We start from the raw sequence: 55469 nt of genomic DNA on the forward strand, positions 1-55469 counted from the left end.
TTAAAGTTTGCGGTTCGCAAAATCCGACGCCTTGTCGGCGGCGTCCTTGGCGGCCTGCTTGGCATCGCCGACTGCCTTCTGCGCGTGGCCCTTGCCTTCCTGGATCAGGCCTTCGCCCTGCAGGCGGTCAGAGCCGGTCGCTTCACCGATGCCCTGCTTGGCCTTGCCGATGGCTTCGTTTGCGGTTCCCTTGATCTTGTCTGCGGTGGCACCCATGGGATACTCCTGTCATGTTGCAGACGCAGTTCCGAGACCATTCTCGATACGCGCTGCTTGAGCTTCGCAGAGACAATTGCCGGCTCAATTGAATGTTCCTCACTCCCGGGGACGTGATGCCGCACGATGTGACATCATTTCCGCGGAACTAAAGAAGGCATCGAAAATGTCCGGCCATGGTCACGACCACACGCATCCGCACGATCATTCACATGACCACGATCATTCCCACGACCATGATCCAGATCGCTGGAAGCACGACGGCATTCGCGTCATTCCGGCCGACAACCTCGATACCAACGTGCCATCGACCAAAGGCATGGACCGCGCGGCGGCTATCAATTTCGCGCGCGTCGGCGCGCAGAAACTGTGGGCCGGCACCGTGTCGATCCAGCCGGATGCCAAGACCGGTGCGCATCATCACGGCCATCTCGAAAGCGTCATCTATGTGGTGAAGGGCAAGGCTCGGATGCGCTGGGGCGATCGCCTGCAGTTTACCGCGGAGGCCGGCCCCGGCGATTTCATCTTCGTGCCGCCTTACGTGCCGCATCAGGAAATCAATGCCAGTGCCGACGAAGTGCTGGAATGCGTGCTGGTGCGCAGCGACGGCGAGGCGGTCGCTATCAATATCGACATCGAGCCGGTGGAGAAGCCGGAGACGGTGTTGTGGGTCGATCCCACGCATCCCGATGGGGCGGTGAAGAAGTAAGCATCAGGCTGAGGCCCTCGCCCGAGATTGGACGAGGGCCCTTTGCTATTTGATCTCGGGCAATCCCGGCGAGAACGCCAGCGCACTCTCGATCCACTTCGCTACGCGCAGCGTGCGCAGATCGTTCAGATAGGGGCCGACCACCTGCAGGCCGAGCGGCAGATGGTTCTTGCCGAACCCAGCCGGTAGCGACAGCGCGGGCACGCCGATCAGGGTCCATGGCGCGCAATATTCGGCATCGCCGGTATAGCTCAGCCCTTCCGGTGCTTCGCCATAGGCCGGCAGCGTCAGCACCGCATCGTAATTCGTCATCTGCGCGGTGAAATCCGCACGCAGCTTCATCTGCAACGCCTTGGCCTTGAGATAGGCTGCCGCGCTGATGGCGCTGCCGGTCTCCACCAGCTTCTTTAGGTGATCGCTGGTCTTGTCGGGATAGCGCGCGACGAGATCGCCAAAGATCACCGCGCCTTCGGCGGCCAGAATGATGTTGATCGCGTCCCAGTTGCTGCGATCGAGTTCGGGCAGTTCCAGTTCTTCGATGACAGCACCCGCGCTGCGCAGTCGGGCAACGGAGGCTTCGAACACCTGTTGCTGTTCGCTCTCGGCCTTGGCGAATTTGGCAAAGCGCACCACCGCAAGACGCGGGGACGGCAGCGGCGGTACACCGCGCTCGACGGAGATTTCGAAACCCGGCACCGGCGCGCCATGCGGATCGCTGTCGCTGGTGCCTGCGATCAGTGACAGCGCATAGGCGACGTCATCGACCTTGCGCGCGAAGAAGCCGATGTGGTCGAGCGACTGGCTGAGGTGGTGCGCGCCGCTGCGGGGGATAGCGCCGAAGCTCGGCTTGAAGCCGACGACGCCATTGAAGGCGGCGGGGCGGACGATGGAGCCCAGCGTCTGCGTGCCCAGCGCCAGGGGCACGATGCCGGCAGCGACGGAGGCTGCCGAGCCGGAGGACGAGCCACCCGGTGTGTGCTTGCTGTTCCATGGATTGGTGGTCGGGCCGGGATGGCGCCAGGCGAATTCGGTCGAGACGGTCTTTCCGAAGATGGTGGCGCCGAGATTGCGCAGACGTTCGACGACCCATGCATCGGCCGACGGCACGTGATCGGCATAGACGGCCGAGCCATTGGTGGTCGGCATGTCGGTGGTGGCGATGATATCCTTGACGGCGACGGGAATGCCGGAGAGCAGCCCTGGCTTGCGCACAGTGTCGGTGGGGAGGACCTCAAAGGCCTTCAGTATGGGCTCGGCAGCCTTGGCCTGTGCGAGCCGCTCCGATGCGTAGTGATCTGCCGCAGATGTGTTGCCCTTGAACAGCCGCAGCAGGTCCAGAACCCCCGCGCCAGATGTTGCAGTGCGCGCGGTTGCATTCGTCATGTCGTGTCGTCCTGAACGTTTCTTCTGGGATCGAGAGAGGCGCGCAACCGCGAGGCTGCGCGCCTTCGATATTACTTCATCGCCAGTGCGGGCTCGATATATTTCTTCACGACAAACTTGTCATAGTCGGGCTGGGCCGCGAGATTGCCGAGCGCGATCTGGGTGTCCATGGAGATCTTCAGCGAGGGTGCAGAAATATCGACGCTGTCCGGATAGACGCCGTCGGCCAGCATACGCTTGACGGCGGATTCAATCACGGCCGGATCCAGCGTTGGAAATTCCTTCTGCGCAATGGCCACGGTCTTGGCAGGATCTTTCTTCATGAAGCGCATCGCCATTTCCATACCGTTGGTGACGCGCTGCGCCAGATCCGGATTGACGTCGTTGCGTGCGGTCACCGACGAAAATGCATAGGCGCCGTAGCTCTTCGGGAAGCCGTAGACCACCTTCATTCCCTTGGCGACAACCTGATCGAGGCCGGGTTCATACATCACGGCGACGTCAGCCTGCTTGGCGAGGAACGGACCCGGTTCGCTGCCGATCGCGACGGGGATCATCTCCACATCGGTCTTGCCGTCCATGCCGTTCTCTTTCAGTAGCTTCAGGAACAGCGAGGTGCTGGTGGTCGGCATGGTGCCAACGACCACCTTCTGGCCCTTCAGGCTCTTGACGTCAGTGAACTTGAAATCCGGCGCGGTGGCGATCCACACCGCGGCGCCGTTAACGACGTTGGCGATGATGCCGACCGGCGCGCCCTTGGAGGCCGCAATGGCTGTCCATTCCGGCCCGTGGATCGAGAACTGCGCGCTGCCGGAGATCACTGCCGAGAGTGCGACCGTGGGCGAGCCTGCGGTTTCCTTGGTGAGGTCGAGGCCCTGCGCGGTGAAGAAGCCTTCATTGATGGCTACATAGAGCGGCAAATACAGCATCGACTGGAAGGCCTGCGACAACACCACCTTCTTGTTCTGCGCCATCGCTGGCGTGGCGAGCAAGACTCCAGCCAGCGCGACCGCGCCGGTGATACGCTTCAACAATGACATAGAACGTCTCCGTTATGGTGGAAAGGGGGGATTAAACCTGGACCTGATGCGAGGTGGTCGCCTGCTTCCACGGCAGCGAAGTGCGCTCGATGATGTCGATGACGTAATAGAGCACGAAGCCAAGGATCATCAGCGTGAACAGCCCGACCCAGACCGAGTTGAGGTCATACAGGCTGGAGGCGAGGAAGATCATGTGGCCGAGGCCGCGCTGCGACGAGATGAACTCGCCGACCACGGCGCCGACCAGGCCGAAGCCGATATTGATGCGGAAGGTGGCGATAATCGACGGCAGTGTGGATGGCACTACAGCCTTCCAGAACACCTGATGCTTGTCGGCACCCATGGAGATCATCAGCGACTGCAGATCGACGTCGGCATCCTTGGCCGCCTGATAAGCGGCGATCAGCGCTACCAGTGCAGTGAGTGAAACGGCGAGTGCGACCTTCGATATCAGGCCGGTGCCGAACCACAGCACCACGATGGGCGCGAGTGCGATCTTCGGCACGGAATTGATGGCGACGATGAAGGGCTCGACCAGCTTCGCGACGAACACCGAATACCACAGCGCAAGACCGAACAGCGATCCGAAGATGGTGCCGATGATGAAGCCCAAAATGGCCTCGAACAGCGTGTACCAGGAATCCGACAGCAGTTCGCCGCTCAGGACCAGCTTGTAGAACGTGGCGAAGATGCCAGATGGCGACCCCATCAAAAATGCCGAGATATAGCCGGCATGGACGCCGAGCTCCCATAGCGCGAAGAACACTGCGACGGCGAGCAGCTGCAACACCGCGCGGCCGAGCGTCGTGTCGAAGGTCGATCGCTTCTTGCGGGACTTGCGCGGAACAGACTTTTTGCGTGCAGGCGTACCGGACATCACGAGGGTCATGATGTTTTCTCCGTCTGGATATCGAGTTCGGCGCAGAGCGTCTTGAAATAGGTCGAGAATTTCACGTCGTTGCGCGCGGTGATGGGCGAGGTTGCCTCGATGTCAATCTCATGCACGACCTTCACCCGCGCCGGGCGGCCGGAGAGCACGACGACGCGCTTCGACAGCGCGACGGCCTCGTCGATGTCATGGGTCACGAGGATGACCGTCTTGTTGTAGGTCTGTACGGCATCCTTCAGCACGCCTTCGAGATACAGCCGCGTCTGATAATCCAGCGCCGAGAACGGCTCGTCGAGCAGCAGGATGTCGGGATCCATGATCAGCGTACGGATCAGCGCCACGCGCTGGCGCATGCCACCGGACAGGGTCTTGGGATAGGCGTTCTCGAAGCCGGCGAGGCCGAACTGCTTGAGATACTCGCGCGCTTTCTCCTCGGCCTCCTTCTGGTCGACGCCGCGCGTCTCCAGCCCGAGCAGCACATTGCCCATCACCGTGCGCCACGGAAACAGCAGGTCTTTCTGCATCATGTAGCCGACGCGGCCGCGCAGGCTCTCGATTTCCTTGCCGCGATAGGTGATAGCGCCGCCATCGGGCTCCAGCAGGCCGGCGATGATGTTGAAGATGGTCGTCTTGCCGCAGCCGCTGGGGCCAATAATGCTGACGAAATCGCGTTCGTTGATGGTGAAAGAGAGATCGTCGAGCACATTGACGTCGCCGCCCTTGCCGGCAAACGACTTGCTGATGTTCTGGACGGTGAGTTGAACTTGTTTCGGCGGCATGATGCGGTTTCCTGGGTACCGCACATACGCAAGCTGCGTGCCATCTTGGGCACGAAAAAGCTTCAAACAATCGCGCAGGTTTTCTGCGGATAGCTTGAGGCTTGAAGTGTTTTGCCCCGGCTTTGGGCAGGCTGGATTTATTCTCGGCGATAAATTGAGCAGGTGTGGCGAAGTGTATTTTTGGCGAACACTTTAGGCGACCTCGCGCTCCGTTCTCTCGTTCGTCATGGCCGGGCTTGTCCCGGCCATCCACGTCTTGCTCGCCTCGGCCAAGACGTGGATACGCGGGACAAGCCCGCGCATGACAGCTGATAGGTCCGAGATCAGCCCGTCACCGCCATCACTGCTTCCTTGATCTTCGCCAGCGCGTAATTGCCCACCATGGCGGCGTCCACATGCGGCAGGTTCGGGATCTCGTCGGCCGCCACTACGCAATCGACGATGGCGGGTCCGTCACAGGCCAGCGCGTCGGCGATGGCCTTCTTCAGATCGCCCGGCTGCTTGGCCGTAAAGCCCTGCGCGCCGCAGGCACGCGCCAGTGCGGCGAAATCGGGATTGGGGAATTCGATGGCCTCGCGGAACGGCGCCAGGCCAATGCTTTCGGCTTCCAGTGTGATCAGGCCCAATGCCGAATTGTTGTAGACGATGACCTTGATGGGCAGTTTGTGCTGAACGGCGGTCATGAACTCGCCCATCAGCATGTTGAAGCCGCCGTCGCCGGTGAGCACGATCACCTGCTTGCTGCGATCGAGGATCTGCACGCCGTTGCCCTGGCCGACGGACGTGCCGACCGCAGCATTGTTGAACGAGCCGATGATGCGCTGGGTGCCGTTCTGGCGGATCCAGTTGGCCGACCACAGCGTGTTCAGACCGGTGTCGAATACGAAGATTGCATCGGGCCGTGCCAGATCGCTGGCGATGCGCGCGACGGCCTGCGGGTGGATCCTGTTCTTGCTGCGCGCAGGATCGGCCTGCTTGTCGAGCATCTCATCCCACTTCTTGCGGGCGTGACTGGTCGTCTCGAAGAACTCGCCGTCGGTCTTGGTCTGCACCCTGTCCAGCAGCATCTTCAGCGCTGGCCGTGCCGAGCCGATGACGCCGAGGCTCGTCGGCGTGCGCCTGCCGAGCGCTTCGGCGCGCACATCGATCTGGATGACATTGCCCTTGCGCGGCAGGAAGTTGGAATAGGGATAGTCGGTGCCCACCATGACGAGCAGGTCGCAATCATGCACGGCATTGTAGACGGCCTTGGTGCCGATCATGCCGAGCCCGCCCATCCATCTGATGTCATCGAACGCCATGATCTCCTTGCCGCGCACCGAATGCACCAGTGGCGCCTTCAGCTTATCGCTGAGCGCACGCAGGAGTTCGGCGCTGCCGATGGCGCCATGGCCGCACATTATGACAACGCTGCTGGCTTCGTCGATGCGGCGGGCGGCTTCCTGTATGGCGGCATCATTCGGGAGGATCTCGCCGCGTGGCACCAGCGTGGCAAGGCTCGCTGTCGCCCCTTCGGCTTTCGACGACAGCACGTCGACAGGCAGCGTCAGATGCGCGACGCCAGGCCCTGCATAGGCGGTGGAGATGGCCTGATGGATCACGCCGGGCGCCTGCGCGGCGGTGGTGATGGTCTGGGTGTAGAGTGCGACGTCGCGAAACAGCAGGTCCGGCTCGGTGGTCTGGAAAAAGTCGACGCCTTTTGCTGCTCGCGCCATTTCGCCCGAGAGTGCCAGCACCGGGGCGTGATCGCGCGCCGCTTCATAGAGACCGGCGACGAGATGCGTGCTGCCGGGCCCGGTGGAGCCGGCGCAAACGCCGAGCTTGCCGGTGAGCTTGGCCTGGCCTGCGGCGGCCAGCGCCGCGCCTTCCTCGTGCCGTACCCCGACCCATTCGATCTTGCTGCGCCGGACCGAGTCCGCCAAAGGATTAAGCGAGTCGGCGATCAGGCCGAAAATCTGCTGTACGCCAATCGTCTCAAGAACATGGACAATCTCATCCGCGACAGTTTTCGACATTGGGGGCTCCGATTTCTAGAATTGGCTCTCCGCCGGGAGGCGGGCTGAGCAGCAATGCGGTCGGTCCAATTGTGATTGGAGCCGAGTGGTCGCACTGCAGCAATAGCTGAACCGCGAAACGGTTTCATGATGGTCAATTATGTTTGCGCAATGCTTGGAGAAATGCGCGATGTGTTGAACGTTTGTTACGTGTATCGGAAGATCGGATCGTCATAGGCGATGGCCGGAAATATGTTCTTGTCGCTCCAGTAGTCCTGGTTGTGCTGCCACTCCTGCTTGTCGCCGCGCTTCGGCAACAGGTGCATGCCGCGCATGATGTAGCCGGGATTGAAGTCGTCCGGATCGATCCAGGGCAGTAGCGGCATGTCGCTGTCCTCCGGCCGCAGCATCGGCGTCACCATGGTCGTGCCGGTCTCTTCCATGTGCTTCAGCAGCCCGCAGACGAAGTCGGCGACGAGATCGACACGCAATGTCCAGCTGGCACGGAGATAGCCGAAGATCCACACCATGTTCGGCACGCCGGTGAACATCATGCCGCGATAGGTCACGGTGTCGGAGAAATTCAGCGGTGCGTCATCGATGGAGAAGGCGATATCGCCGAGCATGTTGAGATTGAAGCCGGTGGCGGTGACGGCCACGTCGGCGTCGATCGTCTTGCCTGATTTCAGCGTGATGCCGTGTTCGGTGAAGGTCTCGATCTCGTCGGTGACGACGGTCGCCTTGCCGGCCTTGATGCTCTGGAACAGATCACCATCGGGGATGAAGGCGATGCGCTGGCGCCAGGGCCGATAACGCGGCGTGAAATGAGTGGCGATATCGTAGTTCTTGCCGAGATAGGCCTGTACGCCCTTCAGCAGTTCCTCTTTCACCACCTCCGGTTCACTGTTAGTCCGCTTGGTAAAGGCCTGCTGATCGAACAGGATCTTGCGGCGGACGATCTCATGGACCCATTCTTCGTCGACATCCAGCTCGCGCAGCGTCTCTGCCAGAGCGTTGGCATTGCGGCCGGTGATGAAGAAAGTCGGCGAGCGCTGCAGCATGGTGACTTCAGCGCATTTATCGGCGATGGCCGGCACCAGAGTCGCCGCTGTGGCGCCAGAGCCGATCACCACGACTTTCTTGCCGGCGATGTCGAGGTCCTCCGGCCAGGTCTGTGGATGCACCATGCGGCCCTTGAACCGGTTCATGCCGGGCCATTGCGGCGTGTAGCCCTGACTGTGGTTGTAATAGCCCTGGCACATCCAGAGAAAACGCGTGGCGAAGTTCAGCGTCTCGCCGGTGTCGTGGCGGACGACCGTCAGCCTCCAGAGCTTGTCGTCATTCGACCAGTTGGCGGAGAGGATCTGGTGCTTGTAGCGGATATGCGCGCCGAGGCCGTTCTCGGCGATCACGTCCCCCATATAGCGCAGGATTTCCGCAGCGGTGGCGATGGGCGCCGATGTCCAGGGCTTGAAGCGATAGCCGAACGTATGCAGGTCACTGTCGGAGCGGATGCCGGGATAGCGATGGGTGTGCCAGGTGCCGCCGAAACTGTCCTGGGTTTCCAGAACCAGAAAACGCGTGTCCGGATTTTGCTTGGTGAGGTGATAAGCGGCGCCGATGCCCGAGATCCCGGCGCCGACAACAATGACATCGACATGTTCGGCGGAGTTTTCGACGGATGGATCTGTGGCGATCTTTCCCTGGACGTTCATGGGCTCCCGATCTTTTTTGGCTCTCGCGCTTGGTGCGCGGATGCTTTTATGCGGCGATCCCCGGTTTAAGGCCGGAGATCGCCGCGATCGGTATCATTGACGATCGCAGGGAATGCGCAAGCGGGAATTGCGCTGGAGAGGCGTCAGCTTTCTGCTGCAGGGGCCGCCGCGGGTGACTGTGCGCGTCTCGAGAACAGGATGCGCTGATACAGCCAGCCGATGGCCACCAGCACGAGGCCGAGGCACATGAAGGACAGCGCGCGATAGACGCCTGTCAGCGACGACATGTCGACTAGGAACGCTTTGAGGATCGTCAATGCGATGACCACGGCGGAGGCGAGCCGCGCGCGCTGCGAGTTGAACAGGATGCCGATGCCGAGCAGCACGACGCCAAAGCCGAGCCACGCGATCGACAACGTATATTGCTCGGCGTCGGTGATTGAAGCGTTGTAGAAGATCGGACCGTGATAGATGCGGCGGATTTGCAGCGTCACATACATCAGGGCTAGCACCAGCGCACCACCGGCGATGGTGTTGCCATAGGCCGGCTTGCGACGGCCGGCGACGGCATAGGACAGCAGCAGAGCGAGCACCGCGGGCAGAGCATAGCCGAGCAGCAGCAGGTTGAAGATTACGCCGCCGACATCGATACGCCAGATGCCGGGATTGGTGATGAACAGCAACCCGCCGAGACTTGCTACGCCGGCGAACAATGTCAGCAGCCCGGCACTGACGCTGTGAACGATGCTGCGGCTCCGCTCCCACAGGCGTTCCAGTCCGATTGCCATGGCCAGTGCGACGCAGACCTGCAGCGCGACCTCGGTGAGGCTTGAGGAGGACCGATAGACATCGCCGCCATTCACGAAGTGGCGGATCTCCATGAAGGCCAGCAACACTGTGAACAGAATCGCAGCGGATTCCACCATGCGGAGCGGCGCGTCATCGCCGCGGCGGCGCATCAGGATGCTGGCGGCCCAGAACGATGCAGCGGGCACGCCGTAGCCCCACAGCAGCCAATTGAAGATCGGCGTGGTGCCGACGAGATCGCCGACCACGCGGGGCTCCCAGCCCATCCGGGCGACGACAATGCCGGCAAGGATGGCCGCGAGCCAGCGCAGGAACGGGATCGGCCGCTGCATGGAGATCCAGGCTGTGCCCAGCGCCATCAGCGACAGTGCGATGGTGAGCCAGCCTTTCTCCAGTGCAAAGGTCAGCCCCAGCGCCAGCGCACCGAGCGTGCCGGTGGCGAACAGCGCCGTGGAGATCGCGAGACCCGGACGTGGCTCGCGCTTGCTGAGCAGTTCGGTGGCGGCCGCGAAGGCTGCGCCGATGATCACGGCGAGAATGGCGAAGGGGATCGAGCGATCGAGATGCGCGATGCGGGCATAGAGCGCGATCAACAGCGCCAGCGGCGTGAATACCGCGGCGCCCGACCAGATCACCGGAATAACGGCACTAACGGATCGGCCCTGGGCGAGGAAGCCGAGCACGCCGAAGCCAATGGCGAAGATGGCGGCGGATGCGAGATGCAGCGACACCGAGCTTTCCACCGGGCTGGCGCCGATGCCGGCTAGCGGCCCGCCGGGCAGTACCAGCATGTCGAGATTGCCCTGGATGGCCCACTCCAGGAAGACCACGGCGACGAAGCCAGCGGCCACGGCAACCGCCGCGGTGGCCGCTTGTGCGTACCATGCGACGAACAGCGTGCCAGCGACGATCAGCGCGAAGGTCACCATGGCCATGTCGGCATGGAAGCTCGAGAGCACCACCAGCGTCGCGCTGAGCAGGCTCGCACTGAGGGCGCCCGACGAGATGCCTTCGATGCGGCCTTCTTCGGCCGGCGGACCATACAGGAAGCCGCAGACGACCAGCAGTGAGGCCAAGATGAAGCCGGCCAGGACATGGAACGCATGAGGCGCGAGTGCCGGTGTGCCGGCGTCGAGGCCCGGCAGGGTCCACAGCGTCGCGAAGACGATGGTGGTCAGCGCCAGCCAGCGCCACAGCCGGATACGCGCGAGGCTGAAGGCGGCCGCCATAACGATGGCGAGATAGATATACAGCGCCCAGTAATCCGGTTTGCCGGACGATACCAGCACCGGCGTGACGAAAGCGGCGGCAATGCCGAGGCCCGCGAGCGCCGGGCCGTGCAGCAATGCCGCGGCCATGGTGCACATGGCGACGATGCCGAGCAGGGCGAAGGCCGTGCCGGGGACGAGGAAGTCGTACAGCGCATAGGCCGCATAGACCGTGGCGAAGGCGACGGCAGTGCCGGCGGCCGTGAGGATCGCCGGAATATTGGCGATGGGCAGCGGTGCGATTGCCGAGAGGCTTTCCTTGCGGCGCGCAAATTCGCCGACGGTGAGCAATGCCAGGGCGAACAGGCCGCCGAGCAGCACGCGCACTTCGGGGCCGAGCAGGCCAGCCTCGATGGAATAGCGCACCATGAAGAAGCCGCCGAGCGCCAGCGTGAGGCCGCCGACCCAGACCACCCAGCGCGTGCCGATGCGTTCCTCGAAGCCGGGGCCAGCCGCAGGGGCTTCCACAGGCGCGGCGGGTTCGGGCGTAGTACGAGCAGGGACATCCGGCTGGATCGAGGGGGCAGCTTCGCGGGTCACCTCGGTTGGAGTCTCGGATACGGCAGGGGCGGATGCAACGTTCGGCGTGGTCGGTGTGAGGTCCGGCCTTGCGACGGCGGCCGGCGTTGCCGCCACGCGCGGTAGCGCCTCATAGGCGTCGACCCGGGCGCGCAGCACCTTCACCTCATTGCGCGCCTTACGCGCGAAGATGAAGGCAACGATAGCAATCACCAGCGTGACGAAACCGAAATCATCGAACATCGACTATCAAACCTTCAGAGAGCAGGACGCGCGCCAATCATGCCCCGGAACGACGTCCGGGGACATGGCAACTCTATGTGTTGTCGTGGAGAACTTTAGTTCACGCGATCCGTGTATTTGGCGTGCAATTGCTGGAATTAATCCAGATCGAGGCGAAACGGTTTGCCGATCACGGTCAGATTGCCGGGGCCCATCTCGTCGAGCGCGCGGACCATACGGCCGCCGCGGCCCAGCGCCTTGTCGGCGAGAGTCACGAGCAGGCGGTTGGGGGAGGCGATCGGCGAGGCGGCGCGGATTCGCAGCGCGATGTCGCGCTCGTCGCGGTCCGGATTGAGCATGCAGGCGGCGGCAAAGGTGCTGGCGGTGGAACGCGAGATGCCGGCATAGCAATGGATCACCAGCGGCGAGGCGCGATCCCAGCCGCGGACGAAGTCCAGCACCTGCGTGATGTGACCTTCGTTGGGCGCGACAAAGCCGTCCATCGCCTCGGTGATGTCGTCGACCTGCACCCTGAGATGATTGGCCTCGCTGATCGACGGCGGCCGCTGCACCTGCGCGACATTGGCCATGATGGTGAGCACGTGGCTCGCGGCCGTGTCCTTCACGGTGGGATGCAGATCGGCGAGCGAGCAGACGTGGATCATCGGGGAACCTTTTGTTGAGCGTCGTTATAACGCTCCGTTCTCTCCACGTCATGCCCGGGCATGACGGAGTTTAAATTACGCCAGGAGCGCCTCAAACCTTGCCAGAAACCGCTTCTCAGCCTTCCCCGCCGACCACGGCGTCAGGTAATCTTCCACCATAGCTTCCGAGAGGCCGGGATCCTTGCCGAACAGACGCTTTGCCTCGGCCTCCTTGAATCCCGCAAGGCGTGTGGCTTCCAGATAGGCGGCGCCCATATCGGCGGCCTTGATCTGTTTGGTGATCCCGGGCTCCAGCGCTGGCGGCAGGCCGAAGCGGATGTGGATGGCGCCGAGCAGGCGATTCTCGATCACCTTGTAATCGCCGCCGATCACCGCCTTGAACGGCGAGATCATGTCGCCGATGACATATTCCGGCGCGTCATGCAGCAGGGCCGCGAGCCGCACGCGCTCATCAGCGCGCGGCATCTGCTCGCGCAACACGGCTTCCACGAGAAGCGTGTGCTGTGCCACCGAGAAAATATGAGCGCCGTGGGTCTGCCCGTTCCAGCGCGCGACGCGCGCGAGCCCGTGGGCAATATCGGCAATTTCGATATCCAGCGGCGAGGGATCGAGCAGATCAAGCCGCCGGCCCGACAGCATGCGTTGCCAGGCGCGTGTGGCGACGTCGCGGGAAAATCTTTGGTCGAATTTCGATTTGGTCATCGGTTTTTTGTCTTGAGTTTCTTGCTGCTACTTCGCCTTGAGGCGCGGCTTGCGCTTCAGGCCCATGCAGGCCTCGTGGCAAAAGCAGGTCACGAGATGATCGTTGACCATGCCGGTGGCCTCCATAAAGGCATAGACGATGGTCGGGCCGACGAATTTGAAGCCGCGCCCCTGCAGGTCCTTGGAGATCTTGGCCGATAGCGGGGTCGAGGCCGGCACGCTGCCATGGGTCTTGAAATTGTTGACCAGCGGTTTGCCATCGACGAAGTCCCACAGATATTTCGAGAAGCCGGCGCCTTCTTCCATGATTTTCAGATAGCCTTTGGCGCTGAGGATCGCGCCTTCTATCTTGGCGCGGTTGCGCACGATGCCGGCATCATTCATCAGCGCGTGAACTTTCTTCTCGCTGTAGCGCGCGATCTTCTCCGGCTGGAAATCATCGAATGCTTTGCGGAAATTGTCGCGCTTGCGCAGGATGGTGATCCAGGAGAGGCCGGCCTGGAAGCCATCGAGGATCAGCTTTTCATAGAGCGCGCGGTCGTCATATTCCGGGACGCCCCATTCGGTGTCGTGATAGGCGACATAGAATGGATCTTCACCCGGCCACGGGCAGCGCGTCTTGCCGTCGGCATGCGCGATCGCGGGTTTGCTCATGCCGAAATCTTTTTCATGCGGGGGTCTTTTTCGTGGCCAGTGCGCGCACCGCAGCGGCGTCGGCCAGATGAATGGCGATGTCGCCAGCCAGGAAAGCGGCATCGGCATCGAGCGCATCACTGGCGCGGTCGGTGCGGATCATGGCGAGGCCACGGCCATCGGCAGACGAGCCCATGGTGCCGATAGGCTTGTCCGCAGCGCGGATTTCGGTGCCGGCGGCCGGCGCCGCGCCATCCAGCGTGACGCCGACAATGCGCGTGCGCGCAGTGCCGCGATGCTGCATGCGGGAGACGACCTCCTGGCCGATGTAACAGCCCTTGTCGAAATCGACGCCGGAGAGCTTGTCCATATTGGCTTCGTGCGGGAACGCATCGCCATAGGCAAAGTCGGCGCCCCCGCGTGGCACGCCGAGCCTGATGCGGTGCGCTTCATAGGCTGATGCATCGACCAGTTCGGCACCAACCAGCGCAGCCGTCTTCGGGACCAGATCGGGCGGCACGAGGATGCGATAGCCAAGCTCCGCATTGCGCGGATCGGCGAAGGTCAGGTCTGGCTTCATGCCGGGCTCGCCATCCCACACCGCAAGCACGCCGAGCGCGTCGGAGAGATTCTCTACCGTCACCTTGGCGCGCAGCTTGTAGAAGCCGAGCTTGGTGGCCAGCGGTTGTGCCAGTTCGCGCGGGCAGTCGATCAGCAGCCCGCCGCCATGGCCGGCCGGCGCTTCGGTGATGAGGAAGTCGGCGATGATCTTGCCCTGCGGCGTCAGCAGCGCGCCGAACCGCGCGGTGCCCGGCGTCACCACCTCGATCTCGGAGGTCACGAGGTTGTTGAGGAAACCGCGGGCGTCGTCGCCGGCGATTTTCACCACACCCCGATCGGGGAGAAACGCTGCTTTCATTGGGAAAATCTCGAAAAATCCAATAAACGAGCCAGGAAACGAGGGTGAATCACGGCTGGCGGATATGACAGCTAAAGTTAAGCCGCTAAGATGCCGACAACAAGGCCCGCGCTCATCCTGCGCGGCATTCACAGGCTGTGACGAGACCAGATGACCCAGACATTCGACACCATTTTGAAGAACGGCACCGTCGTCAATCAGGACGGCGAGGGTGCGCGCGATATCGGCATTCGCAATGGCCGAATCGCGGCCATCGGATCGCTCGGTGCGGCCTCGGCCGCTGAAGTGATCGACTGCAAGGGGCTGCACATCCTTCCGGGCGTGATCGACACCCAGGTGCATTTCCGCGAACCGGGCCTCGAGCAGAAGGAAGACCTGGAGACCGGATCACGCAGCGCCGTGATGGGCGGCGTCACCGGCGTGTTCGAAATGCCGAATACCAATCCGCTGACCATCGACGAAGCCACTTTCACCGACAAGGTGAAGCGCGGCCATCATCGCATGCATTGCGATTACGCCTTCTTCATCGGCGGGACCCGTGAGAACGTGCAGGACCTGCCGGAGCTGGAACGTGCGCCCGGCTGCGCCGGCGTGAAAGTATTCATCGGCTCGTCGACGGGCGCGCTGCTGGTCGAGGATGACGACAGCCTCCGCCGCATCTTCCAGGTCATCAAGCGCCGCGCCGCCTTCCATGCCGAGGACGAATATCGCCTCAACGAGCGCAAGAACCTGCGCATCGAAGGCGATACTCGTTCACACCCGGTGTGGCGCGACGAGACTGCGGCGCTGATGGCGACGCAGCGACTGGTCAACCTTGCGCGCGAGACCGGCAAGCGCATTCATGTTCTGCATATCTCGACGAAAGAAGAGATCGAATATTTGCGCGACCACAAGGACGTCGCGTCCTGCGAGGCGACGCCGCATCATCTGACCATGGCGGCGCCAGAATGCTACGAACGCCTCGGCACGCTGGCGCAGATGAACCCGCCGGTGCGCGATGCCAGCCATCGCGACGGCATCTGGAATGGCATCAGTCAGGGCATCATCGATGTGCTCGGCTCCGACCACGCGCCGCACACGCTCGAGGAAAAGAAGAAAATCTATCCGGCGTCGCCCTCGGGAATGACCGGCGTGCAGACACTGGTGCCGATCATGCTGGATCACGTCAATGCCGGCCGCCTGTCGCTGGCACGCTTCGTCGATCTGTCGAGTGCAGGTCCCGCGCGGCTCTACAACATCGCGATGAAGGGCCGCATCGCGGCGGGCTATGACGCCGACTTCACCATCGTGGATCTGAAACGCACCGAGACCATCACCAATGACTGGGTAGCCTCTAAGGCTGGCTGGACGCCCTATGACGGTGTGAAAGTCACTGGCTGGCCCGTCGGCACCTTCGTGCGCGGCCGCCGCGTGATGTGGCAGGGCGAGCTGGTCGCGCCGTCGCAGGGTGAGACGGTGAAATTCCTGGAGACGTTGAAGGCTTGAACTCTTCACCCTCCCCTGGAGGGGGGGCGATGCATGCGAAGCTCGCAGCGGGGTGGGGTGAAATCACGAGCGACGTAGTGTGTGGCCTCACCCCACCCCGTCTCGCATCCGCTTCGCGGATTGCTCACCGACCCTCCCTTCAGGGGAGGGTAAGAAATCTTACTGCCGTGCCAGTGTCAGCGAGAACTCGCCATTGCGCACGCGGCCCGGAAGACCCTCGACAAACTTCGCTACGGCGTCTTCGCCATAGGTGCCGACGAGCTCGGCAAAGGCCGCGAACAGGCTGGCCTGCGCGAGGCAATCGCCATCGACGCCGTCATGCCGTGCTTCCGCCCAGGCTTCGTTGAGATAGCTCAGCGCGGCCTGCTTCTGTTCCTGATCCGGTAGCGGATCGCGGGCGGGGCGGTACGACAATGATTCGCTCATGAAATTCCCAAAACGGTCTTCGGCGCTCATCAAAGCGAAGCGCGCCTCGCAAGTTCGAATCGAGATTTACCACGCGGAGCAGGTTCCGCGAGCGACATCTTTAAGAAAGGTTAACGACAGTGACTCACATTGTCCGACATTATGTTGACAGCGGGAACCGGCCATCTTGACCGGTTGAGGAAGCCTATGGACGCAAACAGTTTTTCGTCTTTCGCGAGTCCCGGCGACGCTGCGCGCGCAGCAGAGTTGCGCCGCGTCAAGGCGATCGCGGCGCTGGTGCTGGCGAGCTGTCTGGTGGTGTTCATAACGGCAAAAATCCTGCTGCCGATTCATCCCGCGTTCGGATTCGTTGCGGCCTTCGCGGAAGCGGCGACCATTGGCGGATTGGCGGACTGGTACGCCGTTGTCGCGCTGTTCCGTCGGCCGCTGGGTCTGCCGATTCCGCACACCGCGATCATCCAGGCGAATCAAAATCGCATCGCCGACAAGCTGGGTGAATTCATCGAGGTGCATTTCCTCGAAGCCGGGCCGGTCGAGGCCAAATTACGTGAGGTGGATTTTGCGAGTTTCGTTGCAGACTGGCTGAGCGACAAAAAGCGTAGCGCGGATCTCGCGCGTTTCTTGCTGCGGCTGTTGCCGGAGGCGATGTCGGCGACGGAAACGTCTGGTCTCAAAACCTTCATCACGCGCCGCGTGATGACCCAGCTGCAGTCGGTTGATCTCGCGCCCATCGCTGCCGGCACCATGCGCGGCTTCATCAGGGATGGTCGCCATCAGGGCCTGCTCGATAACCTGCTCGGCGCCATGCATGGCGCGCTGACCGAGCCGGACACGCTGGCTGTCATCAAGAACAAGATTCGCGACGAGCTGCCGACGTTGCTCAAACTCTATCGCGCCGATGCGTTCCTGCTGAAGCGCATCGTCGCGTCGGCCACGACCTTCTTTGACGATGTGCGCAAGGATCCAGCGCATCCGTTCCGTGGTGAGTTCGACCGCATGCTGCTCTCCTTCGTCGATCGGCTGGAGACCGAGCCCGGCTTCACCGGCCGCATCGATGGGTTGAAGCGCGATCTGCTGGCGCGCCCCGAGCTTGCCGAACTTGGGCGTAATCTCTGGAACAATGCGCGCAGCTTCATCGAGCGCAGTGCGTCGGGTGAAAGCAATGTACTGGCACATCATCTCGCCAATGTGTTCGTCGAGGCCGGCGCAGCGCTGCGCGCCGATGCCGAGATGCGCGGCGAGATCAACCATGGCATCGTCGTGGTGCTGCGCACGTTCATCGCCGATCAGAAAAGCGGCGTGTCGAGTTTTATCGCCGATCAGGTGAAGGGCTGGGACATGCAGCAGCTGATCGGCGTCATCGAAGTCAATATAGGCCGCGATCTGCAATATATCCGCTTCAACGGTTCGCTGATCGGCGGGCTCGCCGGGCTGGCGCTCTACACGATCGAATATCTGTTGCGACTGCTGTGAGAGCAGTTCCGCATTGCGGAAGTGAGGCGCCGGAGGGGTATCGGGATGCGCTTGAACTGCCACAAGGCCGACCTTAACTTGAGTGAACTGATAGTTGCTTCGGTGCGTTGTGTGATTCCCTCCCTGTGAGGCTGCATTCAAATCAATCGATATGACCGGCCAACGCGCCGGCGAGAGGAAATCAGATGTCGGCTACGGCCCAGGCGCAACGTCCCCCATCGAAAACCCTGATGTTTCTTGAAGGCCGTGCGGTTCACGAATTCGGCGCCTTTCTCGGCGCGCTGCCTCTGCTGAATCTCGCGCCGCGTGGCGATGGTCATCCGGTACTGGTACTGCCCGGCCTTGTGGCCTCGGATGTTTCGACAGGTCCGCTTCGCACCTTCCTCAAGGGCCGCGGCTATGCCGTCAGCGGCTGGAAGCAGGGCCGCAATCTCGGGCTGCGTGACGGCGTGCAGGGCAGCATGGTCGAATTGCTGAAAGAGATGAACGAGACCCACGGCCGCAAGGTGAGTTTGGTCGGCTGGAGTCTCGGCGGCCTTTATGCGCGCCAGCTCGCCAAGATGATGCCGGACCGCGTCCGTTCGGTGATCACGCTGGGTAGCCCGTTTGCCGGCCATCCGAAATCCACCAATGCCTGGCGTGTCTATGAATTCGCCAGCGGCAAACGCGCCGATGACACCGACGACGATTTCGGTGGTTCGCTTGCCGATACGCCGCCGGTCCCGACCACCGCGATCTACAGTCGTACCGACGGCGTCTGTGCCTGGCAGGGCTGCATGGAGAAGCCGTCGGCGATGTCCGAGAGCATCGAGGTCGAGAGCAGTCATTGCGGGATGGGGCATCACCCCGCCGTCGTCTATGCAGTGGCAGAGCGTCTCGCGCAGAAGGAAGGCGCGTGGGCGCCGTTCGATCGCTCAGGCTGGCGCAGTTTGGTTTATCCGGATCCGAACAGGTAGAGGCACACACTCCACTTTCCGCCGTCATTGCGAGCGTAGCGAAGCAATCCAGAAGGCCGCAAGCGAAGACTGGATTGCTTCGTCGCAAGGGCTCCTCGCAATGACGTGGAGAGGTTCGCGGGTTACTCAGCCGCCTTGGTCACGATCCTGATCTCAGATGTCAGTGTCCGGTGTACCGGGCACTTGTCAGCGATCTCCATGAGCTTTGCGCGCTGCCCCGCATCGAGCTTGCCGTCGATCGTGATGACGCGCTCAATCTGGTCCAGCATGCCGTCCTTGGTCTCGCATTCCTCGCAATCCCTGGCGTAGATCTTCTTGTGGTTCAGCGTCACCGTGACGTGGTCCATCGGCAATGCCTTGCGTTCGGCATAGAGCCGCATGGTCATCGCGGTGCAGGCGCCGAGCGCGCTGAGCAGCAGATCATACGGACCGGGTCCGGTGTCCTCGCCGCCGGCGGCGATCGGCTCGTCGGCGAGTATCTGATGCGGGCCGACATTGATGACCTGCTGGAATTTGCTGGCGCGCGTCTCGCTCACCACCACCTTGCGCGGCTCTTCAGGCAGGCTCGCTACGGGCATGACGGCGACCGCATTGAGATAGCGCCCGGCCCAGGCGGCGATGACATCGGCGACATAGATAGCGTCATGCTTTTGCGTGAGCAGATGATCGGCGCCGGCCAGCGAGACGAAGCTCTTGGGATGTTTGGCAGCGACGAAAATCTTCGTGGCGTTGTCGATGCCCACTGTGTCGTCGGTGGGCGCATGCATGATCAGCAGCGCCTTGTGCAGCCTGGTCACCTTTGTGATCAGATTGTGCTCGGCGATATCGTCGAGGAATTCACGCTTGATGCTGAACGGCCGGCCGGCGAGCTTGACCTCGACCTCGCCTTTTTCGCGGATCGCGTCGACATGTTCGGCGAACATGTCGGTGACATGCGCGGGATCGGAGGGCGCCGCGATGGTGACAACGGCCTTGGCTTCCGGCACCTGTTCAGCGGCGGCGAGGATCGCTGCGCCGCCGAGGCTGTGGCCGATCAGGATTGCCGGTGCCTGGCGTATTTCCCGCAAATGGTCGGCGGCCTTTACGAGATCGGCGATATTCGACGAGAACGTGCTATTGGCGAAATCGCCCTCGCTGGAGCCGAGGCCAGTGAAGTCGAAGCGCAGCACGGCGATGCCCTTGAGCGTCAGCGCCGCGGAGATACGCCGAGCCGCGAGCACATCCTTGCCGCAAGTGAAGCAATGCGCGAACAGCGCATATGCATGGACAGCGCCATCGGGCAGGTCCAGCGCCGCCGCCAGCATATGGCCGGCCGCGCCGGGGAATTGAAAGCGTTCAGTTGGCACGGTGGGCTCCTGTCGTGACAGATGTCTCTTTGTACACCGATTCCACCCAATCAATCAGTGGGTACCCAACACCCGTGCGAGAATGAGGCCGAGCTGCTCTCTTCGCGCCGCACCTCGGGTTGAACTTTAGTTCTGCGCGGCCGCTCGAGCACGCGCTTGCCGGCCTCCGATGTCGGTGCTAGATGTCGGGTCATCGTACAACTTTTGGGGTGCGCTGCCGCTACAAGCTGATGGACGGCGGGCCGGCACGCTCCTAGAATTGTGACAAGATCGACCCCGCAAAGGGGCGAACCAGAATAATGGCCAACGCGCCGCATCGGGAAATTCACAGGGAGGATTTCGTCCATGAAGAGAAGAGATGTCGTCAAAGGCGGGCTGGCCGCGCTCGCGGTTGGCGCTACCGGTCTCGGGCGGTTCACGCCTGCGCAGGCGCAGACCAAGATGGTCCTCAAGGCCTCTGACGTCCACCCGCTCGGCTACCCCACGGTCGAATCCGTGGTGCGCATGGGCAAGAAGCTGGATGCCGCCACAAGCGGCCGGCTCACCATCCAGATGTTTCCGTCCATGCAGCTCGGCGGCGAGAAGGAAGCCATCGAGCAGGCCCAGGTCGGCGCTCTGCAGATCGCGCGCATTTCCGTCGGTGCCGTCGGCCCGGTGGTCGATGACGTCAACGTCTTCAACATGCCGTTCGTGTTTCGCGATTCCAAGCACATGGAAGCGGTCCTCGATGGCGAGATTGGCACCGAGCTGCTGAACAAGATCACGGCCAATGAAAAAACCGGCCTGGTCGCGCTTGGCTGGATGAATGCCGGCTCTCGCAACATCTATAACAGCAAGCGCCCGATCAAGACGCTCGCCGATCTCAAGGGTCTCAAGATACGGATGATCGGTAATCCCCTGTTCATCGACACCATGAATGCGCTCGGCGGCAATGGTGTCGCCATGGGCTTCGATCAGGTGTTTAGCGCCATGCAGACCGGCGTCGTCGATGGGGCCGAGAACAACCTGCCATCCTTCGTGGCGCAGAACCACTTCCAGGTCGCCAAATATTTCTCGATGACCGAGCATCTGATCATTCCGGAATTGCTGGTGTTCTCGAAGGCGTCATGGGCGAAGCTCACGCCGGACGATCAGGCGCTGCTGAAGAAATTCGGCCGCGAAGCGCAGCTCGAGCAGCGCGCGCTCTGGTACGAGGCGGAGAAGACCGCGCTCGACAAGATGAAGGAAGTCGGCACCGACATCGTCACGTCCATCGACAAGCAGCCGTTCCGCGATGCCGTGAAGCCGGTGTGGGACAAATACGGCGCGAAATACGCCGAGATGACCAAGCGCATTGCTGCGGTGAGCTAGCGGCATGTTCTCAATGTGTCGTCCCCGCCGTCGCGGGGACGACAGGATAGACCTGCGCTTCCGTCGCGTTACCTGAGGTCTTCATGTCTGACGTTATTTCCAAACTGCCGGCTGCATCCAATCATCACGCCGATACGGCCAGCGATGGTGCGGCTTACGCGTTCCGCCGCGCCATGAACGCACTGTATTGGTCCGGTGCCGTGTTTTCTTGCTTTGCGCTTGTGCTGATCTCCGCGATTATCCCTTGGGCTGTTTACACCCGCTACATTTTGAACAGCGCGGCGTCGTGGCCGGAGCCGCTGGCGGTGTTGCTGACCATCGCGGTGACGTTTATTGGCGCTGCCAACTGCTATCGCCAGCGCATCCACATGAACATGACGGTAGGTACCAACCTGCTACCGCCTCACGCGCGTGTCGTAGCTGCTTTCATCAGCGAGTTGCTGATGGCTGCGGTGGCACTGTTCATGGTGATCTGGGGCATGAAGCTGGTGATGACCACCTGGGGCAATTCAGTGGATGAATTTCCCTGGTTGTCTGTCGGTATCACCTACATGCCGATCCCGGTTTCCGGCGCGATGATGTTTCTCTTTGTCGTCGAACGCCTGACCATCGGCCCGCCGCCGCAGGATGGCAGCGACGCACACATACCTCTCGACTAGCTTCGCCGATTAGCTCCAGCCAGAACAAAGAAAATCCGACATGGACATCGCCGTTCTTCTGCTCAGTATGTGTCTGTTCTTCGCCGTCGGCATGCCGATCGCCTTCGCGCTGGCGCTTTCGGCGCTGGTCGGTGCGCTGTGGATCGATCTGCCGGTCGCGGCCGTGATGCAGCAACTCTCCAGCGGCGTCGGCAAGGTGTCGATGCTGACCGTGCCGTTCTTCGTGCTGGCCGGCGCCATCATGGCAGAAGGCGGCATGGCGCGGCGGCTGGTGGATTTTGCTGCCGTCGTGGTCGGCTTCACGCGCATTCGCGGTGGCCTGTCGCAAGTCAACATTCTGGCCACCACCATCATGTCCGGAATCTCCGGCTCATCAGTCGCGGATACATCGGCGATTGGCTCGGTGATGATCCCGCAGATGGCGGCGAAGGGTTATCCACGGGTGTTCGCCACCAATGTGACCATCTCCGCCTCGGTCCAGGCGATCCTGGTGCCGCCGAGCCACAATGCGGTGATCTATTCGCTGGCGACCGGCGGCGTGGTCTCGATCACCAGCCTGTTTTTGGCAGGTATCGTGCCCGGGCTACTGCTTGGCTTCGCGATCATGCTGTTGTGTCTCTACTTTGCCTATCGCGATGGTCATCCGAAAGGCGAGCCGGTGCCAGTGAAGCAGGCGCTGAAGATGCTGGGGGATGCCACCTGGGGCATCGTCACGCTGGTGATCGTGCTCGGCGGCATTCTCACCGGCGTGTTCACGCCGATCGAGGCAGGCGCGGTGGCGTGCGTCTGGGCCTTCTTCGTCACGATGTTCATCTATCGCGACTACAAATGGTCCGAGCTGCCGATGCTGACCTACCGAACGCTGCAGACGGTGGCGATGGTGCTGACGCTGGTCGCGACCGCGTCATGCTTCGGCTATGTCGCCGCCATGATGCAGATGCCGGCGCATATGACGGAGTTCTTCGTCGCCATCTCGTCGAATAAATACGTGCTGCTGATGTGGCTCAATATCATGCTGCTGATCCTCGGCACGGCGCTCGATCTCGCGCCGCTGCTGCTGATCTGCACGCCGATCCTGCTGCCGGTGGTGAAGAGTTTCGGGATCGACCCCGTGCATTTCGGCATCGTGATGCTTCTCAATCTCGGCATCGGCCTACTGACGCCGCCGGTCGGTACCACGCTGTTCGTGGGCTGCGCCATCGGCAAGGTCTCGGTGGACGAGGTGATGCGTGGCATCTGGCCGTTTTACTGGGTGATGTTCGCCGTGTTGATGCTGGTGACTTACGTACCGTGGTTCTCGATGGCGCTGCCGCACGCATTCGGCTTCAGGTGAGCTACTGGACCGGATCGACTGACAACTGCTTGTAGCGTTCCTTGCCGTTCAGCAAATGCCGGCGCATCGCATCGCGAGCCTTGCGCGGCGAACGGGCGCTGATCGCATTGACGATGACTTGATGCTCCTTCTCGATGCTCTCGAGATAGCGCTTCTGCAATTCGGCCTTGCCATCGAAGGTGCGGATGCTCTGTCGCGGGATGATGAGACCGCCGAGGAATTCCAGAAAGCCGACGAAGCGCGCATTCTGCGTCGCGACGGCAATGGCGAAGTGGAAGTCGAAATCCTCCTTCACCGCACGGTCGCCATTGGCGATGGCGCGGCTGAAGGTAGCTGCGGCCTTGGCAATGGCTCGGATCTGGGCAGCGGTGGCGCGCTCGCTGGCTATAGCCGCGGCCTCCATCTCGACGGCCGTGCGCAGTTCAAGAATTTCGATCACGCTGCCAAGCGAGCCCAGGCCGTCGGGGTCGATGGCATAAGGTTGCTGATCGGGCTCACTGTTGACGAAGGCACCGGCGCCCTGCCGGGTGGTTACAAGGCCCCGGGCGCGGAGTGCGGCAATCGCCTCGCGAACGACCGTGCGGCTGACGCCCATGGCCGCCATCATGGCCTGCTCGGTCGGCAGGCGCGCGCCTGCGGGCAAGCGGCCTTCGATGATCTGGGCAGCGATGCGCTCGACGACTTCCTCAGTACGGCGGCGCACGGGATTGAGCGGTCGCAGCAAAGGCGTGCCTGCGGCCCCATTGGTTGTCTTGCGCTTGGTGCGTGGCTTAGCTTGTCCGGTCATCGTACAACCGGGCTATCATCGCCGATGTCGCTGCGCAAGCTTGCGGCACGCGTCATTGCGCTGCACGCTCTTACATTGTTTCGAGTTCGGGCAGCTTGAGATCGCATTCGACCCAGGCGCCGTTAATGGTGAAGCGCTGGAACGGCGAGTCGGGCACCGGTGCCTGCAATGGGGCGAGGAACTGCGCGTCGGCGGGGCTGCGGAGGTGAAACTGGATATGGCTGGCGGAAAGGGCGTTGCGCGACAGCCAGATCATGCCGGAAAACAGCTCGATCAGCAGTTGTCCGTATTTATCGAGACCGGCACTCCCGAAGTCGTAGGTCGGCGACACGGTCATGAAACGGCAACGCAGCACGGGACCTTCGAATTTGGGCATCAGAAGTTTGCTGACCTGACAGAAGGCCTGCGGAACGGTGCCGTCGTAGAGACCGTACAACCCACCCTTGCCGCCCTGCATGACAGGGTCCAGCGCCGCGAAAATACCCTGGGTGTAAGTGGAGAAGTCTTCCTCGGCTGCCTCGGCAGCCTTCCGCCACTGCGACTTCAGTGAAGCCCAGCTTCTGTCGGCGTCGGTGATCGGCACGAGCCGCATCTCGAGGTCCCCCCGCCGATTTACACACGGCCGGATGCAACCCTAGCTATATACCCTCAAGATTTTGATAACGCGGGAACTTGGCGCCAGCGGCGTTTGCGCGCCAGCGGACGTCTACAGAGCGCGTTCAGGCGCCAGCGGACTGTAGTCCGGCTGCAGCTGCGGCCACGATCGACGCCACGACCTGCTTCCAGGTCTTCGACGACTGCGGGCGATGAGACGAGGCTTTGAAGCGCATGGTCTTGTCCGGTTTGGCCGCACATATTGCTGCGCAGCCGAGCGTCCTCAGGGACGACACCCGGAAAATCGTGCCTTGCGCGGGGGAAGTCGATCCCCCGGCAAAAATAGCAATACCCGCGCTGCTCTCGTGCCGGACGGCGGTTGGCTTGTTCTCTGCCGGCAATGAACGGCAGTGAATTATTCTCGCTGCCTCAACCCATCGCGGGAGCTTGCTCCTGCACTGCCGCCGGCTCCTGGCAAACATCGACCCAGCTGGCCCCGGTCAGTTCGGCCATCCGTGCCGGGGACATCCGCACCGAACTGTTGACCGAGCCCGCCGCCGGCCACACCTCGGCGAATTCCTTCAGCGACACGTCGCAGTAGACTTGTAATGGCGTTGCCAGGCCGAACGGGCAGACGCCGCCGACCGGATGGCCGGTGAGGGCAACGACCTCGTCGGCCCCCAGCATGCGGGGCTTGCCGCCAAGTGCATCGCGTGCCTTCTTATTGTCGAGCCGCGCTGTACCCTTGGTCACCACCAGCACCACCCGGTCGCCGACCCGCACCGACAGCGTCTTGGCGATTTGGCCGGGTTCGACGCCCAATGCCTCGGCGGCGAGAAGGACCGTGGCCGAGCTTTTGTCGGTGACCGTGACGGATAATTCGGGGGCGTTGGCGGTGAGAAAGGCGCGGACGGACTCAAGGCTCATGATGCGGTCTCGGTGACATACCGCCACGCCCTCTCACATGTCGCCGACAAAGTGAAGTCAGATCCGTGCATTGGGGAACTGGGACGGCGCTGCCGCGCCATTCCCTCACGCCGGTTTTGACCTTATACGGGCTCTTGTCTGGCTGACCGTGCCGGGCGATGTTCTGGAGCCTACCTCTCGATGCTGCCGGCCTATGTGATCCATGCCAAGTCGTTGCCCGAGCGCACGGAGCATATCCAGCGCGAGCTCGACCGTGCGGGCATCAAGTTCGAGTGGGTGCTGGATTTCGATGCCGACGAGATCACCTCCGATGTCGATCGGGCTTATTTCGCCGAAGGCGCCGACCTCACGCTGCGGCAAAAATCCTGCGCGCTGAAACATGTGGTCGCCATGCAGCGCATCCGCGAGCGCGGCCAGGATCTGGCGCTGATCTTCGAGGATGACGCATTGCTGGTGCCGGATTTCTGCGACCAGTTGAAGCGCGTGCTCGATGAAGCCGAAAAGTGGCCGCGGCCGCGCATTCTGCATCTTGGCGCCGCGACCAATTTTTACACCCCGGCGTCGGAGTTGCGCCCGGGGCAGATCGTCTATCCCGGCAATCGCGTGCGCAATATGGAAGCCTATGTGCTGGGCGCGCCCGAGGCTTCGGCACGACTTGACTGGATCGCGCGGCATCCGATGCATGAGCCTATCGACATCGCCTTTAACACCGGCGATCCCGCCATGGGCATCCCGTTCCTGTGGCCGGAACCGCCGCTGGCCGAACAAGGCTCGCTCAACGGCGTGTTCAAGAGCTCACTCGATCGCAAGGGGCATGCGCAATTGCAGTTGCGCATACAGTTTGCCGTGCAGAAGTTCAGGCGGCGTTATTTGAAGCGGTGGCTGAAGCTGAAGTAGTTGGCGGCTTCCGGTCGGTCATTCCGGATGGAGCATTGCGCACCAACGCGCCGAGCAATCCCACTGCCAGACAGTACAGCATCCCCTGCGTCACCGCCGAGATGTGGCTGTTGAATAAAGAGCCAATCACGTTCTGCAACACGACCGCCTGGCCGAGGATGCTTGCATAATCGCGCGCGAGAAAAAGCCGTGCATGCGCGATCCACATGGCCCACAGCAGCAGCCCGCCGATCAGGCCGACCTGCAGCATGGTATGAAGCGTTTGATTGTGCGGATCGGGCGTGGCCTGGCCATAGGGCGACGGCTTCGTCGCCTCCATGCTCTGATACAGCGGCTTGATGCTCCCCGTGCCGTGACCGGCGATGGGCGAGGCCTTCACGAAGCCGACTGCCTTGCTCCAGAAATCCAGCCGCGATGCAGTCGAGATTGTTTCGCCGCCTGCGGTCTGGCCGCTATTGGCGTTGATGTCCGAGTTGATCTCTGCGATCCGGCGCTGGGCTTGTGGCGAGGTCAGCAGTGCGATGCCGATTACGATCATGGCTGCGACCGCGACCATGGCAGAGCGCCGCCAGCCGCCGGCATGGACGACGAATAGACCGAGCAATGCGGCGGCCATGATTGCGCCGGTCTTCGACACATAGATCAGGAAAATGTCGGCAAAGAACAGAAGCGCGAGCACGATCATCGCAATGGCGCGGCGGGTGTCCTGGACCCAGATGCGCATCGCGCCGATCGCCAGAGCGAAGGCACAAAGTGCGAAGCAGCCGGATTGAACCGCGTTGTCCTTGAAGGGCACGCCGGGCGCCTTGAACCAGCCCCACGGTCCCGTGGGCCACAGGAACGCAGCCCATGACAGGGCGAGAAGACAAATACAGGCGGCAAGAAAGCCATAAGCGATTTGTAACGCTTGTTTCGGCGTAAATGCCGTTGCCATCACCAATGGAATCAACAGCAGCTTGGCGTAGGCACCAACCCATCTGATCGCGCCGCTGAGCGGCTGCATCGACCAGAGCACGCCGACCAGGATCAGCGCGAACAGCGCGACCGGCAGATAGGCCGCCGGCCTCCGCAACGTGGCGATGAAACGATCGCGGTCGAGTGTCAGCAGCGCGAGCACTGCAAAGATCGACACCGCGATAGCCTGACCGCTGGTTGAGAACGGCAGCGAGAAGCCGGTGGCAATGGCAGCGATCTGCCGGGCATCCGCAAGTTTGCGCGGCAGATCGTTGTTCGTCATATGCCCAGGAGTTTCCGTGCGTTGTTCTTCAGGACCTTCGGACGCACCTCGTCGCGAATGTCGAGCTTGGCGAAGTCGGCCATCCAGCGATCCGGCATGATCACCGGCCAGTCGGAGCCGAACAGCATCTTATCCTGCAGGATCGAATTGATGTAGCGCACCAGGATCGGCGGGAAGTATTTCGGCGACCAGCCGGACAGGTCGATATACACGTTGGGCTTGTGGGTAGCGACCGACAGCGCCTCTTCCTGCCAGGGGAAGGAGGGATGTGCCAGAATGATCTTCAGGTCCGGAAAATCCACCGCAACGTCGTCCATATACATCGGGTTGGAATATTTCAGCCGCATTCCCATGCCGCCGGGCATGCCGGAGCCGACGCCTGTCTGGCCGGTGTGGAACAGCGCGATAGCGCCGCCTTCCTGGATCGCCTCATAGAGCGGATAGGCCATGCGGTCATTGGCGTAGAAGCCCTGCATGGTCGGGTGGAACTTGAAACCCTTCACACCGTATTCGGAGATCAGCTTGCGCGCCTCGCGCACGCCGAGCTTACCCTTGTGCGGATCGATCGACGCGAACGGGATCAGCACGTCGGCGTTCTCTTTGGCGATCTCCAGCATCTCGTAGTTGTTGTAGCGGCGGAAGCCGGTCTCGCGCTCGGCGTCGACCGGGAAGATCACCGCGGCAATCTTCTTGTCGCGGTAATAGGCGGCTGTTTCCTGCACTGTCGGCGGATGCTTATGCGGCGACTTGAAATACTCGGCCATGCGGGCCTGGAAATCATCATAGCCGTCGTCGGCGTGGCAGCCGCATGGCTCTTCCGCATGTGTGTGGATGTCGATGGCGACAAGGTCGTCCGGATTGAGCAATTTCATGTCCCGCGTCTCCCGCACTTTCATCATTATCGTTGGCGGTTGCTCTAGCAAACCGGCCTGCTGAATGAAAGGCGCGGAACGCTGCCGACCTAGCCGGTGGAGAAGGACTGTGTCCGGATATCCTGCGCGGTGCGGCGGAGCGGGATCAGGTATTTCTTCTTTGCCATCGCCTCGTCCATTGTGCCCGAGATGGCATTTATGCTGATCGCCGCGACGACCCGGCCGCCGTGGTCGCGGACGGGGACGGCGATACCGCAGATCGCTGGATCGAGTTCGCCATCGACCCAGCCATAGCCTTCGGCCTCGACGCGTTCGAGCTCGCGTTCCAGCAGCACGGGATCGGTGATGGTGCGTGGGGTGATATGCTTGAATTCGGTGGTGGCGAGATAGTGCGCGCGCTGGTCCGGCGGCAGGGCCGCCAGCAGGACGCGCCCGAGCGACACCACGTGGGCGGGCAGGCGGCTGCCGACGGCGAGATTGGCCGAGAGAATGCGCTGCGCCGGCAATCGAAGCGCATAGACGATCTCGGTCTCGTCCAGCACGGCCAGCGAGCAGGATTCGCCGATTTCGTTGCGCAGGTCTTCCAAAGCGCGTTGCGCATAGCCCCAGTAAGGCAGTGCATTGAGGTAGGAAAGGCCAAGCCCCAGCGCCCGTGGGCGTAGGCTGAAATAGCGGCCATCGGCTTCGCAATATTTCATCACGATCAGCGTCGCCAGCATCCGGCGCGCCGTCGCGCGGCTGAGGCCCGCGATCGCGGCGACTTCCGAGAGCGTGTGCCGGCCCGGTGGGCGACCCAGCGCTTCGACGGCCGCAAAACCACGGGCGATCGCCCGAACGAAACCGTCACTGTCTTTGGCCATGCACCATCCTACCGGTTCGGACTTGTCAGTCCCGGGAAACCGCGCCTATAGTTGTTCGTAGGGCGGCCATAAAGTTCGCCTGGTGAACGTTAGTGGAGAAGGCGCTATGGCGCAAGCGGAAGTTTTTGAAACCGATTTCTGGAAGGACGCGAACCTGCGCAAGGTCTGGGACGAGATCGTCCCGGGCGAGCCACGCAAGACGCTGCCTTATGTCCTGACGAGGGAGGCGATCCAGCTTTATTGCCGCTCGGTCGGCGAGAACCACCCATTGTATTTCGACGAGGCTTACGCGAAGGCGTCGCCCTATGGCGGTCTGATCGCGCCGCCATCGATCCACATCCTGTTGATGTTCTCCTGCACGCCGGCCGACGACTGGATGCGCACACCTGGCACCGTCAATGCCGGCCAGTCCTGGAGCTACAACATCCCGGCACGGCCCGGAGACACCATCACCCTGCAGGCCCGCGCGCTCGACAAGTTCATCAAGCGCGAGCGACTGTTCGTGGTCCACGACAACGTGTTCTTCAACCAGCGCGGCGACGTCATCTGTTCTGGCCGCGGCCAGACCATCCGCCCGATGTGAGCGTGGCAAGGAGATCAACCATGACAACCAGCTTTGACAAACTCTCCACCGGCGACACCATCGACGGTCCGAGCTTCGCAGTGTCGCTCGAGTCGATTCGGCTCTTCTGCGATGGATCGCTCGACTACAATCCGCTGCATCTCGACGACAACTACATGAAGAACTCGTTCGGCAAGACCAATTTCGGCGGCATCATCATGCATGGCATGAATAATTTCGGGCTGATCACCCGGATGCTGACCGACTGGGCCTATCCTGCGGGTGCAATCCATCGCCGTCTCGAAACGCGCTGGGTCAAGCCGGTGAAGCCCGGCGACACCATCCAGTCGGTTGGCATCATCAAGGCCAAGCAGACCACCGAGAAGTCGCGCTGGGTGCTGATCGACGTGCTGGTGAAGAACCAGAACGACGAGAAGGTCGCTGTTGGCGAGGCGATGGTTGAATTTCCGCTGACAGCCTAGTGGCTCAATGCAACTGCGTGCGGCATAGTCCGCACGCCGGACAAGAACAGGCAAGGGATCGAAATGAAGAAGCTCACGAGGCTCGCCCTGTCGTGTCTGGCGATGACTTTTGTCATGTTGTCGGGCGCGCTGGCGCAGAATTTTCCAGTCAGTCAGATCAAGATCATCGTGCCGTTTCCAGCGGGGGGCACGACGGACATCCTCGCGCGGTTCGTCGCGCAATATCTCGGCGAGAAGCTCGGCGTCGCCACCATCGTCGAGAACCGGCCCGGCGCATCGGGCACGATCGGTTCGGAAGTTGTCGTGAAGTCGCCCGCCGATGGCAGCGTGTTGTTGGTCACGGCCACGCATCACGTGATCAATCCGAGTCTGCGCAAGAGTTTGCCTTACGAGACACAGAAGGACTTCTCGCCGATCGCCCTGATCGCGACGGCGCCAAATGCGCTTGTTGTGACCAGGGACTTTCCGGCGAAGTCGGTCGCCGAGTTGATCGATCTGGCGAAGAAGCAGCCCGGCAAGCTGTCCTTCGGATCGGCCGGCGTCGGCGGCGCCAATCATCTGTCGGGCGAATTGTTTAAGCAGATGGCTGGAATCAATATCGAGCACATCCCTTACAAGGGGGCCGCGCCGGCGATGAACGACCTGATCGGCGGCCATATTCCGATCATGTTCGATACGTTGCCGACCGTTTTGCCTGCTGCCGAGGCGGGCAACATCCGCGTGCTCGCGGTCACCAGCCTGACCCGAGCGGCCTCGCTCCCCAACGCCCCGACCCTCGATGAGGCCGGCGTAAAGGGGTTCGAGGCCACCGCCTGGTTCGGCATGTACATGCCACAGGCCAATGGCAGCCCGGCCTATACGAAGCTGGTGGCGGCCATGAAGGAGATCCTGTCGGCACCCGCGACCCGCGAGAAATTCGCCACCCAGGGCGTCGAGCCGGGCAAGCTGACGGGAGCCGAATTCACGGCTTTCGTCGATTCGGAGATCAAGAAGTGGGGCGCAGTGGTGAAAGCCGCGAATGTTCCGCAAGAGTGATCCGCACGGGTTTGAGGGTCCGGTGGCTGTTCCCGGACCCTCACGCCACCAAAATACCTGCAAATATCGATCCGATGGTCGTCAGATGCCCGGATCGGATTGACAGTCCGGCGCCCGATGGCTTAGAAACCGCGGGTCCCGGGCGACTTGGTCGCCAGCGGGTTCAAGCTCATTTTCGCTGATTTCGGCCTGCTGCGCACGGCCTTTGACGTCAGTATCGCAAGCTATCAGGATTGACCGATGAAAGTCCGTAACTCGTTGAAATCGCTGCGTGGTCGTCACCGCGACAACCGCCTGGTCCGCCGCAAGGGCCGCGTCTATGTGATCAACAAGACCCAGCGCCGTTTCAAGGCTCGCCAGGGTTGAGTTGCTGATCGGTTGGCATTTTGCCGGCCGGCCTCACGACATCACAGGTGTTTGACGCGCTGCTGCTTTGCAGCGCGTTTTTTCGTGTCTAGACTTACCGCATGGCATTGAGAATCCCGGCCGCAGGTTTTGGAATTCTGCTGAGCGCATTTCTGGGCGCAGCACCCGTCTACGCGCAGGTCAAAGATCCGCAGATCGTGACCCCGGATGCGCCGAAGAAAATTCCCGAGCCACCCGCCAAACTGCCGAAGGTCAACGCCGACAAGACGCGCGGCCTCGATTTCCTGTTTGGTGCGCTGAAAGCGGCGCCGGACGAAGCCAGTGCCAAACACGTCGAAGGCCGGATCTGGGCCCTGTGGTCGCAGACCACGAGCGACACGACCGCGCTGTTGATGACCCGCGCCAAGACGGCACTGGACGCCAAGCAGGTCGATCTGTCGCTGCAGTTGTTGAGCGCGGTGGTGAAGTTGCGCCCCGATTACGTCGAGGGCTGGAATCGGCGTGCGACGCTGTATTACCTGCAGAACGATTACACCCGGTCGCTGCAGGATATTGAGCAGGTTCTGATACGCGAACCCCGGCATTTCGGTGCTCTGGCAGGGCTCGGCATGATCATGCAGGAGCTGGGCGACGACAAGCGTGCGCTTGATGCGTTCCGCAAGGCGCTTGCGGTCAATCCGCATCTCGAAAAGGTGCCGGAGCTGGTCAAGACCCTGACCGAAAAGGTCGAAGGCCGCGATATCTGAAATTCCTTGAAAGTTGGGGCGTTTACGGACATCGCGGGAACATCACCCTGCTTTGATGCATCCCTGCTGCCCGCGATGGAAAAACAAGACATCGTCGCCGGGGAATCAAACTTCTGACACAGGAAACAGGCGAAAAGGGCGTTTTCCGAGCCACAGGAAGGGACACCTTTTGGCGCCGAAGTCATTTCCGCTATTTGCTTTGCTATGTGTGTTGATGGCCGCACCGATGGCTGCTGTGACCAGCCCTGCGCTGGCGCAGAAAGCTGATGCGCCGCCGGCGCCTGCAGCTTCGACGCTGTCCCCCGATCAGGCCAAGGCTGCGCTCGACACATTGCAGGACGACGTCAAGCGCAAGGAGATGATCGATACGCTGCGCGCGATCGCCGCGGCGACACCGGCATCGCCGGAGAAGAAGCCTGCCATTCCGCTCGACGCCGACAGTCTTGGCGCGCAATTGCTGGTGACGATTTCCGATCAGCTCGGCGATATTACGCGCGAGGTCTCGACAGCCGTGCAATCGGTCACGCGCTTTCCGGCGCTATGGTACTGGCTACAGCGCAGCGCGAACGATCCCGCCACCTATCATCTCCTGTTCGACATCGCCTGGAAGCTTGTTGTCGTATTCGGCGGTGCGCTGGCGGCGGAATGGCTCATGGTCTGGCTGCTGCGGAGGCCGCAGGCCGCGCTCGAGGCGCGCATTCCTTTCGTCGCCCGTGCGCCGTCCTCGCTCATCGAACGTGCCGATCCACCGTCGTCCACGGCCGACTTCACCGAGGCGCCTGATCTCAACAAACGGCGACGCAGCCTGACCCGGGCGTGGCAATCGCTGCTGCGGCTTCCCTATGTGGTCGGGCGTCTTCTCCTCGAATTGTTTCCGATTTTCGTCTTTACCGGCACAGTATCGCTGCTGCTCGGCACCCAGATCGGCGATGCCGGGATCACGCGCCTCGCGATCCTTGCGATCGTAAACAGCTATGTGGTGGCGCGCGCCATCATCTGTGCGATGCGCGCACTGTTCGGGCCGCTCGCGCTGTTCAGGGTGAAGGAGGAGACCGCAGCCTATCTCGAAATCTGGACGCGTCGCATCGTCGGCGTCGGCGCCACCGGCATCGCAATCGCCAATGTTGCCCTGATGATGGGCCTCTATCGCTCGGCGCATTTCGCGCTGATCAAGCTCGTGATGCTGGTCGTGCATCTGTTTGTCGTCGTCATCGTCCTGCAGTGCCGGAAGCCCGTTGCCGATGCACTCCGCGCGCCGATCGGTGCTACGGGCTTCTTGAGCGCGATGCGCAATCGCCTCGCCAGTCTCTGGCATGTGCTGGCGATCGTCGTCGTGATGGCGGCTTGGACCATCTGGGCGCTCAATATCCAGAACGGTTATTCATTGCTGCTGCGATACATCGTCGGCACGGTCATTGTCGCGCTGGTGGCCCGGCTCGTCTCGATGATTGCGCTGAGCCTCATTGATCGCGGTTTCCGCATCAAACCGGAAATCTTGCAGCGCTTTCCGGGTCTTGAGACGCGTGCCAATCGTTATCTGCCACTGTTGCGCAAGGTCGTCGCAACGATCATCGCGGTGATCGGCCTCGTTGCCTTGCTGGAAGTGTGGGGCGTCAATGCCATTGTCTGGTTCTATGGCGGCCAGATCGGCAGTCGGGTCGTCTCGGCTGTCATCACCGTCGGCATGGCTGCCATTGTCGCTGCGGTTGTGTGGGAAGGTAGCAATGCGCTGATGGAGCGTCAGCTCGCGGCGCTGACGCGCGATGCTCATTTCGCCCGCGCGGCCCGTCTGCGCACGTTCCAGCCGATGCTGCGTACGACATTGCTCGGCGTAATCATCGCGGTGGTTGCGCTCACCGCGCTGAGCGAGATCGGTGTCAATGTTGCGCCGCTGCTCGCTGGTGCCGGCATCCTCGGTATCGCTATCGGCTTCGGTTCGCAGAAGCTGGTGCAGGACGTGATTACCGGCCTGTTTCTGCTGCTGGAAAGCACCGTGCAGGTTGGTGACAACGTTACGGTGTCGGGCCTGTCGGGTGTCGTGGAGAACGTCTCGATCCGTACCATTCGACTGCGTGCCGGCGATGGTTCGGTTCACATCATTCCCTTCAGCGCGGTGACCACCATCACCAATGCCAGCCGCGGTGCAGGCAACGCGGCCGTCAGCGTCAGCGTCGCTTACAAGGAAGATACCGACCGCGCCGGCCAGTTGCTGAAGGACATCGTCGAGCAGATGCGCAATGAGGCAGCTTTCAAGCCGCTGATCCGCAGCGATCTCGAATTGTGGGGCGTCGATAAGGTCGATGGTTCGATGGCGACGATCGTCGGGCAGATCCGGTGTACCGATTCCGGCCGCTGGGCGGTGCAGCGCGAATTCAATCGCCGCATGAAAATCCGCTTCCAGGAAGAAGGTATCGAGATCGCGTCACCCGGACAGACCGTCCTGATGCAGTTGCCGCCGCCGACCACTGAAGCTGCAGAGGACAATGACGCAGATAACCAGCAGAGCAAGTCAGCGCAGCGCCGCGCGGGCTAGTGATTGTCGCGACTTTTCGAGGATGCGGCAGCTCCGGATTAGCCAAAGTTGCGGCTACGTGGGGCGCAATGGCAGCCATATTCGCCATCCCGCCACGGCCTCTCTGGCAGATGGACGAACCGGAAGACAAGGACAATCCAGAATAGGTGCGTCTGTCGATCTAGTGCAGGACGTTATTGCCGGGCCGGATAGCACCGAACTGGGGTGAAGCGGCATAGAGTTGCTGCAATTCCGCTTCCAGTTGCTCGTTGACCATCAGCAAAGCCTTGAGCGCGCCGCGCAAGTCGCCATTGCAGGTAGAAATGATTTCGTCGATCACAGCATCGGTTGGGCGGGCCGTCATGGAACTATCTCCAGTTCAGATCATGGCGTCAGTCCGCCGCCTGATCGTGGCGATAACCGGGCGGGAACGAATGCGTTCCTGTGGATAGCGTGGACAGTTCTTGCTGGCCATTCGTCGCGGCCACCGTGGCAAAGCCGCCAAACGCCCCCCATATCCACAACATTACTTCCCTCCACGGGCCTTTCCTCGGTGAGAAAATTTGTGATTGTCCTGCTCGCGCTTCTCGTCGTTCCCATTGTTGTGTCGGCAGCGAGATATTGGATGGGTGATCGCTCGGTAGATTGGCAGAGCGCGGATCGTTCAAGCGCCGGCCTGTTGCCACCGCCCGCCACGCATCCCGAGGCACTTGTGCGCGTCTTCGCGGCGCGGACCGTGCGCTGGCGCGGTATCTTTGCGGTCCATAGCTGGATCGTGTTCAAGGAACAGGGCGCGTCGCGTTATACTCGCTACGATTATACGGCGTGGGGCGAGCCGATCCGCCTGAATGGATTTGCCGCAGACGGCCGCTGGTTCGGCGACGTGCCGACCGCTATCGCCTCCGCCGACGGCGATGCCGCCACCGCCATGATCCCGAAAATCCAGGCGGCCATCGCGAGTTACTCCTGGCGCTCTTATGGCGACTATCGGGCTTGGCCGGGGCCGAACTCCAACACCTTCGTCGCGGCAGTTTTGGCCGCCGTGCCCGAATTGCAGGTGGCATTGCCGCCCACCGCCATCGGGAAGGATTTCCCCTATGCCGGCAATGCCTTTGGCTGGACACCTTCCGGCACCGGCGTGCGCGCCACATTGGGCGGCTATCTCGGTGTTACCGCAGGCTGGGTCGAAGGGGTCGAGCTCAATCTGCTGGGTGCCGTATTCGGCCTCGACATCCGCCGGCCCGCGATCAAACTGCCGGGCATTGGTCGTCTTGGCGTCAGTGCGTAAATGACGCGCGGCGCGAAACCCTCAGGGTACCGTCGCGTAGCTGAACCGTGCACAAAATTCCTCGGATATCGGCGATGATATCGGTCACTGTGGTGGCCGTGCTATGCGTGCTGGCCGTGGCCACGCAGGTCGGCGTGCTGGTATTCGAGCGTAAATATCGGCCAACGGGTGAGCTTGTCGACGTCACGGGTGGCCGTCTGCATGTGGTGCAGATCGGACCACGCGACGCATCAGGCCCGCCGATTGTCCTCATCCACGGTGCCACGTCGAGCATGGAGACCATGCGGCTGCCGCTCGGCAATATGCTGGCAGAAAAACACCGCGTTATCCTGATCGACCGTCCCGGCTTTGGCTGGAGCACGCGTGACGATTTGTCGAACTCTTCTCCGGCGATGCAGGCGAGGATGATCGATGAAGCGCTTGAAAAACTCGGCGTCGATCAGGCGATCGTTGTGGTGCATTCGCTTGCCGGCGCACTCGGCGCGCTGATGGCGCTGGACTATCCGCAGCGTTTCGCAGGACTGGTCATGCTGGCGGGTGTCACTCATCCCTGGCCCGGTGGCGTTGGCATCTATAACGAGGTCGTCACCACTCCGGCCATAGGCAAGCTGCTGGCCTATACGATCACGCTGCCGCTCGGCTATTTCTTGACGGACATGGCCGGACGCGCAGTGTTTGCGCCGCAGCCGATGCCGGAAGGCTATATCGCGCAGACCGCGACGCAACTTGTACTGCGGCCGCGCAACTTCCTTGCCAATGCCTGGGATCTAGTAACGTTGAAATCTGCCGTCATGGCGCAGGCATCGCGCTATGCCGATATCAAAGCTCCGACCGTCGTGATCGCAGGCTCTGCCGACACCATCGTATCGCCGGAGATTCATTCGCGTCATTTCGCGAAAACCGTGCCGGGCGCCAAACTAATCGTGCTGCCGAACGTTGGTCATATGGTGCAAAACGCTGCGCCTGATCTTATCGTGGGGGAGATCGAGGGCATGATCTCGGCCGCTGACACAAAACCGAAGGCCGCCTTGCGCTAACCTCCCGTTCGATCGACTTCAAACCAAATTGAGGAGAATTGCATGACCACGACTTTCGGTTCGGCCAAATGGCAAGGTGGCATCAAGGACGGCAAGGGATCGATTTCCACCAAGAGCGGCGCGCTCGCCGACTATCCCTACGGTTTCGCCAGCCGCTTCGAAGGCAAGCCGGGCTCCAATCCTGAAGAGCTGATCGGCGCCGCCCATGCCGCCTGCTTCACAATGGCGCTGTCTCTGATCCTCGGCGAAGCCGGTTTCAAGGCTGACAATATGGAGACGAAGGCCGACGTGACGCTGGAGAAGCAGGGTGACGGCTTCGCGATTACCAAAGTGCACCTCACGCTCTCGGCCTCTATTCCCGGCGCCGACAAGGCGAAGTTCGACGAACTCACCGCCATGGCGAAGGCCGGCTGCCCGGTGTCGAAGGTGCTGAACGCAGAAATCACGCTCGACGCGACACTGGTGTAGTTCTCAGGGTCTTGGCACCTGCCGCGCACTCCCTCGCCCCGCTCTTGCGGGGAGAGGGGCTCTTCGATCCGTGAGTGAAGTGCGTATGGTGGGCTTTGTGCGATGCCCCTCACCCGCCGCGAGACGTGGCGACCTCTCCCCGCAAAGCGCGGGGAGAGGTTAAGCAAGTGAACTACATATCCGCGTCGTTTGGCCCGACATAAGCGATGCGGACCATGTTGGTCGCACCTGGTGTGCCGAGCGGTACGCCAGCCACGATGATAATGCGTTGGCCGGCTTTGGCGAAGCCGTCACGGAAGGCGATGCGTCCGGCGCGATCGACCATGTCGTCGAGGTCCTTCGCGTCCTCCGCCACCACACAGTGTACGCCCCACACGACCGACAGCTTGCGACCGGCGGCGAGGTTCGGTGTGATCGCGACCACCGGCGGCTTCGGCCGTTCACGAGCGACGCGGACGGCGGTGGATCCTGAGCTGGTCCAGCAAATGATCGCAGACAGATCCAGCGTTTCGGCGATCTGTCGCGCGGCGTCCGCAATGGCGTCACCGGCGGTAGGCTCGGGCTCGGGGCGCTGGGCCATCAGTACGGTGCGATAGGTCGGATCGCGCTCCACTTCCTCGCCGATGCGGTTCATCGTCGAGACGGCTTCGACCGGGAATTTGCCAGCGGCGGATTCGGCCGACAGCATGACGGCGTCCGCGCCTTCATAGATGGCCGTTGCCACGTCGGAGACTTCGGCGCGCGTCGGCACCGGGCTCTGGATCATCGACTCCAGCATCTGCGTAGCGACCACAACCGGTTTGCCGGCGCGGCGCGCCATGCGCGTCATGCGCTTTTGTAGACTTGGTACCCGTTCCAGCGGCAGTTCGACGCCGAGATCGCCGCGCGCCACCATCAGCGCGTCGGACGCTTCCAGAATGGAATCGAGACGGTCGATCGCTTGCGGCTTCTCGATCTTCGACATGATGGATGCGCGGCCGCGCACCAGCCGCTTGGCTTCATGCACGTCCTCGGCGCGCTGCACGAAGGACAGGGCTATCCAGTCGATGCCGGTCTCGAGTGCGGCTTCCAGATCCAGGCGGTCCTTCGGCGTCATTGCCGACACCGGCAGGTCTGTATCGGGCAGGCTGACGCCCTTGCGGTCGGAGATGCGCCCGCCGACCACCACGCGCGTCACCGCGCGGTCGTTCGATGTCTCCTCGGCAATCAGCCGCAGCTTGCCGTCGTCGATCAGCAGCGCATGGCCCGGGCGAAGTGCAGCGAGAATTTCCGGATGTGGCAGGTGCACGCGGGTGGCGTCGCCGGGGGCAGGATCGGAATCCAGCACGAAGCTCTCGCCATTCTTGAGCTGCACGCCGCCTTCGGCAAAGGCGCCGACGCGCAGCTTCGGGCCCTGCAGATCGACCAGAATGCCGATGGGGCGGCCGTAGCTGCTCTCGACATTGCGGATGGTCTTCACCAGCTCGCGCATCTTGTCATGCGGCGTGTGGCTCATATTGATGCGGAATACGTCGGCACCAGCCTCGAACAGCTTGCGGATCATCGCGCTGTCCGAGGAGGCAGGCCCGAGCGTGGCCAGAATCTTGATGCGGCGTTGACGTCTCATTGTTTGCCTCCCGGCGGTACTGATGGCGGCAGGGTCGTTGACCCGCCCGGGGGCGCGCCACCTGGCGTGTTAGGCAGACCGGGGAAGCCCGCGCCGGGTGCGCCCGGAGGCGGTCCGGTTGGCCCCGGAATGCCCGGCAGCTTCGGCGGTTGTTCGTTGGTTTCGGTCAGTTGCACCGTCCAGGCACGCTGTTCGCCGGTATCGACCTCGAAGAAGCCGGTCCGGTCAAAGCCGCGTGCGAGGCAGTTTTCGGTGCCCTTGATGGTGAATTCCTTGTCGCGGGAGCACATGAAGGCCTGACCCGACCACTCACCACCCCGGTCGTAATCGAGTGCGTAGATATAATAATACCGCGCAACCAGGGTTCCGCGCAGCAAGGTTTCGCAGGCTCGCGATGAGACATTCCACCAGCCCTCGGTGGTCCAGCCTTCGGCATCCTTGTAGCCCAGCGCGATCCCGACCCGGCTCGAGGTGTTGTTGCACAGCCGGAAATCAGCCGCCGCGGGGCTCGTCCACAGGCACGACAGGGCCAGCGCCAGCACCGGCAACAGGCCGGCGAGGGGGACGCGTCGAAAGGGGCGGGAATGGGAATCTTTTGCGGTCATGCGGCGAAGCTATCTCAATTCGTTGACGATTTCGCTTGACCCGGCGGGCCTGTCAACGGTCGCGGAACCAATTCTGTCCCGCCAGGCGGTTTGCGTTGTGATATGGCAAAATCTGTGACAGCGCCCATGTTACATGAAGACGACAGGCCGGTATCGGGTGCAACAGCGAGACCATTCATGGCGATTGACGACAAGATCCAGACCGAACTCGAGGCCGCCGCCTTTCGCCGGCTGGTTGACCATTTGCGCGGTCGCACCGATGTGCAGAATATCGACCTGATGAATCTGGCCGGCTTCTGTCGGAACTGCCTGTCAAACTGGCTGAAGGACGCTGCCGACGCCAAGGGCGTGGCGATGACCAAGGATGAGAGCCGCGAAGCGATTTACGGCATGCCTTACGAGACCTGGAAATCGCTGCATCAGGCCGAGGCCAAACCCGAACAAATTGAGGCCATGAAGAAAGTGCACAGCGGGCACTGACGATTTCTGGTCTTTTTGAGGCATGAAATCAAAGCTGTGGGGGCGCTGTGGATGACCGCGAAGGCGCCTTGACGCAAGGCGCCGTGGTCTTGAGTGTCATTTCCTTAAGATTAATGCGCGCATAACGCTGCGCACTAAACCCACCCCATATCCGCTTAAAGCAACATCAGTTCACCAGGAGTTTTCGATGGCCACCTCTGCTGCGTCCGTGCTGGACGATCAGGCGACGCATTCTTTCGCCAAGGATCAGCTCAAGGCTATCGTCGAGCGTATCGAGCGCCTTGAAGAAGAAAAGAAGACGATCTCCGACGACATCAAGGACGTCTATGGCGAAGCCAAGGGCAACGGCTACGACGTGAAGGCGCTGCGCACCATCATCCGCATGCGCAAGCAGGACGCCAACGAGCGTGCCGAGCAGGAGACGATCCTCGAGACCTATCTGCAGGCCTTGGGAATGCTGTAAGGCGCTTAGCGCGCCAATACTCAGCCAAACACTCAGGTGTCATACGCGGGCAAAAGCGCGAAGCGCGTCTTCGCGCTAAACGACCCGCGTATCCATCTAGCCCAAAAATAGCGATGGATGGCCGGGTCAAGCCCGGCCATGACACCATTGTAGTCTGAGAAATTCGCGCGCTTAACGCAGCGACGCCGTGCGCATCACAAATGCTGTCGTCGCAAGCGAGGCTGTTGCCGAGCCGGTGAAGCGCTCGCAGACCAGACCGAGCTGCGGATCATCCGAGAAAGTCATCGCCACCACCGCCTGCGGCTTGACGAAGTGTGCGCGCAGGATGGTCATGTCGCCGTCGCCCATCACTGAGGCTGACATCGACGTGGTGGCGCTCGGCGCGAGGATCATCGCGCGCATCCAGACATGGTTGTCGGGAATGACTGCTGCGGTCAGGCGGGTCGCTACGGTGACGGTGCTGTTCTGGCCTTGAGCGCCCTTCGCGACGACGGTCGTGATGTTATTCACCGCCATCGGGTTCTTAGCCACGGAGGCCGGACGCATGCTGCGTGGGATTGGTGCACTGGCGGCGACGACATTGGCGCGGTCAACCGGCGAGTTGGCCGGCGGCGCATAGGCCATGGCCTTGGCGAAGCTGGACTCGGTGGCGGCCGGCTGCGGATCGACCACATTAGCCAAGGCCTGGCGCGCGGTGATCGCGGCGACCTGCTGCGGCGTGGCCTGTTTCGGCGCCGGCATATCATCCCAGAAGCCGCGGGCATTGATAATATCGGCCGGCGTCTGCGGCCGGTTGTCGGCCTTGGCCGCGGGCGCCGGAATCGGTGCCTTCGGGCGCGGTACCGGAACGGTCTCGGTGTCAGCCGATGCGAGCTGATAGGTTGCCGCTGCGGCCGGCTTGGAGCGCGGCATCGGAACGGGGTCCGAAGACTTCGCCTCAGCCAGCTTCGTTTCAGCCAACTTCGTTTCGGCCTGCTTCGTATCGACCGGTTTCGCGGGCATCGCGGCGGCCATCATGCCAACAGGCGATGGCTTGGCGGGTGCGATCGCGGCTGCTGCGCTCTCGTCTTCGTCGTCATTCGACTTGCCACCACGGAACAGCGAGGCGAACAGACCCGGCTTGCTCTTGGCAAAAGCTGCACTATCGCCATCGCCGCGCTTCTCGATCTCAGCCATCGCCAGCTGATAGCCAGCCAATGGACGGCCGTCGGTGGGGAGATGCACGGTGCGGCCGTCGGGGAAGACGCGCGCCAGCTGGTCATGCGTCATGCGTGGCCAGTGACGGATGCTGCCGGTGTCGAGATGTACGAAAGGCGAGCCGGAGGTCGGATAGAAGCCGACGCCGCCGCGCTGCAGGCGCAGGCCGGCGAAGCGGATCTTTTCCAGCGCCACGCCGGGAATGAAGAAGTCCATCGCATGGCCGAGCATATGCTGGCTGGCGCGAGCGACGCCGGACGAGCGGCGGCGGAGCATGGCGTTGGTGGTGGGAGAGCGATAGGCGGAGATAATCTGGATCGGCGCCTTGCCGTCGACGTCGCGGTAGACCTCCCAGAGGATGTCGAACAGGCGACGATCCATGTTGGTCTGGTCCTGGCTGCGCCAGTCGCGGAGGAAGTAGTTGATCTTCTTCATCCCGTCGTCGTCATAGCGGCCGTTGCGCTTGAACGTGACGGTGAGGTCTTCGCCTGAATGGGTGTGGTGGAACGAGAGGGTGCGGGTTTCGTCGAGAGCGGTGGCGTTATGGACGGAGCTGGCGCCTGCCATCAGCAGAACTGACGCGAGGCCGGCATGAAAGCCAGCGCGCGATGTCCGCAATCTCGTTTTGCGTGCGAAACCGCTCAGCACGTATGAACCCACCCAAGTCGACAACTCTCTCGCTACCCCATGCGGCGACAGAGAGTGAACGTACTCTTAAAACGGGAGGGTTAACCGAGATTTACAACCCATCCCCCCAAGCGGGCTTTTCAGCCAGCCATTAAACTTAACCCATTGAGTATGGCGAAAAATAGCCCGCTGCCGGGTTCCAGATGGACGATGGTTAATCTGGATAAAGGGCGAAACGTAAAAAAGGCTCCACCGGAAGGTGAAGCCCTTGATAAGTCTTCAGAATATTAGCGCCGACGTCGCAGTTTAGCGGGTTACCGTGCGGCGCGGCTTCTGGCCGGGTGCCACCGGTTGAGGTGCCGGGGCACCGCCGCCGAACAGGCGCTCGAAGAAGGACAGGCCGCCATTGCTGGCCATGCGCGAGCCGTTGTCGTTGAAGGCTACGCCTTGCGGGATATCCGCGCGCGGGCGCGAATAGCTCGGCTGGGCCCGGGCGACGACCTGTTCCAGATCCTTGTTCTTGCCGCCGCGGAGCAACTGCATCATCTGCGCGTCGCGTCCGTAGATATCCTTGCGCAGCTGCAGCTTGCCACCGTCATCGACGAAGGCTGTCTGGTAAGTGATGTTCACCGGGATCGGCGTCGGGAATTTCAGATCGATCTCGCTGCGGCCATACATGCCGCGAACCTTCTCCGGCGTGTAGTGCTCGTTCGGCATCGTGATGTTCAGCAGCGTCGCGGCGTATTGATCCGGATTCTGCACGCGCATGCAGCCGTGGCTGAAGGCGCGCTCGTCGCGACCGAATAGGTTCTTGTCTGGTGTATCGTGCTGATAGACGAGGAACTTGTTCGGGAAGTTGAAGCGGATGCGGCCCAGCGCGTTGGCTTCACCGGGGGGCTGCGCAATGTGGATGCTGCCGTCGGAATTGCGCGTCAGCTTCAGGCCCATGCGGTCAAGCACCGTCGGGTCCTGCTGCAGAGCGGGCAGGTATTCGTTGTAGATGATGGACGGCGGCACGTTCCAGGTCGGGTTGACCGTGATGTACTTCATCGTTTCGGTCATCAGCGGCGTAGCGTGATTGCCCGGCTTGCCGACGACGACGCGTGTGGTCCAGACCTGCGCGCCGTTCTGCATCACTTTCAGCGTATAGTCCGGGATGTTCAGCATCACATAGGCATTGCCGACTGCGGACGCGCCGAGCTGGCGTGGCAGCCAGCGCCAACGCTCCATGTTGACCAGCACCGTATCGATGTGGCGGTCGCGCTTCGGCGAGTTCATCGCGCGCACGGTGGCCTCGTCCAGCACGCCAGTGGCCTTCAGATCGTTGCTTGCCTGATACTTGCGAACGGCTTCGGCGACGGCAGCGTCGTATTTGGTCTCGGCCGGACTCTCGACATTGAGGCGCGCGCGCAGCAACGGCACGCGCGGGTCGTCCATCACGGTCGGGTTCGGATTTTTCTTCGTGGCCTTGGCGAAACGCAGAGCCGGGCCCTCGCCGATCGGCTGTACTGGCGTTGCGGTTTCGCCGCGCAGTTCAGCGAGCTTCTTCTTCAGCTCCTGATAGCCCTTGTGCGGCGGGTTGTAGGCGTCGAGGGCTGCCGAAGCGTTCTTCGCGGTCGAGATATTGGCGAGCACTTCCGCCGGATCTGTCGGATGCTCCGGATACATGATGTCGCCAGTCACCTGCGACCAGTGCATGCGGCCGCTCTGTGCCTGGCGGGCATAGTCGAGCATGCTGGCGGTGAGCTTCAGCTCCGCCTCGGCGAGCGCATCGGGCGTATTCGCCGCGGTGAAATCCGGCACCGGATAGTCGGCGGCGTCGAGGCCGTCAGAAGCGGCGTCCTTGAGGCGCGCAATGACGCCCTTGGCGGCAGGAGTCGTTGCGCCAGCCTGCGTCCAGATCGGTGCGAAGTCACGTGCGGTGTAGAACTTCTCGACCGCGGCGCGCTCGCCCTTGCGGTCGAAATAGCGCGTGGCCTTGGCGCCGAACATATCGCGCAGTTTCTCGGCGACGGGCTGATCGCTGGACGCAACGGTGGTCGCGGGCTTGGCGATGTCCTTGGCGACATCCTTCGGCGGCTCGGCTGCGGGCGCAGGAGGTGCCACAGCAGTCGCGGCCGGCGGTGTCGCAGCGGCGGGCCCGGTTACAGCCTCGCTCGGCTTCACATCCGCAGGCGCTTGCGCGGCCTCGGTTGCCTTTGGCGTATCGATCGAGGTCGAGCCGATGGTTTTCTCGGACGTCCGGGTCGCGTCCGGCACGGACGCGGTGGTCTCGGCCTTTGGTGCATCGGCCTTGAAGTCGGCAGCGGTCGGCGGGGCAACATTGGCGGGTTCGGGGCGCGGCACCGCCGCATCGATGGCGAGTTCGGAGACACTGTCGCGGGGCGCTGCGCTCTGGGCAGCAGCTGCGGCGCCAGCGGAAACCGTCAGGAATGTCGCGGCCACGGCCATCAGCACGCGGTCGAATCCCGAGCGGCCCTTGGAATAGTCTCGCATTCTCGCACCTCGTTAGGTGAGCTGTTCCGGCATGGAACAGTTCTAGTCTGACATCATCAGCTTCGGTTGAAGCAGTCGCGCTGTTTTGCCTGCTCGCTCCGATTCAGAGCGCTTCATGTGCAGACGATACACGCGCCCGGCACAAGCGCTAGCGCTTGTCGGACAAGTCACAACAAACTGACCTCAACCTCCCCGGTTTGCAACGCATACCGAGGTTTCACCGATGCTTTTGACTTTGTGTGTCACCAGACCGCAACGGTTCAAGTTCCATAGCGATCGCAACAACATGTTCAATCGCGTGGGAGGCGAGAAGTTCAGTTCGACGGTGCGGAATCCGCAATCGATGAATCTTTCTCCGCTGCCTCATCGAGCTTGCGGTAGAGCGTCGACCGGCCGATTTTGAGGCGCCGTGCCACTTCCGACATCTGGCCGCGATAGTGCGCAATGGCAAAGCGGATGATCTCGGATTCGAGCTCTTCCAGTGCCCTTACCTCGTTCTCGGCTGTCAGCATGGACAGGCTTCCAGCGGCGAGCGATATCGGTGCTGCGTCGATGCCCGGTACCATGGTCGGCGCCATAGTGTGGAAGACGGGGTCTACAATCAGCGGCGCGACTGCCGATGCCACGATCGATGGAGCGTACGCGGTCGTTTGCGGGAAGTCGGCCAGTCCGAGTTGATCGCCTTCGCTCATCACCACGGCGCGGTAGACGGCGTTTTCCAGCTGCCGGATATTGCCCGGCCAGTCGAGCTGCGTGAGCATCGTCATGGCGTCGCCGGCGATGCTGGTAATTGGTTTGTTCTCCTCGGCGCAGAAGCGCGCCAGGAAATGCCGCAGCAGATACGGAATGTCCTCGCGGCGCGCCCGCAGCGGTGGCACCGTCAGCGGCAACACATGCAGGCGGTAGAACAGGTCTTCGCGGAATTGCCCGGCTTTGACGAGATCGAGCAGCTTGCGGTTGGTGGCCGAGATGATGCGGACATCGACCTTGACCGGCTTGCGCCCGCCCACGGCCTCGACCGAACCTTCCTGAAGCGCGCGCAGCAGCTTCACTTGCGCCGATAGCGGCAGTTCGCCGACTTCGTCGAGAAACAGCGTGCCGCCGTGAGCCTCGACAAATTTGCCGAGATGCCGGTCGGTGGCGCCGGTAAAGGCGCCCTTCTCGTGGCCGAACAGGATCGACTCCACGAGGTTGTCGGGAATGGCGCCGCAATTCACGGCCACGAACGGCTTGCTGCTGCGTTCGCCCGAGCCGTGGATGGCGCGCGCGATCAATTCCTTGCCGACGCCGGACTCGCCTTCGATCAGCACGGGGATCGTGGAGGTCGCCGCCTTGCGTGCGGTGCGCAGCACGGCGTCCATGCCGGCATTGCGGGTGACGATGTCGGCAAAAGTGAGCTTGCCTTCGCGGCTGTGCCTGATGCGCTGCAATTCGCCTTTCAACGCACTGGTATTGAGCGCATTGCGCAGGCTCACCTGCAGACGTTCGACGCCGACAGGTTTGACGACGAAATCATGCGCGCCGGCACGCATGGCGGACACAACATTCTCGATACCGCCATGGGCGGTCTGGACGATGACAGGGATGCTGAGGCCGCTATCGCGGATCTTGTCGAGCACGCCCATGCCGTCAAGGCCGGGCATCATCAGGTCGAGGACCAGAGCGTCGATGGCGGCCGCTTCGGGATCAATCAGCCGGGCCATGGCAGCGTCGCCGCTATCGACCGTGATGGCCTCATAGCCGCAGCGCTGCACCATGTTTTCGAGGAGGCGGCGCTGGACGGCGTCGTCATCTGCGATGAGGATTCGTTCGGCCATGGCAACTCCAGAGCGGGTATGTCCCGATTTGAGCCACCATGGCGATCAAAGCCTTAATGCTTTCATAACACCGGGGCGAGGTAAGCCGTCGCATAGGGCCAGACTTCGCGGGCACCGCGATAGATCATGTCACCCGCTACATAGAGAATGATGGCGAGGCCGACATAGGCGATCCAGCGGTGCTTCTGCAGCAGCTTGGCGATGAAGGAGGCGGCGAGACCCATCAGCGCGATCGACAGCACCAGGCCGAAGATCAGGATGCTCGGGTGCTCACGCGCAGCACCAGCGACCGCGAGGACGTTGTCCAGCGACATCGACACATCGGCGACGGTGATCTGCCAGATCGCCTGGCCGAGCGTCTTGCGCGGGCCGTTGGCCGTGCCGTCGGCATTAAGCTGGTTCTCAAGCTCGTTGAGATCGTGCTCATGCCCGGCGCGCAATTCGCGCCACATCTTCCAGCACACCCACAGCAAGAGGATGCCGCCGGCCAGAAGCAGACCGATGATCTGCAGCAGTTGAACGGTGATGCTGGCGAAGCCGATGCGCAGGATGGTGGCGGCGATGATGCCGATCAGGATGGCTTTGCCGCGCTGTTCTTTCGGAAGGCCGGCGGCCGCAAGGCCGATCACGATGGCGTTGTCGCCGGCGAGAACCAGATCGATCATCACGACCTGGAAAAGTGCAGTCATAGCTTCAGCGGTGAAGAACTCTGTCATGTGGGCCACTCCGTATGAACGTCCAGTCCGACATCACAGTTCGGGTGAACTGCCAGAGGGGCCCGGGCCAGGACGTGCTTGTTAAAAGTCGTACTTTGCAAAACATGCGGGTTTGATCCCGCGGTTGATCCGATCCGTTACTCGGGTTGATCCGAGAGGGTGACAAGCCGAACCATCTGGTCGGGCTCGATGAGAATGGTGATGCCGACCCCGATGAAGGTCAGGACACCGGCGACATCGAACCAGGTCGCGCGCCGCGCGAAGTTCCGCGGAATCAGCGCGCCACCGGCCATCAATGCTGCAAGTGCGAATAGCAGGGTGGCGACCATCGGCGCCAGCGCATCGAGCGAGACAAATGCGCGCAAGGCCAGTGCCGCGGTCAACGCCAGCAAAAGGGTTGCGGCAAACAGCTCCTTGACCCGGTGAGGGGCAGGAGGCGCATAATTGCGGCCAATGCTGTTGCGATCCGTAAAGGCCATCGTTGTCCTGTCGGGTATCGTTTCATCCCGTCCGCAACGTTCTTGCAGCTCGATAGTCGTGCTACAGGAAGTCGTCAGATCTTTAATTCATATTGGATAGTTTCGTAATCATGAAACGTGGCGAAAATCAAGAGGATTTCGCTGGAGTGCAGCGCGGCAAAGCCTTGCCGGAAGCGCGGCAGTTGCGAAAACAGGCTGGGGATTGGCTGAAGGCGCGGCGAGCGGAAGCCGGATTGTCGCAGGTCGATCTCGCCGCAAAACTTGGTCTCAAATATTACACGTTCATCTCGCAGGTTGAGAACGGCTTCAGTCGGGTGCCCACCGAAACGATGGAAGCATGGGCCATTCAGCTCGGTCTGGAGCCGGCCGCCTTCGCAAAACATTTGCTGGTCTATTACGAGCCGGAATTGCACCGGCTGCTGTTTGGAGCACCCAAATGAACGTCATCGCATTTCAGCGCAAACCGCTGCAGGGCGCGTGGAGCGAGACCGAGCTCGCAACGCTTGCCGACACGATCAATCTCGGGCATCGCGGCCGCGAATGGGAGACTGGCATCACTGAGAACGGCGATGCGCAGCTCTATCTGCTGGGACCCCAGCCGGAGCAGGCCTGCGAATTGTGCGTATCGCGCGTGGATGGCCAGTACATTCTCGAAGACGGTACGGGGCGCCTGTTGTTCGAGCATCGCAGCCTGCCACTGGTGGCGGCGCATGCCCGCACTGCGCTGCGCGGGACGCGATGGTGGCTTGTCGCACGGATTGTCATGGTGTGGTGTACGATTCGCCATATGCTTCATGACGAGATCGAACCCTTGATGACCGAGGGCGAAGAACTGCTTGTCCATTTCGCTCCGCAGCTCGCTGCTTTCGTGTGACGGCTGCATCCAACCGAAAGTATTCATGACGAAACCTGCGACTGCTCGGACTGCCAAGCCTTCTCGAAAGACCGCTTCTCGCAAAACTGTTTCGCGCAAATCCGCTCCGGCCAAAAAAGTGGTGAGCAAGCTGGCGTCGAAATCATCGGCCAAATCGCCGGGGGGCAAGCTGCCGGAATGGAATCTTGCGGATCTCTACACGGCGATCGACGCGCCGGAGATTGCCGGGGATCTCGACAAGATCGACGCCGAATGCGCGGCATTCGAAGCTGATTACAAGGGCAAGCTCGCGGAAGAGACGGCCAAGCCCGGCGGTGGCGTGTGGCTCGCGGGCGCTGTTCGCCGTTATGAGGCGATTGACGATCTCGCCGGCCGGCTCGGCTCCTATGCCGGTCTCGTCCATGCCGGCGACAGCGTCGATCCTGCGATTTCGAAATTCTACGGCGACGTCTCCGAGCGCATCACTGCAGCGTCGGTGCATCTCCTCTTCTTCGGCCTCGAACTCAATCGTGTCGACGATGCCGTGATCGAGCAGGCGATGCAGACGCCCGAGCTTGGCCACTACCGGCCGTGGATCGAAGACAGCCGCAAGGACAAGCCCTATCAGCTCGAAGACCGCGTCGAGCAGCTGTTTCACGAAAAGTCCCAGACCGGTTATGGCGCCTTCAACCGCCTGTTTGATCAGACAATCGCGGGGCTTCGCTTCAAGCTCGGCGGCAAGGAGTTGGCGATCGAGCCAACGTTGACCATGCTGCAGGACCGCGCGCCGGCCAAGCGCAAGGCGGCCGGGCAAGCGCTGGCGAAAACCTTCAAGGCCAATGAGCGCACCTTTGCGCTGATCACCAACACGCTGGCCAAGGACAAGGAAATCTCCGACCGCTGGCGCGGTTTCCAGGATATTGCGGATTCCCGCCATCTCAACAATCGCGTCGAGCGCGAAGTGGTCGATGCACTGGTGTCGTCGGTGCGCGCGGCCTATCCGCGGCTGTCGCATCGCTACTATCAATTGAAGGCGCGCTGGTTCGGCAAGAAGAAGCTCGCCCATTGGGACCGCAACGCGCCGCTGCCATTCGCACCGACCGGCACGATTCCATGGTCGGACGCGCAGGACATGGTGCTGACCGCCTATGGCGCGTTTTCACCTGACATGGCCAATATCGCCAGGCGCTTCTTCACCGATCGGTGGATCGACGCGCCGGTGCGGCCGGGCAAGGCGCCCGGCGCGTTTTCGCATCCGACCACGCCGTCGGCGCATCCCTATGTGCTGATGAACTATCAGGGCAAGCCGCGCGATGTCATGACGCTCGCCCATGAACTCGGCCACGGCGTGCATCAGGTGCTCGCCGCCCGCAATGGCGCGCTGATGGCGCCGACGCCGCTGACACTGGCCGAAACCGCCAGCGTGTTCGGCGAGATGCTGACCTTCAAACGGCTGCTGTCGCAGACCAAGAGCGCCAAGCAGCGTCAGGCGCTGCTGGCGGGAAAGGTCGAGGACATGATCAACACGGTGGTGCGGCAGATCGCGTTCTATTCATTCGAGCGCGCTGTTCACACCGAGCGTCGCCACGGCGAACTCACGGCGCAGCGGCTCGGCGAACTCTGGCTCAGCGTGCAGACCGAAAGCCTCGGGCCCGCGATCGAGATCAAGCCGGGTTACGAGAACTTCTGGATGTACATCCCGCACTTCATCCATTCGCCGTTCTACGTCTATGCCTATGCCTTCGGCGATTGCTTGGTGAACTCGCTCTATGCGGTCTACGAGAACGCCCAGGAAGGGTTTGCGGATCGCTACCTCGCGATGCTCGCCGCTGGAGGCACCAAGCACTATTCCGAATTGCTCAAGCCCTTCGGCCTCGACGCCAAGGACCCGACCTTCTGGGACGGCGGCCTCTCGGTCATCGCCGGGATGATCGATGAGCTTGAAGCGATGGGGTAGGCGTACGTAAAACATTTGTTGTACGTACGCGAGCTTTCTGTTATACATTCCGTACAACAGGGAGTTGGACCTATGAATGGAGCTGCCCGGAATCCCGAATTCGAGGCAACGGCGCTTCAAATTCGTAAAATTGGTAATTCGGTGGGAGTGATTTTGCCGAAGGAATTGCTCGCGCGCCTCAATTTGAAGGAGGGCGACAAATTCTATCCGGTTGAACAGCCAGACGGAAGCTTGCGGCTGTCTCCCTTCAATCCGAAGCATGCGCGGACGATGGAAATCGCCCGCAAGGTGATGCACGAATACAGGGATACATTCGCCGCGCTGGCCAAATGAACGCGACATTCGAGCCATTGTGGCTTGATGTCGATGAAGTAATCGACATGCACGCGGAACAGCTTGCTATGTTTGGTGGTCCCGAAGGTGTTCGGGACCACGGCCTCCTTGAGTCGGCAGTGCTACGGCCGATCAATCAATGGCATTACGGCGAGACTGATATGGCGGCGCTTGCTGCAGCTTATGGATACGGTCTCGCCAAAAATCATGCGTTCGTTGATGGCAACAAACGCATCGCCTTTCATGCGATGATGGTGTTCTTGCGCATGAATGATATCTCGTTCGCCCCAGATCCCGGCGAAGCTACAGAGATCATCCTTGCCCTTGCTGCCGGCGAAGTCAGCGAGCAATCGCTCACGCGCTGGATTCGGGACAACTGGCCGGCCTGACGCACTGCGGTATGTAAAGATTGCCGTGGTATGCCAGCAACCGTTGCTCTCCATATCCAATTGCGCTAATTCCGTGGCAACATACGAAATACGAGGCGGGAGACCCTGATGTCCGATCACAGCGAAGTCGCTTACACCACGGCCGATGGCAACGACTATCCGGCGCATGAGCAGACCTATGAGGGCTTTCTCATGCTGGTGAAGTGGGGCACCATCGGCGTCATCGCCATCGTGGCCCTGATGGGCATCTTCCTCACCTGATCTATCGCCGATTGCGCCGCCCGACTCGGGTGGCGTCCTGTCCTATTTGCTCACGCGCGTGCCTTGCGCCGCCGGAGGCCCCATGAAGATTGCCGTTGCCAAGGAAATCGATCCGTCCGAACCGCGCGTGGCGATCTCGCCCGACACGGTGAAGAAGTTCAAGGCGCTCGGCGTCGATGTGGCGATTGAGCCTGGCGCCGGCATCAAGTCCGGCCTGCCGGATTCGGAATACACGGCCGTCGGCGCCACCATCAGCGCCGATGCGGTGAAGGATGCCGACATCGTCATCAAGGTGAAGCGTCCTGAGGTGTCCGAACTCGCCGGTTACAAGCGCGGTGCGCTGGTGATCGCGATCATGGACCCCTATGGCAACGACGCCGCACTGAAGGCAATGGCCGATGCCGGCGTGTCGGCCTTCGCGATGGAACTGATGCCGCGCATCACCCGTGCGCAGGTGATGGACGTGCTGTCCTCGCAGGCCAACCTCGCCGGCTACCGCGCCGTCATCGAGGCAGCCGAAAGCTTCGGACGCGCTTTCCCGATGATGATGACCGCGGCCGGCACCATTCCAGCCGCCAAGGTGTTCGTGATGGGCGTCGGCGTCGCCGGCCTGCAGGCGATCGCGACCGCGCGCCGCTTGGGCGCGGTGGTCACCGCGACAGACGTGCGCCCGGCCACCAAAGAGCAGGTCGAGAGCCTCGGCGCGAAATTCCTCGCGGTGGAAGACGACGAGTTCAAGAACGCACAGACCGCCGGCGGCTACGCCAAGGAAATGTCCAAGGAATATCAGGCCAAGCAGGCCGCGCTCACTGCCGAGCACATCAAGAAGCAGGACATCATCATCACCACGGCGCTGATCCCGGGTCGTCCGGCGCCGCGTCTGGTCACCGCCGAGATGGTGGCGTCCATGAAGCCCGGTTCGGTGCTGGTCGATCTCGCTGTCGAACGCGGTGGCAATGTCGAAGGCGCCAAGCCCGGCGAAGTCGCTGACGTCAACGGCATCAAGATCGTTGGTTATACCAATGTCGCCGGCCGCGTCGCCGCCTCGGCGTCGAGCCTCTATGCGCGCAATCTGTTCTCGTTCATCGAAACGTTGGTCAACAAAGAGACCAAGGCGCTCGCGGTGAACTGGGACGACGAACTGGTCAAGGCAACGGCCTTGACCAAGGACGGCGCCGTCATTCATCCGAACTTTCAGCCGAAGACCGCTTAAGGAGCGCTGCCATGGATCATGCCTCGCTGGTCAGCCCGTTCGTCTTTCAGCTCTCGATCTTCGTGCTCGCCGTGTTCGTCGGCTATTTCGTGGTGTGGTCGGTGACCCCCGCGCTGCATACGCCGCTGATGTCGGTGACCAATGCGATCTCTTCGGTGATCGTGGTCGGCGCACTGCTCGCGGTCGGCGTCAACATGGTCGGCAGTGGCGGCGCCTTGGCGCGCGGCTTCGGCTTCGTCGCGCTGATCTTTGCATGCGTCAATATTTTCGGCGGCTTCCTGGTCACGCAGCGCATGCTTGCGATGTACCAGAAGAAAAAGAAGTAAGGGCAGCCCGATGAACGCCAATCTCGCCGCACTGCTCTATCTCGTCGCGGGCATCCTCTTCATCCTGTCGCTGCGCGGGCTGTCCAGCCCGGCGTCCAGCCGCCAGGGCAATTTCCTCGGTATGGCCGGCATGGTCATCGCCGTGGGCACCACGCTGGCCGCGCATCCGCCGGCCGATGGGCTCGGCTGGGTCCTGGTGATCCTCGGTATCGCCATTGGTGGCGGCATCGGCGCGGTCATCGCCAAGCGCGTGCCGATGACCTCGATGCCCGAACTGGTCGCGGCCTTCCACTCGCTGGTCGGCATGGCCGCGGTGCTGGTTGCCGCCGGCGCGTTCTATGCGCCGGAAGCCTTCGGCATTCTCGATCCGGTGACCAAGAAGATCGTCGGCGCCAGCCTCGTCGAAATGTCGCTCGGCGTCGCCATCGGCGCGCTGACCTTCACCGGCTCGGTGATAGCGTTCGCCAAGCTCTCCGGCCGCATGAGCGGCTCGCCGATCATCCTGCCGGCGCGTCACATCATCAATATCGCGCTCGGCCTGGCGCTGGTGTTCTTCATCTTCGGTCTGGTCCGCTCGGGCAGCGCCGTGGATTTCTGGCTCATCACCGTCATCGCACTGGTGCTCGGCGCTCTGCTGATCATCCCGATCGGCGGCGCTGACATGCCGGTCGTGATCTCGATGCTGAACTCCTATTCCGGCTGGGCAGCTGCGGGCATCGGCTTTACGCTGGGCAATTCGGCGCTGATCATCACCGGTGCGCTGGTCGGCTCGTCCGGCGCGATCCTGTCCTACATCATGTGCCACGCGATGAACCGCTCCTTCATCTCGGTCATCCTCGGCGGCTTCGGCGGCGAGACCGCTGCAGCCGGTGGTGGCTCGGGTGAGCAGAAGCCGGCCAAGCTCGGCTCGGCGGACGACGCAGCCTTTATCATGAAGAACGCGCAGAAGGTCATCATCGTGCCCGGCTATGGCATGGCGGTGGCGCAGGCCCAGCATGCGCTGCGCGAAATGGCCGACACGCTGAAGAAGGAAGGCGTCGAGGTGAAATACGCCATTCACCCGGTGGCCGGCCGTATGCCGGGCCACATGAACGTGCTGCTGGCGGAAGCCAATGTGCCTTATGATGAGGTGTTCGAACTCGAGGACATCAATTCGGAATTCGCGCAGGCTGACATCGCCTTCGTTATCGGCGCCAACGACGTCACCAATCCGGCGGCGGAAGACGACAAGACCTCGCCGATCTACGGCATGCCGGTGCTGCAGGTGTGGAAGGCCGGCACCGTGATGTTCATCAAGCGCTCGCTGGCGTCCGGCTATGCCGGCATCGACAACCCGCTGTTCTATCGGGACAACACCATGATGCTGCTCGGCGACGCGAAGAAGGTGACCGAGAACATCGTCAAGGCGATGTAACTCGCTCCTACGGACTTCGTTAAAACGCCCGGCTACAAGCCGGGCGTTTTCCGTTTGGAACGTCAGCTCGCAGCATCCT

The 55469-nt window shown here is 62.0% G+C and carries 57 protein-coding genes (1 of these 57 running past the window's edge); 28 read left to right on the forward strand and 29 right to left on the reverse strand.

What is annotated here, in order from left to right:
• Positions 1-216 (reverse strand): CsbD family protein, encoded by a 216-nt coding sequence (locus tag AB7951_RS02330; protein ID WP_089265843.1) that lies wholly within the window; start codon positions 214-216, stop codon positions 1-3.
• A gap of 166 nt (positions 217-382) precedes the next feature.
• On the opposite strand from AB7951_RS02330, the gene AB7951_RS02335 reads away from it, so the two are divergent.
• Positions 383-925 (forward strand): cupin domain-containing protein, encoded by a 543-nt coding sequence (locus tag AB7951_RS02335; RefSeq protein ID WP_120287167.1) that lies wholly within the window; start codon positions 383-385, stop codon positions 923-925.
• 45 nt (positions 926-970) lie between these two features.
• Here the strand turns inward: AB7951_RS02335 and AB7951_RS02340 are convergent, their stop codons facing one another.
• The 11 genes from AB7951_RS02340 to ygfZ all read right to left on the reverse strand — a co-directional run bounded on the left by AB7951_RS02340 (position 971) and on the right by ygfZ (position 14460).
• Positions 971-2308 (reverse strand): amidase, encoded by a 1338-nt coding sequence (locus AB7951_RS02340; RefSeq protein ID WP_120287166.1) that lies wholly within the window; start codon positions 2306-2308, stop codon positions 971-973.
• Between the two features lie 71 nt (positions 2309-2379).
• On the reverse strand, positions 2380-3348 hold the full coding sequence (locus tag AB7951_RS02345; RefSeq protein WP_120287165.1) for an ABC transporter substrate-binding protein: 969 nt from the start codon (positions 3346-3348) through the stop codon (positions 2380-2382).
• Positions 3349-3379: 31 nt separating this feature from the next.
• Positions 3380-4237: an ABC transporter permease gene (locus tag AB7951_RS02350; protein ID WP_439059876.1), complete on the reverse strand. Its 858-nt coding sequence runs from the start codon at positions 4235-4237 to the stop codon at positions 3380-3382.
• Complete coding sequence (locus AB7951_RS02355; protein ID WP_120287164.1) at positions 4234-5016, reverse strand: ABC transporter ATP-binding protein; 783 nt, start codon at positions 5014-5016, stop codon at positions 4234-4236. Before AB7951_RS02355 ends, AB7951_RS02350 begins: the two co-directional genes overlap by 4 nt.
• Positions 5017-5339: 323 nt before the next feature.
• Positions 5340-7031 (reverse strand): thiamine pyrophosphate-dependent enzyme, encoded by a 1692-nt coding sequence (locus tag AB7951_RS02360; protein ID WP_120287163.1) that lies wholly within the window; start codon positions 7029-7031, stop codon positions 5340-5342.
• Positions 7032-7216: 185 nt separating this feature from the next.
• On the reverse strand, positions 7217-8725 hold the full coding sequence (locus AB7951_RS02365) for an FAD-dependent oxidoreductase (RefSeq protein WP_441255651.1): 1509 nt from the start codon (positions 8723-8725) through the stop codon (positions 7217-7219).
• Positions 8726-8868: 143 nt separating this feature from the next.
• Positions 8869-11562 carry a DUF2339 domain-containing protein gene (locus AB7951_RS02370; protein WP_439059875.1) on the reverse strand — a complete coding sequence of 898 codons (2694 nt, stop codon included), beginning with the start codon at positions 11560-11562 and terminating at the stop codon, positions 8869-8871.
• Positions 11563-11699: 137 nt separating this feature from the next.
• On the reverse strand, positions 11700-12206 hold the full coding sequence (locus AB7951_RS02375; protein WP_439059874.1) for a tyrosine phosphatase family protein: 507 nt from the start codon (positions 12204-12206) through the stop codon (positions 11700-11702).
• A 75-nt stretch (positions 12207-12281) separates the two neighbouring features.
• Positions 12282-12908 carry a YfbR-like 5'-deoxynucleotidase gene (locus AB7951_RS02380; protein WP_093757166.1) on the reverse strand — a complete coding sequence of 209 codons (627 nt, stop codon included), beginning with the start codon at positions 12906-12908 and terminating at the stop codon, positions 12282-12284.
• A 27-nt stretch (positions 12909-12935) separates the two neighbouring features.
• The gene (locus AB7951_RS02385; RefSeq protein WP_439059873.1) at positions 12936-13562 is read right to left on the reverse strand and encodes a DNA-3-methyladenine glycosylase I; all 627 of its coding nucleotides are present in this window, start codon (positions 13560-13562) and stop codon (positions 12936-12938) included.
• A gap of 13 nt (positions 13563-13575) precedes the next feature.
• Positions 13576-14460 (reverse strand): CAF17-like 4Fe-4S cluster assembly/insertion protein YgfZ, encoded by an 885-nt coding sequence (gene ygfZ, locus AB7951_RS02390; protein WP_439059872.1) that lies wholly within the window; start codon positions 14458-14460, stop codon positions 13576-13578.
• A 150-nt stretch (positions 14461-14610) separates the two neighbouring features.
• Between ygfZ and AB7951_RS02395 the strand changes: the two genes are divergently transcribed.
• A complete protein-coding gene (locus AB7951_RS02395) occupies positions 14611-15945 on the forward strand; it encodes a dihydroorotase (RefSeq protein ID WP_439059871.1) in 1335 nt (444 codons plus the stop codon).
• Positions 15946-16104: 159 nt separating this feature from the next.
• On the opposite strand, the gene AB7951_RS02400 is transcribed toward AB7951_RS02395, so the two are convergent.
• Entirely contained in the window at positions 16105-16371 is a 267-nt protein-coding gene (locus AB7951_RS02400) for a hypothetical protein (RefSeq protein WP_068730348.1), read from the reverse strand.
• A 186-nt stretch (positions 16372-16557) separates the two neighbouring features.
• On the opposite strand from AB7951_RS02400, the gene AB7951_RS02405 reads away from it, so the two are divergent.
• Together AB7951_RS02405 and AB7951_RS02410 are read left to right on the forward strand one after the other, a co-directional pair.
• Positions 16558-17844, forward strand: coding sequence for a DUF445 domain-containing protein (locus AB7951_RS02405; protein ID WP_439059870.1), 1287 nt, complete (start codon positions 16558-16560; stop codon positions 17842-17844).
• 185 nt (positions 17845-18029) lie between these two features.
• Positions 18030-18800, forward strand: coding sequence for an esterase/lipase family protein (locus tag AB7951_RS02410; RefSeq protein WP_089265856.1), 771 nt, complete (start codon positions 18030-18032; stop codon positions 18798-18800).
• Between the two features lie 122 nt (positions 18801-18922).
• On the opposite strand, the gene AB7951_RS02415 is transcribed toward AB7951_RS02410, so the two are convergent.
• On the reverse strand, positions 18923-20146 hold the full coding sequence (locus tag AB7951_RS02415) for a bifunctional alpha/beta hydrolase/OsmC family protein (RefSeq protein WP_439059869.1): 1224 nt from the start codon (positions 20144-20146) through the stop codon (positions 18923-18925).
• A 345-nt stretch (positions 20147-20491) separates the two neighbouring features.
• On the opposite strand from AB7951_RS02415, the gene AB7951_RS02420 reads away from it, so the two are divergent.
• The 3 genes from AB7951_RS02420 (at position 20492) to AB7951_RS02430 (ending at position 23488) form a co-directional block, all read left to right on the forward strand.
• Positions 20492-21496, forward strand: coding sequence for a TRAP transporter substrate-binding protein (locus AB7951_RS02420; protein ID WP_439059868.1), 1005 nt, complete (start codon positions 20492-20494; stop codon positions 21494-21496).
• Positions 21497-21579: 83 nt separating this feature from the next.
• Positions 21580-22155 carry a TRAP transporter small permease gene (locus tag AB7951_RS02425; RefSeq protein WP_439059867.1) on the forward strand — a complete coding sequence of 192 codons (576 nt, stop codon included), beginning with the start codon at positions 21580-21582 and terminating at the stop codon, positions 22153-22155.
• 40 nt (positions 22156-22195) lie between these two features.
• Positions 22196-23488: a TRAP transporter large permease gene (locus AB7951_RS02430; RefSeq protein ID WP_175367804.1), complete on the forward strand. Its 1293-nt coding sequence runs from the start codon at positions 22196-22198 to the stop codon at positions 23486-23488.
• 1 nt (position 23489) lies between these two features.
• Here the strand turns inward: AB7951_RS02430 and AB7951_RS02435 are convergent, their stop codons facing one another.
• The 3 genes from AB7951_RS02435 to AB7951_RS02445 all read right to left on the reverse strand — a co-directional run bounded on the left by AB7951_RS02435 (position 23490) and on the right by AB7951_RS02445 (position 25796).
• Entirely contained in the window at positions 23490-24275 is a 786-nt protein-coding gene (locus AB7951_RS02435; RefSeq protein ID WP_175367805.1) for a FadR/GntR family transcriptional regulator, read from the reverse strand.
• Between the two features lie 70 nt (positions 24276-24345).
• Entirely contained in the window at positions 24346-24867 is a 522-nt protein-coding gene (locus AB7951_RS02440) for a hypothetical protein (protein WP_175367806.1), read from the reverse strand.
• Between the two features lie 431 nt (positions 24868-25298).
• Positions 25299-25796, reverse strand: coding sequence for a YbaK/EbsC family protein (locus tag AB7951_RS02445; protein WP_175367807.1), 498 nt, complete (start codon positions 25794-25796; stop codon positions 25299-25301).
• 180 nt (positions 25797-25976) lie between these two features.
• Between AB7951_RS02445 and AB7951_RS02450 the strand changes: the two genes are divergently transcribed.
• Positions 25977-26693 (forward strand): glycosyltransferase family 25 protein, encoded by a 717-nt coding sequence (locus AB7951_RS02450; protein WP_089265863.1) that lies wholly within the window; start codon positions 25977-25979, stop codon positions 26691-26693.
• Here the strand turns inward: AB7951_RS02450 and AB7951_RS02455 are convergent.
• The 3 genes from AB7951_RS02455 to AB7951_RS02465 form a co-directional block, all read right to left on the reverse strand.
• Positions 26653-27930 carry an O-antigen ligase family protein gene (locus AB7951_RS02455; protein ID WP_439061951.1) on the reverse strand — a complete coding sequence of 426 codons (1278 nt, stop codon included), beginning with the start codon at positions 27928-27930 and terminating at the stop codon, positions 26653-26655. The two genes, AB7951_RS02450 and AB7951_RS02455, sit on opposite strands and share 41 nt — an antisense overlap.
• The gene (locus AB7951_RS02460) at positions 27927-28802 is read right to left on the reverse strand and encodes an amidohydrolase family protein (RefSeq protein ID WP_184512024.1); all 876 of its coding nucleotides are present in this window, start codon (positions 28800-28802) and stop codon (positions 27927-27929) included. The genes AB7951_RS02455 and AB7951_RS02460 overlap by 4 nt, the downstream gene beginning before the upstream one ends.
• An 89-nt stretch (positions 28803-28891) precedes the next feature.
• Positions 28892-29662: an IclR family transcriptional regulator domain-containing protein gene (locus tag AB7951_RS02465; RefSeq protein ID WP_439059864.1), complete on the reverse strand. Its 771-nt coding sequence runs from the start codon at positions 29660-29662 to the stop codon at positions 28892-28894.
• Positions 29663-29768: 106 nt separating this feature from the next.
• Here AB7951_RS02465 and AB7951_RS02470 point away from each other — a divergent pair, with 106 nt between their 5' ends.
• The 6 genes from AB7951_RS02470 to AB7951_RS02495 all read left to right on the forward strand — a co-directional run bounded on the left by AB7951_RS02470 (position 29769) and on the right by AB7951_RS02495 (position 35386).
• Entirely contained in the window at positions 29769-30245 is a 477-nt protein-coding gene (locus AB7951_RS02470) for a MaoC family dehydratase (protein ID WP_093757153.1), read from the forward strand.
• Between the two features lie 20 nt (positions 30246-30265).
• On the forward strand, positions 30266-30706 hold the full coding sequence (locus tag AB7951_RS02475; protein ID WP_439059863.1) for a MaoC family dehydratase: 441 nt from the start codon (positions 30266-30268) through the stop codon (positions 30704-30706).
• Between the two features lie 63 nt (positions 30707-30769).
• Positions 30770-31741 carry a tripartite tricarboxylate transporter substrate binding protein gene (locus AB7951_RS02480; RefSeq protein ID WP_120287145.1) on the forward strand — a complete coding sequence of 324 codons (972 nt, stop codon included), beginning with the start codon at positions 30770-30772 and terminating at the stop codon, positions 31739-31741.
• A 240-nt stretch (positions 31742-31981) separates the two neighbouring features.
• Positions 31982-32107 (forward strand): type B 50S ribosomal protein L36, encoded by a 126-nt coding sequence (gene ykgO / locus AB7951_RS02485; RefSeq protein ID WP_055038661.1) that lies wholly within the window; start codon positions 31982-31984, stop codon positions 32105-32107.
• Positions 32108-32208: 101 nt separating this feature from the next.
• Positions 32209-32853 carry a tetratricopeptide repeat protein gene (locus tag AB7951_RS02490; protein WP_089265870.1) on the forward strand — a complete coding sequence of 215 codons (645 nt, stop codon included), beginning with the start codon at positions 32209-32211 and terminating at the stop codon, positions 32851-32853.
• A gap of 226 nt (positions 32854-33079) precedes the next feature.
• Positions 33080-35386, forward strand: coding sequence for a mechanosensitive ion channel domain-containing protein (locus AB7951_RS02495; protein ID WP_441255652.1), 2307 nt, complete (start codon positions 33080-33082; stop codon positions 35384-35386).
• A gap of 160 nt (positions 35387-35546) precedes the next feature.
• Here the strand turns inward: AB7951_RS02495 and AB7951_RS02500 are convergent, their stop codons facing one another.
• The gene (locus tag AB7951_RS02500; RefSeq protein ID WP_068728843.1) at positions 35547-35729 is read right to left on the reverse strand and encodes a hypothetical protein; all 183 of its coding nucleotides are present in this window, start codon (positions 35727-35729) and stop codon (positions 35547-35549) included.
• A gap of 261 nt (positions 35730-35990) precedes the next feature.
• Between AB7951_RS02500 and AB7951_RS02505 the strand changes: the two genes are divergently transcribed.
• The 3 genes from AB7951_RS02505 to AB7951_RS02515 all read left to right on the forward strand — a co-directional run bounded on the left by AB7951_RS02505 (position 35991) and on the right by AB7951_RS02515 (position 38158).
• Entirely contained in the window at positions 35991-36653 is a 663-nt protein-coding gene (locus AB7951_RS02505) for a DUF3750 domain-containing protein (protein WP_120288006.1), read from the forward strand.
• A gap of 74 nt (positions 36654-36727) precedes the next feature.
• Positions 36728-37690: an alpha/beta fold hydrolase gene (locus tag AB7951_RS02510; protein ID WP_120287143.1), complete on the forward strand. Its 963-nt coding sequence runs from the start codon at positions 36728-36730 to the stop codon at positions 37688-37690.
• 42 nt (positions 37691-37732) lie between these two features.
• Complete coding sequence (locus AB7951_RS02515; protein WP_120287142.1) at positions 37733-38158, forward strand: OsmC family protein; 426 nt, start codon at positions 37733-37735, stop codon at positions 38156-38158.
• Positions 38159-38330: 172 nt separating this feature from the next.
• Here AB7951_RS02515 and pyk read toward each other — a convergent pair whose 3' ends face one another.
• The gene (pyk, locus tag AB7951_RS02520; protein WP_068728836.1) at positions 38331-39764 is read right to left on the reverse strand and encodes a pyruvate kinase; all 1434 of its coding nucleotides are present in this window, start codon (positions 39762-39764) and stop codon (positions 38331-38333) included.
• A complete protein-coding gene (locus tag AB7951_RS02525; protein WP_120287141.1) occupies positions 39761-40369 on the reverse strand; it encodes a DUF1036 domain-containing protein in 609 nt (202 codons plus the stop codon). The genes pyk and AB7951_RS02525 overlap by 4 nt, the downstream gene beginning before the upstream one ends.
• Positions 40370-40546: 177 nt before the next feature.
• Here AB7951_RS02525 and AB7951_RS02530 point away from each other — a divergent pair, with 177 nt between their 5' ends.
• Positions 40547-40849 carry a DUF1244 domain-containing protein gene (locus AB7951_RS02530; protein WP_089265876.1) on the forward strand — a complete coding sequence of 101 codons (303 nt, stop codon included), beginning with the start codon at positions 40547-40549 and terminating at the stop codon, positions 40847-40849.
• Between the two features lie 187 nt (positions 40850-41036).
• On the forward strand, positions 41037-41312 hold the full coding sequence (locus AB7951_RS02535) for a DUF2312 domain-containing protein (protein WP_068728829.1): 276 nt from the start codon (positions 41037-41039) through the stop codon (positions 41310-41312).
• A 171-nt stretch (positions 41313-41483) separates the two neighbouring features.
• Here AB7951_RS02535 and AB7951_RS02540 read toward each other — a convergent pair whose 3' ends face one another.
• From AB7951_RS02540 to AB7951_RS02560, 5 genes are all read right to left on the reverse strand, one after another.
• Entirely contained in the window at positions 41484-43157 is a 1674-nt protein-coding gene (locus AB7951_RS02540; protein WP_199711964.1) for a DUF882 domain-containing protein, read from the reverse strand.
• Positions 43158-43442: 285 nt separating this feature from the next.
• Complete coding sequence (locus AB7951_RS02545) at positions 43443-45632, reverse strand: L,D-transpeptidase family protein (RefSeq protein WP_120287139.1); 2190 nt, start codon at positions 45630-45632, stop codon at positions 43443-43445.
• Between the two features lie 314 nt (positions 45633-45946).
• Positions 45947-47449, reverse strand: coding sequence for a sigma-54-dependent transcriptional regulator (locus tag AB7951_RS02550; RefSeq protein WP_120287138.1), 1503 nt, complete (start codon positions 47447-47449; stop codon positions 45947-45949).
• Between the two features lie 62 nt (positions 47450-47511).
• Positions 47512-48165, reverse strand: a complete 654-nt coding sequence (locus AB7951_RS02555) for a TerC family protein (protein WP_093757133.1) — start codon at positions 48163-48165, stop codon at positions 47512-47514.
• Between the two features lie 137 nt (positions 48166-48302).
• Positions 48303-48644, reverse strand: coding sequence for a hypothetical protein (locus AB7951_RS02560; RefSeq protein ID WP_093757132.1), 342 nt, complete (start codon positions 48642-48644; stop codon positions 48303-48305).
• Positions 48645-48754: 110 nt separating this feature from the next.
• Between AB7951_RS02560 and AB7951_RS02565 the strand changes: the two genes are divergently transcribed.
• The 9 genes from AB7951_RS02565 to AB7951_RS02605 all read left to right on the forward strand — a co-directional run bounded on the left by AB7951_RS02565 (position 48755) and on the right by AB7951_RS02605 (position 55390).
• Positions 48755-49084, forward strand: a complete 330-nt coding sequence (locus AB7951_RS02565; protein WP_089265882.1) for a helix-turn-helix domain-containing protein — start codon at positions 48755-48757, stop codon at positions 49082-49084.
• On the forward strand, positions 49081-49518 hold the full coding sequence (locus AB7951_RS02570) for a hypothetical protein (protein ID WP_089265883.1): 438 nt from the start codon (positions 49081-49083) through the stop codon (positions 49516-49518). The genes AB7951_RS02565 and AB7951_RS02570 overlap by 4 nt, the downstream gene beginning before the upstream one ends.
• Before the next feature lie 25 nt (positions 49519-49543).
• On the forward strand, positions 49544-51454 hold the full coding sequence (locus AB7951_RS02575) for a M3 family oligoendopeptidase (protein ID WP_120287137.1): 1911 nt from the start codon (positions 49544-49546) through the stop codon (positions 51452-51454).
• A 72-nt stretch (positions 51455-51526) separates the two neighbouring features.
• Positions 51527-51787, forward strand: a complete 261-nt coding sequence (locus tag AB7951_RS02580; RefSeq protein ID WP_120287136.1) for an AbrB/MazE/SpoVT family DNA-binding domain-containing protein — start codon at positions 51527-51529, stop codon at positions 51785-51787.
• Positions 51784-52176, forward strand: a complete 393-nt coding sequence (locus AB7951_RS02585) for a type II toxin-antitoxin system death-on-curing family toxin (RefSeq protein WP_120287135.1) — start codon at positions 51784-51786, stop codon at positions 52174-52176. Before AB7951_RS02580 ends, AB7951_RS02585 begins: the two co-directional genes overlap by 4 nt.
• A gap of 108 nt (positions 52177-52284) precedes the next feature.
• The gene (locus AB7951_RS02590) at positions 52285-52437 is read left to right on the forward strand and encodes an aa3-type cytochrome c oxidase subunit IV (protein ID WP_089265886.1); all 153 of its coding nucleotides are present in this window, start codon (positions 52285-52287) and stop codon (positions 52435-52437) included.
• Positions 52438-52519: 82 nt separating this feature from the next.
• Complete coding sequence (locus AB7951_RS02595) at positions 52520-53650, forward strand: Re/Si-specific NAD(P)(+) transhydrogenase subunit alpha (protein WP_120287134.1); 1131 nt, start codon at positions 52520-52522, stop codon at positions 53648-53650.
• A gap of 11 nt (positions 53651-53661) precedes the next feature.
• Positions 53662-53976 (forward strand): proton-translocating transhydrogenase family protein, encoded by a 315-nt coding sequence (locus tag AB7951_RS02600; protein ID WP_089265888.1) that lies wholly within the window; start codon positions 53662-53664, stop codon positions 53974-53976.
• 10 nt (positions 53977-53986) lie between these two features.
• Positions 53987-55390, forward strand: coding sequence for an NAD(P)(+) transhydrogenase (Re/Si-specific) subunit beta (locus AB7951_RS02605; protein WP_093757128.1), 1404 nt, complete (start codon positions 53987-53989; stop codon positions 55388-55390).
• Between the two features lie 62 nt (positions 55391-55452).
• On the opposite strand, the gene AB7951_RS02610 is transcribed toward AB7951_RS02605, so the two are convergent.
• Positions 55453-55469 carry the end of a VOC family protein gene (locus AB7951_RS02610; protein WP_120287133.1) on the reverse strand. Its footprint extends 376 nt past the window's final position, so only the last 17 of its 393 coding nucleotides appear in the window; its start codon lies off the right edge, out of view — the gene reads right to left on this strand; its stop codon occupies positions 55453-55455.

The sequence above is a fragment of the Tardiphaga sp. 285_C5_N1_2 genome, assembly GCF_052076065.1.
Taxonomy (GTDB): domain Bacteria; phylum Pseudomonadota; class Alphaproteobacteria; order Rhizobiales; family Xanthobacteraceae; genus Tardiphaga; species Tardiphaga robiniae.

Excerpts from the sequence above, each read along its gene's own strand:
- AB7951_RS02330 (WP_089265843.1), bottom strand. The coding sequence starts at position 216 with ATGGGTGCCACCGCAGACAAGATCAAGGGAACCGCAAACGAAGCCATC.
- AB7951_RS02335 (WP_120287167.1), top strand. The coding sequence starts at position 383 with ATGTCCGGCCATGGTCACGACCACACGCATCCGCACGATCATTCACAT.
- AB7951_RS02340 (WP_120287166.1), bottom strand. The coding sequence starts at position 2,308 with ATGACGAATGCAACCGCGCGCACTGCAACATCTGGCGCGGGGGTTCTG.
- AB7951_RS02345 (WP_120287165.1), bottom strand. The coding sequence starts at position 3,348 with ATGTCATTGTTGAAGCGTATCACCGGCGCGGTCGCGCTGGCTGGAGTC.
- AB7951_RS02350 (WP_439059876.1), bottom strand. The coding sequence starts at position 4,237 with ATGACCCTCGTGATGTCCGGTACGCCTGCACGCAAAAAGTCTGTTCCG.
- AB7951_RS02355 (WP_120287164.1), bottom strand. The coding sequence starts at position 5,016 with ATGCCGCCGAAACAAGTTCAACTCACCGTCCAGAACATCAGCAAGTCG.
- AB7951_RS02360 (WP_120287163.1), bottom strand. The coding sequence starts at position 7,031 with ATGTCGAAAACTGTCGCGGATGAGATTGTCCATGTTCTTGAGACGATT.
- AB7951_RS02365 (WP_441255651.1), bottom strand. The coding sequence starts at position 8,725 with ATGAACGTCCAGGGAAAGATCGCCACAGATCCATCCGTCGAAAACTCC.
- AB7951_RS02370 (WP_439059875.1), bottom strand. The coding sequence starts at position 11,562 with ATGTTCGATGATTTCGGTTTCGTCACGCTGGTGATTGCTATCGTTGCC.
- AB7951_RS02375 (WP_439059874.1), bottom strand. The coding sequence starts at position 12,206 with ATGATCCACGTCTGCTCGCTCGCCGATCTGCATCCCACCGTGAAGGAC.
- AB7951_RS02380 (WP_093757166.1), bottom strand. The coding sequence starts at position 12,908 with ATGACCAAATCGAAATTCGACCAAAGATTTTCCCGCGACGTCGCCACA.
- AB7951_RS02385 (WP_439059873.1), bottom strand. The coding sequence starts at position 13,562 with ATGAGCAAACCCGCGATCGCGCATGCCGACGGCAAGACGCGCTGCCCG.
- ygfZ (WP_439059872.1), bottom strand. The coding sequence starts at position 14,460 with ATGAAAGCAGCGTTTCTCCCCGATCGGGGTGTGGTGAAAATCGCCGGC.
- AB7951_RS02395 (WP_439059871.1), top strand. The coding sequence starts at position 14,611 with ATGACCCAGACATTCGACACCATTTTGAAGAACGGCACCGTCGTCAAT.
- AB7951_RS02400 (WP_068730348.1), bottom strand. The coding sequence starts at position 16,371 with ATGAGCGAATCATTGTCGTACCGCCCCGCCCGCGATCCGCTACCGGAT.
- AB7951_RS02405 (WP_439059870.1), top strand. The coding sequence starts at position 16,558 with ATGGACGCAAACAGTTTTTCGTCTTTCGCGAGTCCCGGCGACGCTGCG.
- AB7951_RS02410 (WP_089265856.1), top strand. The coding sequence starts at position 18,030 with ATGTCGGCTACGGCCCAGGCGCAACGTCCCCCATCGAAAACCCTGATG.
- AB7951_RS02420 (WP_439059868.1), top strand. The coding sequence starts at position 20,492 with ATGAAGAGAAGAGATGTCGTCAAAGGCGGGCTGGCCGCGCTCGCGGTT.
- AB7951_RS02425 (WP_439059867.1), top strand. The coding sequence starts at position 21,580 with ATGTCTGACGTTATTTCCAAACTGCCGGCTGCATCCAATCATCACGCC.
- AB7951_RS02430 (WP_175367804.1), top strand. The coding sequence starts at position 22,196 with ATGGACATCGCCGTTCTTCTGCTCAGTATGTGTCTGTTCTTCGCCGTC.
- AB7951_RS02435 (WP_175367805.1), bottom strand. The coding sequence starts at position 24,275 with ATGACCGGACAAGCTAAGCCACGCACCAAGCGCAAGACAACCAATGGG.
- AB7951_RS02440 (WP_175367806.1), bottom strand. The coding sequence starts at position 24,867 with ATGCGGCTCGTGCCGATCACCGACGCCGACAGAAGCTGGGCTTCACTG.
- AB7951_RS02445 (WP_175367807.1), bottom strand. The coding sequence starts at position 25,796 with ATGAGCCTTGAGTCCGTCCGCGCCTTTCTCACCGCCAACGCCCCCGAA.
- AB7951_RS02450 (WP_089265863.1), top strand. The coding sequence starts at position 25,977 with ATGCTGCCGGCCTATGTGATCCATGCCAAGTCGTTGCCCGAGCGCACG.
- AB7951_RS02455 (WP_439061951.1), bottom strand. The coding sequence starts at position 27,930 with ATGACGAACAACGATCTGCCGCGCAAACTTGCGGATGCCCGGCAGATC.
- AB7951_RS02460 (WP_184512024.1), bottom strand. The coding sequence starts at position 28,802 with ATGAAATTGCTCAATCCGGACGACCTTGTCGCCATCGACATCCACACA.
- AB7951_RS02465 (WP_439059864.1), bottom strand. The coding sequence starts at position 29,662 with ATGGCCAAAGACAGTGACGGTTTCGTTCGGGCGATCGCCCGTGGTTTT.
- AB7951_RS02470 (WP_093757153.1), top strand. The coding sequence starts at position 29,769 with ATGGCGCAAGCGGAAGTTTTTGAAACCGATTTCTGGAAGGACGCGAAC.
- AB7951_RS02475 (WP_439059863.1), top strand. The coding sequence starts at position 30,266 with ATGACAACCAGCTTTGACAAACTCTCCACCGGCGACACCATCGACGGT.
- AB7951_RS02480 (WP_120287145.1), top strand. The coding sequence starts at position 30,770 with ATGAAGAAGCTCACGAGGCTCGCCCTGTCGTGTCTGGCGATGACTTTT.
- ykgO (WP_055038661.1), top strand. The coding sequence starts at position 31,982 with ATGAAAGTCCGTAACTCGTTGAAATCGCTGCGTGGTCGTCACCGCGAC.
- AB7951_RS02490 (WP_089265870.1), top strand. The coding sequence starts at position 32,209 with ATGGCATTGAGAATCCCGGCCGCAGGTTTTGGAATTCTGCTGAGCGCA.
- AB7951_RS02495 (WP_441255652.1), top strand. The coding sequence starts at position 33,080 with ATGGCTGCTGTGACCAGCCCTGCGCTGGCGCAGAAAGCTGATGCGCCG.
- AB7951_RS02500 (WP_068728843.1), bottom strand. The coding sequence starts at position 35,729 with ATGACGGCCCGCCCAACCGATGCTGTGATCGACGAAATCATTTCTACC.
- AB7951_RS02505 (WP_120288006.1), top strand. The coding sequence starts at position 35,991 with ATGGGTGATCGCTCGGTAGATTGGCAGAGCGCGGATCGTTCAAGCGCC.
- AB7951_RS02510 (WP_120287143.1), top strand. The coding sequence starts at position 36,728 with ATGATATCGGTCACTGTGGTGGCCGTGCTATGCGTGCTGGCCGTGGCC.
- AB7951_RS02515 (WP_120287142.1), top strand. The coding sequence starts at position 37,733 with ATGACCACGACTTTCGGTTCGGCCAAATGGCAAGGTGGCATCAAGGAC.
- pyk (WP_068728836.1), bottom strand. The coding sequence starts at position 39,764 with ATGAGACGTCAACGCCGCATCAAGATTCTGGCCACGCTCGGGCCTGCC.
- AB7951_RS02525 (WP_120287141.1), bottom strand. The coding sequence starts at position 40,369 with ATGACCGCAAAAGATTCCCATTCCCGCCCCTTTCGACGCGTCCCCCTC.
- AB7951_RS02530 (WP_089265876.1), top strand. The coding sequence starts at position 40,547 with ATGGCGATTGACGACAAGATCCAGACCGAACTCGAGGCCGCCGCCTTT.
- AB7951_RS02535 (WP_068728829.1), top strand. The coding sequence starts at position 41,037 with ATGGCCACCTCTGCTGCGTCCGTGCTGGACGATCAGGCGACGCATTCT.
- AB7951_RS02545 (WP_120287139.1), bottom strand. The coding sequence starts at position 45,632 with ATGCGAGACTATTCCAAGGGCCGCTCGGGATTCGACCGCGTGCTGATG.
- AB7951_RS02550 (WP_120287138.1), bottom strand. The coding sequence starts at position 47,449 with ATGGCCGAACGAATCCTCATCGCAGATGACGACGCCGTCCAGCGCCGC.
- AB7951_RS02555 (WP_093757133.1), bottom strand. The coding sequence starts at position 48,165 with ATGACAGAGTTCTTCACCGCTGAAGCTATGACTGCACTTTTCCAGGTC.
- AB7951_RS02560 (WP_093757132.1), bottom strand. The coding sequence starts at position 48,644 with ATGGCCTTTACGGATCGCAACAGCATTGGCCGCAATTATGCGCCTCCT.
- AB7951_RS02565 (WP_089265882.1), top strand. The coding sequence starts at position 48,755 with ATGAAACGTGGCGAAAATCAAGAGGATTTCGCTGGAGTGCAGCGCGGC.
- AB7951_RS02570 (WP_089265883.1), top strand. The coding sequence starts at position 49,081 with ATGAACGTCATCGCATTTCAGCGCAAACCGCTGCAGGGCGCGTGGAGC.
- AB7951_RS02575 (WP_120287137.1), top strand. The coding sequence starts at position 49,544 with ATGACGAAACCTGCGACTGCTCGGACTGCCAAGCCTTCTCGAAAGACC.
- AB7951_RS02580 (WP_120287136.1), top strand. The coding sequence starts at position 51,527 with ATGAATGGAGCTGCCCGGAATCCCGAATTCGAGGCAACGGCGCTTCAA.
- AB7951_RS02585 (WP_120287135.1), top strand. The coding sequence starts at position 51,784 with ATGAACGCGACATTCGAGCCATTGTGGCTTGATGTCGATGAAGTAATC.
- AB7951_RS02590 (WP_089265886.1), top strand. The coding sequence starts at position 52,285 with ATGTCCGATCACAGCGAAGTCGCTTACACCACGGCCGATGGCAACGAC.
- AB7951_RS02595 (WP_120287134.1), top strand. The coding sequence starts at position 52,520 with ATGAAGATTGCCGTTGCCAAGGAAATCGATCCGTCCGAACCGCGCGTG.
- AB7951_RS02600 (WP_089265888.1), top strand. The coding sequence starts at position 53,662 with ATGGATCATGCCTCGCTGGTCAGCCCGTTCGTCTTTCAGCTCTCGATC.
- AB7951_RS02605 (WP_093757128.1), top strand. The coding sequence starts at position 53,987 with ATGAACGCCAATCTCGCCGCACTGCTCTATCTCGTCGCGGGCATCCTC.